Annotated in this window: 45 protein-coding genes and 1 tRNA gene (2 of these 46 cut by a window edge); 25 read left to right on the top strand and 21 right to left on the bottom strand. The window is 61.8% G+C overall.

Annotated elements, in window-relative coordinates; genetic code table 11:
* The 3 genes from glgB to ACZ6YA_RS01115 all read right to left on the bottom strand — a co-directional run.
* A protein-coding gene (glgB, locus tag ACZ6YA_RS01125) for a 1,4-alpha-glucan branching protein GlgB (protein WP_465894899.1) crosses the window boundary here: on the bottom strand, positions 1-1,930 show its 5' portion. It extends 281 nt beyond the left edge of the window; 1,930 of the gene's 2,211 nt are visible here — the first part of the coding sequence; its start codon is at positions 1,928-1,930; its stop codon lies beyond the left edge, outside the window.
* Entirely contained in the window at positions 1,931-5,248 is a 3,318-nt protein-coding gene (gene treS, locus ACZ6YA_RS01120) for a maltose alpha-D-glucosyltransferase (RefSeq protein ID WP_465894898.1), read from the bottom strand. It abuts the gene before it with no gap.
* A 149-nt stretch (positions 5,249-5,397) separates the two neighbouring features.
* Entirely contained in the window at positions 5,398-7,416 is a 2,019-nt protein-coding gene (locus ACZ6YA_RS01115; RefSeq protein ID WP_465894897.1) for an alpha-1,4-glucan--maltose-1-phosphate maltosyltransferase, read from the bottom strand.
* A gap of 139 nt (positions 7,417-7,555) precedes the next feature.
* Between ACZ6YA_RS01115 and ACZ6YA_RS01110 the strand changes: the two genes are divergently transcribed.
* Together ACZ6YA_RS01110 and ACZ6YA_RS01105 are read left to right on the top strand one after the other, a co-directional pair.
* Positions 7,556-7,717, top strand: coding sequence for a hypothetical protein (locus ACZ6YA_RS01110; RefSeq protein ID WP_340622900.1), 162 nt, complete (start codon positions 7,556-7,558; stop codon positions 7,715-7,717).
* Positions 7,718-7,810: 93 nt separating this feature from the next.
* Positions 7,811-8,050 (top strand): hypothetical protein, encoded by a 240-nt coding sequence (locus ACZ6YA_RS01105; protein ID WP_465894896.1) that lies wholly within the window; start codon positions 7,811-7,813, stop codon positions 8,048-8,050.
* A 54-nt stretch (positions 8,051-8,104) separates the two neighbouring features.
* Here the strand turns inward: ACZ6YA_RS01105 and ACZ6YA_RS01100 are convergent, their stop codons facing one another.
* On the bottom strand, positions 8,105-9,787 hold the full coding sequence (locus tag ACZ6YA_RS01100; protein WP_465894895.1) for an AMP-binding protein: 1,683 nt from the start codon (positions 9,785-9,787) through the stop codon (positions 8,105-8,107).
* Between the two features lie 324 nt (positions 9,788-10,111).
* Here ACZ6YA_RS01100 and ACZ6YA_RS01095 point away from each other — a divergent pair, with 324 nt between their 5' ends.
* From ACZ6YA_RS01095 to ACZ6YA_RS01080, 4 genes are read left to right on the top strand one after another with little or no spacing between them, the layout of a single operon-like run.
* The gene (locus ACZ6YA_RS01095) at positions 10,112-11,275 is read left to right on the top strand and encodes an isovaleryl-CoA dehydrogenase (protein ID WP_465894894.1); all 1,164 of its coding nucleotides are present in this window, start codon (positions 10,112-10,114) and stop codon (positions 11,273-11,275) included.
* 19 nt (positions 11,276-11,294) lie between these two features.
* The gene (locus ACZ6YA_RS01090) at positions 11,295-12,902 is read left to right on the top strand and encodes a carboxyl transferase domain-containing protein (protein ID WP_465894893.1); all 1,608 of its coding nucleotides are present in this window, start codon (positions 11,295-11,297) and stop codon (positions 12,900-12,902) included.
* Between the two features lie 3 nt (positions 12,903-12,905).
* On the top strand, positions 12,906-13,721 hold the full coding sequence (locus tag ACZ6YA_RS01085) for a gamma-carboxygeranoyl-CoA hydratase (protein WP_465894891.1): 816 nt from the start codon (positions 12,906-12,908) through the stop codon (positions 13,719-13,721).
* A complete protein-coding gene (locus tag ACZ6YA_RS01080) occupies positions 13,718-15,670 on the top strand; it encodes an acetyl/propionyl/methylcrotonyl-CoA carboxylase subunit alpha (protein WP_465894890.1) in 1,953 nt (650 codons plus the stop codon). Before ACZ6YA_RS01085 ends, ACZ6YA_RS01080 begins: the two co-directional genes overlap by 4 nt.
* A 34-nt stretch (positions 15,671-15,704) precedes the next feature.
* Here ACZ6YA_RS01080 and ACZ6YA_RS01075 read toward each other — a convergent pair whose 3' ends face one another.
* Positions 15,705-16,412, bottom strand: a complete 708-nt coding sequence (locus tag ACZ6YA_RS01075; protein ID WP_465894889.1) for a S24 family peptidase — start codon at positions 16,410-16,412, stop codon at positions 15,705-15,707.
* Between the two features lie 88 nt (positions 16,413-16,500).
* On the opposite strand from ACZ6YA_RS01075, the gene ACZ6YA_RS01070 reads away from it, so the two are divergent.
* Together ACZ6YA_RS01070 and ACZ6YA_RS01065 are read left to right on the top strand one after the other, a co-directional pair.
* Positions 16,501-16,812, top strand: a complete 312-nt coding sequence (locus ACZ6YA_RS01070) for a DUF6124 family protein (RefSeq protein WP_465894887.1) — start codon at positions 16,501-16,503, stop codon at positions 16,810-16,812.
* Positions 16,813-17,251: 439 nt separating this feature from the next.
* Entirely contained in the window at positions 17,252-17,767 is a 516-nt protein-coding gene (locus ACZ6YA_RS01065; protein WP_465894886.1) for a DUF4880 domain-containing protein, read from the top strand.
* Between the two features lie 37 nt (positions 17,768-17,804).
* Here ACZ6YA_RS01065 and tssM read toward each other — a convergent pair whose 3' ends face one another.
* On the bottom strand, positions 17,805-21,350 hold the full coding sequence (gene tssM, locus ACZ6YA_RS01060) for a type VI secretion system membrane subunit TssM (protein WP_465894884.1): 3,546 nt from the start codon (positions 21,348-21,350) through the stop codon (positions 17,805-17,807).
* Positions 21,351-21,730: 380 nt separating this feature from the next.
* On the opposite strand from tssM, the gene icmH reads away from it, so the two are divergent.
* From icmH to ACZ6YA_RS01020, 8 genes are all read left to right on the top strand, one after another.
* Positions 21,731-22,567 (top strand): type IVB secretion system protein IcmH/DotU, encoded by an 837-nt coding sequence (icmH, locus tag ACZ6YA_RS01055; RefSeq protein ID WP_465894883.1) that lies wholly within the window; start codon positions 21,731-21,733, stop codon positions 22,565-22,567.
* An 18-nt stretch (positions 22,568-22,585) separates the two neighbouring features.
* Complete coding sequence (locus tag ACZ6YA_RS01050; protein WP_465894881.1) at positions 22,586-24,694, top strand: type VI secretion system Vgr family protein; 2,109 nt, start codon at positions 22,586-22,588, stop codon at positions 24,692-24,694.
* A complete protein-coding gene (locus ACZ6YA_RS01045; protein ID WP_465894879.1) occupies positions 24,679-25,587 on the top strand; it encodes a hypothetical protein in 909 nt (302 codons plus the stop codon). Before ACZ6YA_RS01050 ends, ACZ6YA_RS01045 begins: the two co-directional genes overlap by 16 nt.
* Positions 25,587-28,760: a T6SS effector BTH_I2691 family protein gene (locus tag ACZ6YA_RS01040; RefSeq protein WP_465894878.1), complete on the top strand. Its 3,174-nt coding sequence runs from the start codon at positions 25,587-25,589 to the stop codon at positions 28,758-28,760. Before ACZ6YA_RS01045 ends, ACZ6YA_RS01040 begins: the two co-directional genes overlap by 1 nt.
* Positions 28,760-29,563 carry a DUF6708 domain-containing protein gene (locus ACZ6YA_RS01035; RefSeq protein ID WP_465894877.1) on the top strand — a complete coding sequence of 268 codons (804 nt, stop codon included), beginning with the start codon at positions 28,760-28,762 and terminating at the stop codon, positions 29,561-29,563. The genes ACZ6YA_RS01040 and ACZ6YA_RS01035 overlap by 1 nt, the downstream gene beginning before the upstream one ends.
* A gap of 133 nt (positions 29,564-29,696) precedes the next feature.
* Positions 29,697-30,503, top strand: coding sequence for a DUF6708 domain-containing protein (locus tag ACZ6YA_RS01030; protein ID WP_465894875.1), 807 nt, complete (start codon positions 29,697-29,699; stop codon positions 30,501-30,503).
* Positions 30,504-30,556: 53 nt separating this feature from the next.
* A complete protein-coding gene (locus tag ACZ6YA_RS01025; protein ID WP_465894874.1) occupies positions 30,557-30,814 on the top strand; it encodes a PAAR domain-containing protein in 258 nt (85 codons plus the stop codon).
* 68 nt (positions 30,815-30,882) lie between these two features.
* Positions 30,883-32,031 (top strand): M14 family metallopeptidase, encoded by a 1,149-nt coding sequence (locus tag ACZ6YA_RS01020; RefSeq protein WP_465894872.1) that lies wholly within the window; start codon positions 30,883-30,885, stop codon positions 32,029-32,031.
* A 119-nt stretch (positions 32,032-32,150) separates the two neighbouring features.
* Here ACZ6YA_RS01020 and ACZ6YA_RS01015 read toward each other — a convergent pair whose 3' ends face one another.
* From ACZ6YA_RS01015 to ACZ6YA_RS00985, 7 genes are read right to left on the bottom strand one after another with little or no spacing between them, the layout of a single operon-like run.
* Positions 32,151-33,122 (bottom strand): Csu type fimbrial protein, encoded by a 972-nt coding sequence (locus ACZ6YA_RS01015; RefSeq protein WP_465894871.1) that lies wholly within the window; start codon positions 33,120-33,122, stop codon positions 32,151-32,153.
* Positions 33,119-35,464 (bottom strand): fimbria/pilus outer membrane usher protein, encoded by a 2,346-nt coding sequence (locus ACZ6YA_RS01010; RefSeq protein ID WP_465894870.1) that lies wholly within the window; start codon positions 35,462-35,464, stop codon positions 33,119-33,121. The genes ACZ6YA_RS01015 and ACZ6YA_RS01010 overlap by 4 nt, the downstream gene beginning before the upstream one ends.
* A gap of 54 nt (positions 35,465-35,518) precedes the next feature.
* Positions 35,519-36,295: a fimbrial biogenesis chaperone gene (locus tag ACZ6YA_RS01005; RefSeq protein WP_465894868.1), complete on the bottom strand. Its 777-nt coding sequence runs from the start codon at positions 36,293-36,295 to the stop codon at positions 35,519-35,521.
* Between the two features lie 39 nt (positions 36,296-36,334).
* Positions 36,335-36,838 carry a Csu type fimbrial protein gene (locus ACZ6YA_RS01000; protein ID WP_465894867.1) on the bottom strand — a complete coding sequence of 168 codons (504 nt, stop codon included), beginning with the start codon at positions 36,836-36,838 and terminating at the stop codon, positions 36,335-36,337.
* A gap of 9 nt (positions 36,839-36,847) precedes the next feature.
* Complete coding sequence (locus ACZ6YA_RS00995) at positions 36,848-37,381, bottom strand: Csu type fimbrial protein (RefSeq protein WP_403130130.1); 534 nt, start codon at positions 37,379-37,381, stop codon at positions 36,848-36,850.
* A gap of 19 nt (positions 37,382-37,400) precedes the next feature.
* Positions 37,401-37,937: a Csu type fimbrial protein gene (locus ACZ6YA_RS00990; protein WP_465894866.1), complete on the bottom strand. Its 537-nt coding sequence runs from the start codon at positions 37,935-37,937 to the stop codon at positions 37,401-37,403.
* A gap of 30 nt (positions 37,938-37,967) precedes the next feature.
* Entirely contained in the window at positions 37,968-38,495 is a 528-nt protein-coding gene (locus ACZ6YA_RS00985; protein WP_465894865.1) for a Csu type fimbrial protein, read from the bottom strand.
* A 262-nt stretch (positions 38,496-38,757) separates the two neighbouring features.
* On the opposite strand from ACZ6YA_RS00985, the gene ACZ6YA_RS00980 reads away from it, so the two are divergent.
* From ACZ6YA_RS00980 to ACZ6YA_RS00970, 3 genes are read left to right on the top strand one after another with little or no spacing between them, the layout of a single operon-like run.
* Positions 38,758-41,028 (top strand): ATP-binding protein, encoded by a 2,271-nt coding sequence (locus ACZ6YA_RS00980; RefSeq protein WP_465894863.1) that lies wholly within the window; start codon positions 38,758-38,760, stop codon positions 41,026-41,028.
* Positions 41,029-41,043: 15 nt separating this feature from the next.
* Positions 41,044-41,505 (top strand): response regulator, encoded by a 462-nt coding sequence (locus tag ACZ6YA_RS00975; protein WP_465894862.1) that lies wholly within the window; start codon positions 41,044-41,046, stop codon positions 41,503-41,505.
* Between the two features lie 14 nt (positions 41,506-41,519).
* Positions 41,520-43,907 (top strand): hybrid sensor histidine kinase/response regulator, encoded by a 2,388-nt coding sequence (locus ACZ6YA_RS00970; RefSeq protein WP_465894861.1) that lies wholly within the window; start codon positions 41,520-41,522, stop codon positions 43,905-43,907.
* A gap of 188 nt (positions 43,908-44,095) precedes the next feature.
* On the opposite strand, the gene ACZ6YA_RS00965 is transcribed toward ACZ6YA_RS00970, so the two are convergent.
* Positions 44,096-44,170 (bottom strand) — tRNA-Gln (locus tag ACZ6YA_RS00965).
* 270 nt (positions 44,171-44,440) lie between these two features.
* Between ACZ6YA_RS00965 and ACZ6YA_RS00960 the strand changes: the two genes are divergently transcribed.
* Together ACZ6YA_RS00960 and zapE are read left to right on the top strand one after the other, a co-directional pair.
* Positions 44,441-44,683 (top strand): hypothetical protein, encoded by a 243-nt coding sequence (locus ACZ6YA_RS00960; protein WP_465894860.1) that lies wholly within the window; start codon positions 44,441-44,443, stop codon positions 44,681-44,683.
* Between the two features lie 105 nt (positions 44,684-44,788).
* Complete coding sequence (gene zapE / locus ACZ6YA_RS00955; protein ID WP_465894859.1) at positions 44,789-45,874, top strand: cell division protein ZapE; 1,086 nt, start codon at positions 44,789-44,791, stop codon at positions 45,872-45,874.
* 94 nt (positions 45,875-45,968) lie between these two features.
* On the opposite strand, the gene ACZ6YA_RS00950 is transcribed toward zapE, so the two are convergent.
* Positions 45,969-47,858 (bottom strand): propionyl-CoA synthetase, encoded by a 1,890-nt coding sequence (locus ACZ6YA_RS00950; protein ID WP_465895321.1) that lies wholly within the window; start codon positions 47,856-47,858, stop codon positions 45,969-45,971.
* Between the two features lie 181 nt (positions 47,859-48,039).
* Here ACZ6YA_RS00950 and ACZ6YA_RS00945 point away from each other — a divergent pair, with 181 nt between their 5' ends.
* Entirely contained in the window at positions 48,040-48,906 is an 867-nt protein-coding gene (locus tag ACZ6YA_RS00945) for a LysR family transcriptional regulator (RefSeq protein WP_465894858.1), read from the top strand.
* Here ACZ6YA_RS00945 and ACZ6YA_RS00940 read toward each other — a convergent pair.
* The 5 genes from ACZ6YA_RS00940 to ACZ6YA_RS00920 form a co-directional block, all read right to left on the bottom strand.
* Positions 48,880-50,037, bottom strand: a complete 1,158-nt coding sequence (locus ACZ6YA_RS00940; protein WP_465894857.1) for an HPP family protein — start codon at positions 50,035-50,037, stop codon at positions 48,880-48,882. The two genes, ACZ6YA_RS00945 and ACZ6YA_RS00940, sit on opposite strands and share 27 nt — an antisense overlap.
* 275 nt (positions 50,038-50,312) lie before the next feature.
* Entirely contained in the window at positions 50,313-51,632 is a 1,320-nt protein-coding gene (locus ACZ6YA_RS00935; protein WP_465894855.1) for an ATP-binding protein, read from the bottom strand.
* Positions 51,629-52,297 carry a response regulator transcription factor gene (locus tag ACZ6YA_RS00930; protein ID WP_465894854.1) on the bottom strand — a complete coding sequence of 223 codons (669 nt, stop codon included), beginning with the start codon at positions 52,295-52,297 and terminating at the stop codon, positions 51,629-51,631. Before ACZ6YA_RS00930 ends, ACZ6YA_RS00935 begins: the two co-directional genes overlap by 4 nt.
* A complete protein-coding gene (locus tag ACZ6YA_RS00925) occupies positions 52,298-52,612 on the bottom strand; it encodes a PepSY domain-containing protein (RefSeq protein WP_465894853.1) in 315 nt (104 codons plus the stop codon).
* Entirely contained in the window at positions 52,612-52,920 is a 309-nt protein-coding gene (locus ACZ6YA_RS00920; protein ID WP_465894852.1) for a PepSY domain-containing protein, read from the bottom strand. Before ACZ6YA_RS00920 ends, ACZ6YA_RS00925 begins: the two co-directional genes overlap by 1 nt.
* Positions 52,921-53,073: 153 nt before the next feature.
* Here ACZ6YA_RS00920 and ACZ6YA_RS00915 point away from each other — a divergent pair, with 153 nt between their 5' ends.
* Both ACZ6YA_RS00915 and queD read left to right on the top strand, forming a co-directional pair.
* Positions 53,074-54,153 (top strand): patatin-like phospholipase domain-containing protein, encoded by a 1,080-nt coding sequence (locus ACZ6YA_RS00915; protein WP_465894851.1) that lies wholly within the window; start codon positions 53,074-53,076, stop codon positions 54,151-54,153.
* Between the two features lie 53 nt (positions 54,154-54,206).
* On the top strand, positions 54,207-54,563 hold the full coding sequence (queD, locus tag ACZ6YA_RS00910; protein WP_119140288.1) for a 6-carboxytetrahydropterin synthase QueD: 357 nt from the start codon (positions 54,207-54,209) through the stop codon (positions 54,561-54,563).
* 111 nt (positions 54,564-54,674) lie between these two features.
* On the opposite strand, the gene ACZ6YA_RS00905 is transcribed toward queD, so the two are convergent.
* Positions 54,675-55,154, bottom strand: coding sequence for a DUF1289 domain-containing protein (locus tag ACZ6YA_RS00905; RefSeq protein WP_465894850.1), 480 nt, complete (start codon positions 55,152-55,154; stop codon positions 54,675-54,677).
* A 405-nt stretch (positions 55,155-55,559) separates the two neighbouring features.
* On the opposite strand from ACZ6YA_RS00905, the gene acnB reads away from it, so the two are divergent.
* Positions 55,560-57,671: the 5' portion of a bifunctional aconitate hydratase 2/2-methylisocitrate dehydratase gene (acnB, locus tag ACZ6YA_RS00900; RefSeq protein ID WP_465895319.1), read on the top strand. The gene runs 498 nt beyond the window's last position; 2,112 of the gene's 2,610 nt are visible here — the first part of the coding sequence; its start codon is at positions 55,560-55,562; its stop codon lies beyond the right edge, outside the window.

Genomic DNA, 57,671 nt, shown 5'->3' with positions numbered 1-57,671 from the left:
CATCGTCGCCAATCAACCACTGGAAGCCCTGCGGCTGGCAATCCTGCTCGTGCAGCGCCGGCAGCTCGCGGTACAGCCGGTTGAGATCGCTGACCAGCTTTTGCACGCCCTGGTGCTCGGGGTACTGCAGCAGGTACCAGTCCAGCTGATGATCGTGGTTCCACTCGCGCCACTGGCCGAACTCGCAGCCCATGAACAGCAACTTCTTGCCGGGGTGGGTCCACATGAAGGTCAAGTAGGCGCGCAAGTTGGCAAACTTTTGCCAGCGATCGCCGGGCATCTTGTCGATCAGCGAATGCTTGCCGTGCACCACTTCATCGTGGGAGATCGGCAGGATGAAATGCTCGGAATAGGCATAGATCAAACCGAAGCTCATTTCGTTGTGGTGATGGGCGCGGTGCACCGGGTCGTTCTGGATGTAATGCAGGGTGTCGTGCATCCAGCCCATGTTCCACTTGTAGGCAAAACCCAGGCCGCCTTGCTGGGTCGGCTGGCTGACGCCCGGCCAGGCGGTGGATTCTTCGGCGATGATCAGTGCGCCAGGGGCTTCATGGGCGGCCACCCCGTTGAGGTGGCGGATGAAGTCGATGGCTTCGAGGTTCTCGCGCCCGCCATGGCGGTTGGGCACCCATTCGCCGGCCTTGCGCGAGTAGTCGCGGTACAGCATGGAAGCCACCGCATCGACACGCAGGCCGTCGATGTGGAAGTGCTTCAGCCAATGCAGCGCCGAGGCCATCATGAAGCCGCGCACCTCGTTGCGGCCCAGGTTATAGATCAGCGTGTTCCAGTCCTGGTGGAAGCCCTCAAGCGGGTTGTCGTATTCATACAACGCAGTGCCGTCGAAGCGCGCCAGGCCATGTTCGTCGGTGGGGAAATGCGCCGGCACCCAGTCGAGGATTACCCCGATACCGCCCTGGTGGCACGCGTCGATGAATGCAGCGAAATCTTCCGGCGTGCCGTAGCGCGAGGTCGGCGCGAACATCGACAGAGGCTGGTAGCCCCATGAGCCGCCGAACGGGTGCTCCATGATCGGCAGCAGTTCGATATGGGTAAAGTTGAGTTGCTGCACGTAGGGCACCAGGCGCTCAGCCAATTCACGCCAGTTGTAGAAGCGCGATATCTCACCCAGGTCGTCCAGTTCGCACTGCCAGGAACCTGGGTGCAGTTCGTAGATCGACAGGGGCGCGCTGTAGGCATGGCGCTGCGCGCGGTGTTCCATCCACTCTTGGTCATGCCATTCATGGCACAACGCATCCGCCACTTTCGAAGCCGTGCTGGGTGGCAGCTCGGTGGCACGCGCCAGCGGGTCGGCCTTGAGCGGCAGGATGCCGTCTTTGCCCAGCACCTCGTATTTATAGGTTTCCCCGACACGCAGGCGCGGTATGAACAGCTCCCATACCCCGGCGCCATGACGCAGGCGCATCGGGTGGCGGCGGCCGTCCCAGTTGTTGAAATCGCCCACTACCGAGACCCGCCGTGCATTCGGCGCCCATACCGAGAAGCAGACGCCGTCGACACCGTCGACCTGGGTCGGCTGCGAACCGAAGCGCCCGGACAGGTCGCGGTGGTTGCCCTCGGCAAACAGGTGCAAGTCCATATCGCCCAGTTGCGGTCCAAAGCTGTAGGGATCCTCGGTCACCTGCTCGCCGCCGGCCCAACCGATCTGCAACAGGTAAGGCTGTGCATCATCCAGGTGCGCGGTGAACAAACCAGGCAGGCTGCCCTGCTCCATTTCGGCCAGCACACGCCCATCATGCCGGGCCAGCACCCGCGCATTCAGCGCAGCCGGCAGGAAGGCACGGACCCACTGCCCGCCCGCGCCATCGCCATGGGGGCCAAGCACTGCGAAAGGATCGGCGTGCTCGGCGCGGGCAAGGGCGTCCAGCTCCCGCTGCCGAAGGCCACCGTTGTCACGCTTGATTGCATTCATCTAAGACTCTCCCCAGGTACTGATCAGTCCATGCAGGCCATGCAAAGGCACGGCCAGCCAACTCGGCCGGTTCTCGGCTTCATAGGTAATCTCGTAGGCGGCTTTTTCCAGGCAGAACAGTTCCAGAGCAGCGCGCTCGCCCTCGGCCTGTTGCCAGGCATGGGGCAAGGCGGCGGTGGCCAAGCCGTAGGCTTCGACGAAGGCGTGGCGCGACTGGTGCAGGTACTGCCGGGCGACCCGCTGACGAGCCTGCCGTGCTGCCTCGGAGAGGTCTACTGCCGAGGCGCTGCGCAGGATCATCGCAGCAGCATAGTCGAAGGATCGCAATACGCCGCTGACATCCTTGTAAGGGCTGTGTTTGGCCCGGCGCTCGTCCAGCGGGCGCGACGGCTCGCCTTCGAAATCGATCAGGTAGGCATCACCCTGCACCACCAGCACCTGGCCCAGGTGCAGGTCGCCATGCACGCGCATCAGCAGCCCGCCTTGGGCTTGCTGGGCGAGGTTGGCGATGTGCTGGGTGAGGCCGTCGCGTTGTTGCTGCAGGTCGTCGACCAAGGCCTGGCTGTCGCTGTCGAGGCTACCGCGGTGCTGGGCCACCAGGTCGAGGGCATGGCTGAGCTCGGCGCTGATCTGGCGCGCCCAGCGTTCGCTGTCCTCGCCATCGCTGGCCCGTGGCTGGAAGGCCGCCTCCTCGGTCGGTGCGGCCAGCAACAGGTGCATCTCGCCCAGGCGCTGGCCGAGCAAGGCGGCAAAGCCATTGAGTTCGGCCAGCGCGTCGGTATGTGCTTCGCCGTCGCCGCTGGCCGGCTCCATCTGGTCGCGGATTGCCCGCTCCAGGGTGTTCTGGGTCCAGGCCCAGGCATCGCCCTGGTTGCTCAGGTAACCCTGGGCGATCATCAGCAAGTGCGGTGCCTCGGCTTCGTCCACCCGGCTGACCCAGGCCAGCAATGGCGAGATATTGGTGAACCCCGCAGCGGTCAGGTAGGCGCTCATTTCCAGCTCGGGGTGAATGCCCGGGTTGACTCGGCGGATCAGCTTGAGCACCACGCGGTCGGCGATCACCACGGAGCTGTTGGATTGCTCGGCACTCAGGTAGCGCACTGCGCTGTCGTCGTCGATCCCCAGTTCGGCCAACTGCTCGGTGCAGTGAAATTGCAGCTCGCCCAAGTCATTACCACAAGCCAGCCGCTCGCCGGCCTGGCAGGCGCGCAGCACGGCGCGGATGAAGGGCTCGAGCACGAACGCATCGGTGATCAAACCCACCTGCCGGCCACGACGAACGCGCGACAGCGCCAACTGTTGCGGCAAGGCGGTCGTGATTTGCTCCTCGGGCAGGAAGCCGAATGGCAGCTGGTAGTGATTGGCCACACCGTCGCCGAGCACCTCGATTTCGCTGAGCAGCACCGGGGTGGTGGCCGTGGCCAAGCGTACGCCGTAACGCAGCCGCACGTGGTCGATGGGCGCTTCCTTGCCGGCGAACCAGCGGCGTTTGGGCAGGTATTGCGGGAGAATCGCGTCCTGCAAGATGTCGCAGGAAGGCGCTTCGAGCAGCTCTTCCATACGTTTGCGCAGCACCAATGTGGTCAATTCTGGCAACCCCTCGGTAGGTTGAACGTGCCAGCTGGGCATGCGGTCGTGCGCGGCCAGCAGGAACCAGTAAAAGGCATAAGGCGGCAAGGTCAGCAGGAACGGCAGTTGGCCTATCGGCGGGAAGGCGCTGCCGCCGAGCATTTCAACCGGCACTTTATCGGCGTATTGCGACAGTTCCAGCTCCGCCGCCTGCGCCGCGCGGGAGACGTTGGCGACGCAGAGGATCACTTCGCTGTTGCCCTCGGCATCGGTGTATTCGCGGATGTACGCCAGAATGCGCCGGTTGCTCGGCGTGAGCGTGCGCAAGGTACCGCGACCAAAGGCCTTTTGCTGGTTGCGCACCGCCAGCAGGCGACGGTTCCAGTTGAGCAGTGAATGCGGGTCGTGCGACTGCGCCTCGACGTTGACGGTCTGGTAGCCGTACAGCGGGTCCATGATTGGCGGCAGCACCAGGCGCTGCGGGTCGGCTTTGGAGAAGCCGCCGTTGCGGTCTGGCGACCACTGCATGGGCGTACGCACGCCGTCGCGGTCGCCCAGATAGATGTTGTCGCCCATGCCCAGCTCGTCGCCGTAGTACAGGGTCGGCGTGCCCGGCATCGACAGCAGCAGGCTAGTGAGTAGCTCGATGCGCCGACGGTCACGCTGCAGCAGCGGCGCCAGGCGGCGGCGGATGCCGAGGTTGATGCGCGCGCGGCGGTCTTCGGCGTAGTAGTTCCACAGGTAGTCGCGCTCGCGGTCGGTGACCATTTCCAAGGTCAGCTCATCGTGGTTGCGCAGGAAGATCGCCCACTGGCAGTTGGCGGGAATTTCCGGGGTCTGGCGCAGGATGTCGGTGATCGGAAAGCGGTCCTCCATAGCCAGGGCCATGTACATACGCGGCATCAGCGGGAAGTGGAAGGCCATGTGACACTCGTCGCCCTCCCCTTCGCCGAAATACGGGCGAGTGTCTTCGGGCCATTGATTGGCCTCGGCCAGCAGCATGCGGTCGGGGTAGTTGGCGTCAATCTCGGCGCGGATCGCCTTGAGTACCTGGTGGGTTTCCGGGAGGTTCTCGTTGTTGGTGCCATCGCGCTCGATCAGGTACGGGATGGCATCCAGGCGCAGGCCATCGACACCCAGGTCGAGCCAGAAACGCATCACCCCGATCACCGCCTTGAGCACCTGCGGGTTGTCGAAGTTGAGGTCCGGCTGGTGCGAATAGAAGCGGTGCCAGAAGTACTGGCCGGCGACCGGGTCCCAGGTCCAGTTGGCCTTTTCGGTGTCGAGGAAGATGATCCGCGTGCCGTCGTATTTCTGGTCGTCATCCGACCATACATAGAAGTCGCGCGCCTTGCTGCCGCGCTTGGCCAGGCGGGCGCGCTGGAACCACGGGTGCTGGTCGGAGGTGTGATTGATGACCAGTTCGGTGATCACCCGCAAGCCGCGCTTGTGCGCTTCGGCGATGAAACGACGGGCGTCGGCCAGGCTGCCGTAATCGGCGTGCACGGCTTTGTATTCGCCGATGTCGTAGCCGTCATCACGCCGTGGCGAGGGATAGAACGGCAGCAGCCAGAGGGTGTTGACGCCCAGCTCGGCGATGTAGTCGAGCTTGCTGATCAGGCCGGCGAAATCGCCGATACCGTCGTTGTTGGCATCGAAGAACGACTTGATGTGCAGCTGGTAGATCACCGCGTCCTTGTACCACAGCGGGTCGTCGATGAAGGCTGCCGGGCGGGAACGCTTGGCCATGGGTGACTCCTTTCAATTGCCTGGTGGGGCTGCTTCGCAGCCCATTCGCGGGACAAGCCCGCTCCCACAGGTGCCCCGCTGCCCTCGAGTCCGGTGGTGAACCTGTGGGAGCGGGCTTGCCCCGCGAATGGGGCGCGAAGCGGCCCGCTTTATCCGGCCTTTTCTATTCGCCAGATACCGAACGGCTGATGCCACGGCTCTATGCGCATCCACTGGGTCTTGCCGTGCCAGGTCCAGCGGTGGCCATTCATCAGGTCTTCGCCGAGGGTATCGGCGTCGTCGTCCAGGCCCAGCTCCCACAGCGGCAGCTCGAAACTCGCCTCCTGGGCGTTGTGCGGGTCGAGGCTGATCGCCACCAGGATGTAGTTGTCGCGCTCGGGCGTGCGCTTGGCGAAATACAGGATGTTGTCGTTCCAGCAGTTGAAGAACGCCACGCCCAGGTGCGTCTGCAGGGCGCGGTTCTGCCGGCGGATCCGGTTGAGTTGGGCGATCTCGGCGATGATGTTGCCGGGTTGGGTGAAGTCGCGTGGGCGGATTTCGTACTTCTCCGAATCCATGTACTCCTCCTTGCCCGGCAACGGTGTGCCCTCGCAGAGTTCGAATCCTGAATACATACCCCACAGCCCCGACCCCATGGTCGCGAGTGCGGCGCGGATGAGGAAGCCGGCACGGCCCGAGGTGTGCAGGAAGAAGGGGTTGATGTCCGGGGTGTTTACGAAGAAGTTGGGACGGTAGCACTGGCTCCACGGCGGCTGGTTGAGTTCCTCGAAGTACTCGCGGAGTTCTTTTTTTGTATTGCGCCAGGTGAAGTAGGTATAACTCTGCGCATAACCGACCTTGCCCAGGCGCGCCATCATCGCTGGCTTGGTGAAGGCTTCGGCGAGAAAGATCACTTCGGGGTACTGACTGCGCACATTGGCAATCAGCCATTGCCAGAACGGCAACGGCTTGGTGTGCGGGTTATCGACGCGGAAGGTCTTCACGCCCTCCTCGACCCAGCCCACCACCACATCGCGCAGGGCCAGCCACAGTGACGGCACGGCCTCGGCGGCATAAAAATCAACGTTGACGATGTCCTGATATTTTTTCGGCGGGTTCTCGGCATAGCGGATCGTGCCGTCTGGGCGCCAGCTGAACCAGCCGGGGTGCTCCTTCAGCCAAGGGTGGTCCTGGGAGCACTGAATGGCAAAGTCCAGAGCGATTTCCAGGCCATGCTCGGCGGCGGCGGCGACCAGGCGACGGAAGTCTTCGCGGGTGCCCAGCTCAGGGTGAATGGCGTCGTGTCCACCTTCGGGGCTGCCGATGGCATAAGGGCTGCCCGGGTCATTGGGCTCGGCCTGCAAGGCATTGTTGCGGCCCTTGCGAAATTGTTTGCCGATCGGATGTATAGGCGGGAAATACAACACGTCGAAGCCCATGTCGCGGATCATCGGCAGGCGCTCGTGCACGTCGTTGAAGGTGCCATGGCGCTCGGGGCTGTCGGTGATCGAGCGCGGGAACAGTTCGTACCAGCTGGCGAACTGCGCGGCGGGTCGGTCGACATCGAGGGGGAATTCGCTGCTGCGCGTCAGATAGCTGCGGTGCTCGGCTTCAGTCATCAGCCGCGAGGCTTCGGCGCCCAATAGCAGCGCCACCTGATCATCCTGGGGCAGCTCCGGCAGCTGGACCTGCAAGGCCTCAATCTGCTCGCGCAATGCGCCCTCGCTGCGCTCGGCGCCCTTGCCCAGCAACAGGCGGCCCTCTTCAAGCTCAAGCTTGACCTCGACACCGGCGTGGTACTTCTTCTCCAGGTCGTGGCAATAGGTAGCGAATGGATCGATCCAGGCTTCGATGCTGAACAGGTGCAGGCCCAGTTCGGTCGGGGTGAATTCGGCAAGCCACAGGTCATTGCCCGGCGAGTGCATCGGCACGCAGTGCCAGCGCCGGCTGTTGGCCTGGCGCCAGTTGAGCATCACCGCCAGGCGGTCGTGGCCATCGCTGTAGACCTTGCTGCTGACCGCCACCGGCTGGCCGCTGATGGCCTTGGCGGCGAAGGTGCCAGCGTCGAGCACGGGGCTGCTGTCCTCGATGACGATACGCGGCGCCAAGAGCGCCTGGGACAGGCTCACGGCCTGGTCGGGGTGGTCGTTGGCCATCGGTACGCTTTCGAAGGGCTCGTTACGCGACATCGGTCCAGGCTCCCTATTGGCATCGGCGGTAAGGATTCAGAGCCATCGTCCACGCTGGGGGTTCAAAAAAATTGAGCAAACGGCGCAGCCACGTATCAAAGCCTGCACCACCCTCTCATTTACCCCGCGAGGTCAGGCCATGAACATTCCCATTCCACCGGAGACACCCGACCCGAACATCGACGACCCCAGCCTGCCGCCGCCCGTGCCGGAAGAAGACCCGGACGAGCTGCCGATCAAGCCGACCATGCCGCCGACGGTAGGTGATCCGCCGAACCAGGAGCCACCGGTGAAGGCTTAAGAGTAGACGAGGCTACTGGTAATTCTGCTAGTAGTCGGGCCGGCTGGTTGTGCTGATGATGGGTGCTCCTAAACGATACCAGGGGCACTCAGCATGCTGGACATCGAAGCAAAGTGGAAACGCGAGGCACTTGAACGGCATGTGATCGACTGTTTCCAGAACGCCGGTGTGGTCGATCCGTCTCCTGGTAGTCGGCTTGCGCATATGGACAAAGACAAATGCGAGTTCGCCCTGAGATGGCTGGAGTTCAGCCATGGTATCTGCCTGGAGCGCGATTTCCGAACGGTTGGCGAGTTGGCTGATGAACTTGCTCAGGCGCTGAAGCCTCGCTGATGCGGCTGCTCCCTTGACAGGTTTACCCGCGAAGAAAGCAGCAAGTTCCACGCATCAATTGGATGAATCGGTGGCCAGTTCCGCCACACAGATCTCCCGCATCCTGAACTTCTGTACTTTCCCCGTCACCGTCATTGGAAATTCGTCGACGAAGCGAAAGTGCCGCGGTACTTTGTAATGCGCAATTCGGGCCTTACACCAGCCTTGCAACTCTTCGGCCGTGGCGTTATGGCCGGGATGCAGCTTGATCCACGCGACTACTTCCTCGCCGTATCTGCTGCAGGGAATCCCGATCACCTGCGCATCGGCCACCGCCGGGTGGGTGTAGAAGAACTCCTCCAGCTCACGCGGATAGATGTTTTCCCCACCCCGAATGATCATGTCCTTGTTGCGCCCGACAATTCGTACATGCCCCTGCTCGTCCATCACCGCGAGGTCGCCCGTATGCATCCAGCCGGCCGGGTCGATGGCGTCCGCCGTGGCCTGGGGGTTGTTCCAGTAGCCGAGCATCACACTGTAGCCACGGGTGCACAGCTCCCCGATTTCGCCACGCGCAACGATGCAGCCCTCGGCGTCCACCAGCTTGGTTTCCAGCTGCGGCTGAGTACTGCCGACGGTGGTGACGCGCAGTTCCAAGTCGTCATCTGGTCCGGTTTGCAACGATACCGGGCTGGTTTCGGTCATGCCGTAGGCGATCTGCACTTCGGCCATGTGCATCTGGTCGATGACCCGGCGCATCACCTCGATCGGGCAGGTGGCGCCGGCCATGATGCCGCTGCGCAGGGTCGAGAGGTCCAGCAGCTGGCGTGACGGGTGGTCGAGCATGGCGATGAACATGGTCGGCACGCCGTAGAGAATACTGGCGCGCTCTTCGGCGACGGCGCGCAGGGTAAGTTCGGCGTCGAAGGCGTCGTTGGGGTAGATCATGGTGCTGCCATGAGTGATGCAGCCGAGGTTGGCCATGACCATGCCGAAGCAGTGGTACAGCGGTACCGGAATCACCATGCGGTCGGTGCAGCTCAGGCCCAGGCTCTCGCCAACCATGAAGCCGTTGTTGAGGATGTTGTAGTGGCTGAGCGTGGCCCCCTTGGGCGCGCCGGTGGTGCCGGAGGTGTACTGGATGTTCACCGGCTGGTCGAACTGCAGACTGCGCTGGCGCGCGCTGTAAGCCTCGACCGGAATCTGCCCTGCCCGCTCGGCCAGGGCTTGCCAGGGCAGGAAACCGAGCGGCGGCCGGGCAGCCAGGCTGATCACCCCGCGCAATTCGGGTAGGCGCTCGCTATCCAGCTCGCCCAAGGCTGCGGTCGCCAGCTCCGGCACCAGTTCCTGCACCATCGCGTGGTAATCGGACGTCTTGAAGGCGTCGGCGCACACCAGCCAGCGGCAGCCGGACTGGCGCAGCACGTACTCCAGCTCGCTGACCCGGTAGGCCGGGTTGATGTTCACCAGAATCGCGCCGACCTGCGCACTGGCCAACTGCAGAATGCACCACTGGGCGCAGTTGGGCGCCCAGATGCCGACCCGCTCGCCGGTAGTCACGCCCAAGGCCATCAAGGCGCGAGCATGGGCATCGACCTGATCGGCCAACTGCTGCCAGGTATAGCGCACGCCCTGGTGGCGCACCACCAGCGCTTCGCGGTCGGGAAAACGGGCCACGGTGGCATCGAAGGCCTGGCCGACGGTCAGGGTCAGCAAGGGGTGGTCCTGACGACCTCGGGTGTAGCTGGGTTGACTCATGGGTGTCCCTTCTTGTGGTTGTTCTGGGCACGGCTGAAGCAAGCGACAAATACTCTGGCGCAGATTTACGTTTACGTAAAGGTGATGAGTGGATTGACAGTATCAAGCGCCAGGTTTACGTTAACGTAAAGGTGATGAACAACACCGATCTTCAGGCTTGACACCGATCCCTGTGGGAGCGGGCTTGCCCGCGAATGTGATCACTCAGGCAATGACGGTGGTCCTGCTGACGCCTTCGCGGGCAAGCCCGCTCCCACAGGGTTCGGCGACCGATCCATGAGCTACGGTATTACCCACATTTCAAGAACAAGAAGGTGCCCTCCCATGCATTACCCCTCCCTGAACTTCGCCCTGGGCGAAACCATCGACATGCTCCGTGACCAGGTGCGCACCTTCGTCGCCGCCGAACTGGCGCCACGCGCCGCACAGATCGACCACGACAACCTGTTCCCCGCCGACATGTGGCGCAAGTTCGGCGATATGGGCCTGCTCGGTATCACCGTTTCCGAGGAGTACGGCGGTGCCGGCCTGGGCTACCTGGCCCACGTGGTGTCGATGGAGGAGATCAGCCGCGGTTCGGCCTCGGTGGCCCTCTCGTACGGCGCTCACTCCAACCTGTGCGTCAACCAGATCAACCGCAACGGCACCCATGAACAGAAGCTGAAATACCTGCCCAAGCTGATCAGCGGCGAACACATCGGCGCCCTGGCCATGAGCGAACCCAACGCCGGCTCCGACGTTGTGTCGATGAAATTGCGCGCCGAAAAACGCGGTGACCGCTACGTGCTCAACGGCAGCAAGACCTGGATCACCAACGGCCCCGATGCCAACACCTACGTGATCTACGCCAAGACCGACCTGGACAAGGGCGCCCACGGCATCACGGCGTTCATCGTCGAGCGCGACTGGAAGGGCTTCAGCCGCAGCAACAAGTTCGACAAGCTGGGCATGCGCGGCTCCAACACCTGCGAGCTGTTCTTCGATGACGTCGAAGTGCCGCAAGAGAACATCCTCGGCCAGCTCAACGGCGGCGTGCGTGTGCTGATGAGCGGCCTGGACTACGAACGCGTGGTCCTCTCCGGCGGCCCGACCGGCATCATGCAAAGCTGCATGGACCTGGTGGTGCCCTACATCCACGACCGCAAACAGTTCGGCCAGAGCATCGGCGAGTTCCAGCTGATCCAGGGCAAGATCGCCGACATGTACACCCAGCTCAACGCCAGCCGCGCCTACCTGTACGCCGTGGCCCAGGCCTGCGACCGTGGCGAGACCACCCGCAAGGACGCTGCCGGGGTGATTCTCTACACCGCCGAGCGCGCCACGCAGATGGCCCTGGAAGCGATCCAGATTCTCGGCGGCAACGGCTACATCAACGAATTCCCGGCTGGCCGCCTGCTGCGCGACGCCAAGCTGTATGAAATCGGCGCCGGCACCAGCGAAATCCGCCGGATGCTGATTGGCCGCGAACTGTTCAACGAAACCCGCTGAGCAGAAGGGACAGGCGCACATGGCTACCTTGCACACCCAGATCAACCCGCGTTCGGCGGAGTTCGCCGGCAACAGCGCGGCCATGCTCGAACAGGTCCAGGCCCTGCGCGGCCTGCTCGCCCAGGTGGCCCAGGGCGGCGGGCACAAAGCCCAGGAGCGGCACACCTCGCGTGGCAAGCTGCTGCCACGTGAACGGATAAACCGCCTGCTCGATGCAGGTTCTCCCTTCCTCGAAATTGGCCAGCTGGCCGCCCATGCGGTGTACGGCGAAGACGTGCCCGCCGCGGGTGTAATCGCCGGCATCGGCCGGGTCGAAGGCGTGGAATGCATGATCGTGGCCAACGACGCCACGGTCAAAGGCGGCTCTTACTACCCGCTGACGGTGAAAAAACACCTGCGCGCGCAAACCATCGCCCTGCAGAACCGCCTGCCGTGCATCTACCTGGTGGACTCCGGCGGCGCCAACCTGCCGCGCCAGGATGAAGTGTTCCCCGACCGCGAACATTTCGGGCGGATCTTCTTCAATCAGGCCAACATGAGCGCGCTGGGCATCCCGCAAATTGCCGTGGTGATGGGCTCGTGCACCGCAGGCGGCGCCTATGTGCCGGCGATGGCCGACGAAGCCATCATGGTGCGCCAGCAGGCGACCATCTTCCTCGCCGGCCCGCCGCTGGTGAAGGCCGCCACCGGTGAGGTGGTGAGCGCCGAAGACCTCGGCGGCGCCGATGTGCACTGCCGCACCAGCGGCGTGGCCGACCACTATGCCGACAATGACGAACACGCCCTGGCCCTGGCTCGGCGCAGTGTCGCCAACCTCAACTGGCACAAGCTCGGCAAGCTGCAGCGCCAGGCCCCGGTCGCGCCGCTGTATGGCGCCGAAGAGCTGTATGGCGTGGTGCCGGCCGACGCCAAGCAGCCGTTCGATGTGCGCGAGGTGATCGCGCGTCTGGCCGATGGCTCGGTGTTCGATGAGTTCAAGGCGTTGTTCGGCACCACCCTGGTGTGCGGCTTCGCGCATTTACACGGTTATCCGGTGGCCATTCTGGCCAATAACGGCATCCTCTTTGCCGAAGCCGCGCAGAAAGGCGCGCACTTCATCGAGCTGGCCTGCCAGCGTGGCATCCCACTGCTGTTCCTGCAGAACATCACGGGTTTCATGGTCGGTAAAAAATACGAAGAGGGCGGCATCGCCAAGCACGGCGCCAAGCTGGTGACGGCGGTGGCCTGCGCCCAGGTGCCGAAGTTCACGGTGATCATCGGCGGCAGCTTCGGCGCCGGCAACTACGGCATGTGCGGCCGCGCCTACGACCCCCGCTTCCTATGGATGTGGCCCAACGCGCGGATTGGCGTGATGGGCGCCGAGCAGGCGGCCGGGGTGCTGGCACAGGTCAAGCGCGAGCAGAGCGAACGCAGCGGCCAAGCCTTCAGCGCCGAGGATGAAGCCCGACTCAAACAGCCGATCCTCGACCAGTACGAACACCAGGGCCACCCCTACTACTCCAGCGCCCGGCTGTGGGACGACGGCGTCATCGACCCGGCGCAGACCCGCGACGTGCTTGGCCTGGCGTTGTCCGCCGCGCTCAATGCGCCAATCGAACAGAGCCGCTTCGGCATTTTCCGGATGTGACCCATGAGCGATTTCAGCACCCTCGAAGTGTCGCGCGACCCACGCGGCTTCGCCACCCTGTGGCTGAGCCGCGAAGACAAGAACAACGCCTTCAACGCGCAGATGATCCGCGAACTGATCGTCGCCCTTGATCAACTGGCAGATGACGCCAGCCTGCGCTTTTTACTGCTGCGTGGTCGCGGCCGGCATTTCAGTGCCGGCGCCGACCTGGCCTGGATGCAGCAATCGGCGCAACTGGACTTCAATACCAACCTGGATGATGCCCGCGAACTGGGCGAGCTGATGTATGCCCTGCACCGCTCCAAGGTGCCGACCCTGGCCGTGGTGCAAGGCGCTGCCTTTGGCGGCGCACTGGGGCTGATCAGCTGCTGCGACATGGCCATCGGCGCCGAAGACGCACAGCTGTGCCTGTCGGAAGTGCGTATCGGCCTGGCCCCGGCGGTGATCAGCCCGTTCGTGGTCAAGGCCATCGGCGAACGTGCTGCGCGCCGCTATGCCCTGACTGCCGAGCGTTTCAGCGGCGTGCGCGCCCGTGAACTGGGCTTGCTGGCCGAGGTATACCCGGCCGGTGAACTGGAAGCACAGGTCGAGGCCTGGGTGGACAACTTGCTGCAGAACAGCCCGCAAGCGCTGCGCGCCACCAAGGACCTGCTGCGCGAAGTCGACGACGGCGAGCTCAGCCCGGCCCTGCGCCGCTACTGCGAAAACGCCATTGCCCGGATTCGCGTCAGTGCCGAAGGCCAGGAAGGCCTGCGCGCCTCCCTGGAAAAGCGCCGCCCCGCCTGGCAAACCGAACCCAAGAAGGAGCCGCGCCCATGAGCCGCCCCACACTGACCACCCTGTTGGTCGCCAACCGCGGCGAAATCGCCTGCCGGGTGATGCGCACCGCCAAGGCCATGGGCCTGACCACCGTGGCGGTGCACAGCGCCACCGACCGCGATGCCCGCCACAGCCGCGAAGCGGATATCCGTGTCGACCTGGGCGGCAGCAAGGCCGCCGACAGCTACCTGGTCGTCGAAAAGTTGCTCGCAGCGGCCAAGGCCAGCGGCGCCCAGGCCATTCACCCAGGTTATGGTTTTCTCTCCGAGAACGCAGGTTTCGCCCGCGCCATCGAACAAGCCGGGCTGATCTTCCTCGGCCCACCGGCCAGCGCCATCGATGCCATGGGCAGCAAGTCGGCCGCCAAGGCGCTGATGGAAGCAGCCGGCGTTCCTCTGGTGCCCGGTTATCACGGCGAAGCCCAGGACCTGGAAACCTTCCGCGCCGCTGCCGAGCGTATCGGCTACCCGGTGCTGCTCAAGGCCAGCGCCGGCGGTGGCGGCAAGGGCATGAAAGTGGTCGAGGACGAAAGCCAGCTGGCCGACGCCCTTGCCTCGGCCCAGCGTGAGGCGCAGTCGTCGTTTGGCGATGCGCGGATGCTCGTGGAAAAGTACGTGCTCAAGCCGCGTCACGTGGAAATCCAGGTGTTCGCCGACCAGCACGGCCACTGCCTGTACCTCAACGAGCGTGACTGCTCGATCCAGCGCCGCCACCAGAAGGTGGTGGAGGAAGCGCCAGCACCTGGGCTCTCGGCAGAACTGCGCCGTGCCATGGGCGAAGCGGCGGTGCGCGCCGCACAAGCGATTGGTTATGTCGGCGCTGGCACGGTCGAGTTTCTACTCGACGCCCGTGGCGAATTCTTCTTCATGGAGATGAACACCCGCCTGCAAGTGGAGCACCCGGTCACCGAAGCCATCACCGGCCTCGACCTGGTGGCCTGGCAGATCCGCGTCGCCTGTGGCGACCCGCTGCCGATCACCCAGGAGCAGGTGCCGCTGATCGGCCATGCCATCGAAGTGCGCCTGTACGCCGAAGACCCGGCCAATGAATTCCTGCCGGCCACCGGTACCCTGGCGCTGTACCGCGAGTCGGCGCCTGGCGAAGGCCGCCGGGTGGACAGTGGGGTCTGCGAAGGAGATGAGGTGTCGCCGTTCTACGACCCGATGCTTGGCAAGCTGATTGCCTGGGGCGACAACCGTGAACAGGCGCGCCTGCGTTTGCTGGCGATGCTCGATGAGTTCGCCATCGGCGGGCTGAAAACCAATATCGCCTTCCTGCGGCGCATCCTTGCCCATCCGGCATTTGCGGCGGCTGAACTGGATACCGGCTTTATCCCGCGTCATCAGGATGTCTTACTGCCAGCACCACAAGCATTGCCCGCAGGCTTCTGGCAAGCCGCAGGTGAGGCGTGGTTGCAAGGCCAGCCACCGCATCAGCGTAACGACGACAGCTGCTCGCCCTGGGCTGAGCGCAGCGGCTTGCGCCTGGGCATGCCGGCGCACAGCAGCCTGCACTTGCGCAGTGGTGGCGAAAGCCAGGCGATTGCCCTTGAGCATCACGCTGCATCCATTTGGCACCTGGACGGCGAACACCTGAACGTGGATGCCGCTGGCGTGCGTCGAGGTTATCTGGCGATACGCCGGGGAAGTACGCTGTTCTTGCGCTGGGATGGCGATATGCATGCGGTCGAGGCCTTCGACCCGATCGCCGAAGCCGAAGCCAGCCACAGCCATCAGGGCGGGCTGGGAGCGCCGATGAATGGCAGCATCGTGCGCGTGCTGGTCGAGCCGGGCCAGGCCGTGGAAGCCGGAACGGCGCTGGTGGTGCTGGAAGCCATGAAGATGGAGCACAGCATCCGCGCACCGCATGGCGGCACGGTGAAGGCCTTGTTCTGCCAAGAAGGGGATATGGTCAGCGAAGGGACGGTGCTGGTCGAACTGGTTGAATGATAGAAACGGGGGGCCGCGGACCGGCCCCTCAGCTTCAGACGATGCCGTGCACCCGCACGACCACGCCTAGAAACTCACACCCTTCTTCGCACACCAGGGCTGGATAGCTGCTGTTCAGCGCCTTCAGATACCGCTGCCCGCCCTCTTCGGCCAGCTCGCGCAGGATCGCTGATTTTCCGGGCTGGCGCGCAATCACCAGTCGCCCTGGCTCGGCCTCCAGCCCTGGGTCCACCAGAATACGCATCCCTTGCGGCACGCTACGGCCGCTGGCCGTGCTCATTGCATCGTTTTCCACGGTCAGCCAGAACGCCTTGCCCTGTGCCAGGTACTCGGTCTGCTCGTAGACAACGGGCTCTTCGGTTTCGCAAATACCCAAGCGATCCCAGGCCAGCAATGGATAGCGAAAGCACACGATGTACTGCATCAGGTCGATGGCGTCATCCGCATCGTCCATTTCGTACCGGGCGCTCTCCTCACCCACTTGGCCAAGCACGCGCAACTGCAGGCTGACGTGGTAATGCGGCATGCCCAGTTCGACGAACACCCGGTTCATCGAATCGACCTTGGGCTGGCGCCGCTTGTTCACCCAGTGCCCCACGCTGCCTTGGGAAACCCCAACGCGTTCGGCGAGCTGCTCCTGGGAGATATCGAGCTCCTCCATCCGGTCACGGACGAGGGCAATCCATTTATCCATATTCATCGCTGGCACGATACGGACTGCCCTCCGGCGCTCAATAAACATTCAGTATTATTTATCCGAAGGCCACAAAATACTTTAGGTATTAAAATCAACGCGGACCTTTTTCCTATTGGCATGCGCAGGTATCAGGATGAAACCACCGAAAAACGACGAAACAGAACTCGACAGCGAAGCAGCCCGCCGCGCCCTCGACTATTACCTCAACCCCAACCCCACCCGCCCCAGCGAGCACAACCGCATCTGGACCTTGCACGACGGCGTCAGCAGCGAGCAGGCCCAGCAGCACGCCATCGCCCTGCTGCGCTGCGCCGCCGCCACGGCCCATGAGACAGCCAGCCACCAGGAAGGCACCCAGCGCGAACTGACCTTCGCACTGATGCACATGATGGACATGGCCAGGGCCCTGCTGGAGCACAAGCGCGCCGCGCAAACCGAAGTGTAGAGGGTATAGAGCAGAGGAGAGACGTGATGGCCGGGTAACGGCAGAGGCCCCGATTGCCGGGACAAGGAAGCGCTCCGGTAAAAGTTTTTTACCGGATAAGAGAAATATCATTTGACTGGCAAATGATAACGATTATTATTGCACTCAGCTGGTCGCGAGATCAGCTGGATAACCTGAAAGCTTAGGTCGCTCTCAGATTATCTCCTCATCAGGCTAATCACGGTTTTTGACCCGGCTTTTTGCCGGGTCTTTTTTTTGGCTCTTCAGGCTAATGAAGATCGTTGATGGCGGCGATGATAGCAAAAGTGTGTCAGAGCGTGAACGCTCATTACAAAACTTTGCGGAATCAGCACTTGAGAATCAATCTCGTTTCTCCTACTCTGGTTCCGCATCAAGGAAGATGCCCCCATCCCTCCCCCTCTTGAGCAAGGAGCCGTCCATGAGCCGCCTGCTGCTGCCCCTTGAGCACCCAACGCCTGCTGCCGGCCATGACGCCGAGGATGCCCTGCGGCATGGGCTCAAGCGCTTGCCGCGCCGGGTTCAGCAAGTGTTCCTGCTCAACCGCCTCGACCAGCTAGATTTCGCCAGCATCGCCCGCAGGCTGGATTTGCCCTTGTTGAGCATCGAACGGCACATGAACCAAGCGCTGCAAGCGGCACGTCCACAGGGCGATCCCTTGGCCAGTGTTGCCGGGCAATGGTATGTGCGGCTGCAGAGCCCTGAGGTGACCTCCTGCGAACGTATCGACTTTCGCCGTTGGCTGGATGCTGACCCGGCACACCTGCAGGCCTTTCATGACACCGAACTGCGTTGGCGCAGTTTGTTGGCGCCGGCGCGTGAGTTGGGGCAAGATGGTTGGTATCGGCAAGGGCGTGCGGCGCTTTCGTTGGGCGGGTGTTCGATTGCTGTGGGGTTGGGGGTTGCAGCACTGTTGCTTTTTGGCTTGTGGGCGTAAGTAAGATCAGCCTGCTAGCTGCAGCCGCCTGACGGGCTTATCGCCAAGCCTGCAACCCGTTCGAAGCGGAATCATCAATGAGATTGAACGGCAGCTCGAAACCCTTGAAGGGTTGCTGGGTAATTGGGTTGTAAGCCTTCTCCGAGCTCACCTTGTAGCGTACCGCTCCATCCCCGACTGTGAAGCTGAGGTCCACACTGGTGGCAGTACGGCCATTGAGCCCGCCACGACTGAGCAAGCGGAACAGCGACCAAGGGCCACGGTATTCCAAGGTGCTCATTTGGCCGCTGCGTCGAAGCAGCGTCAATGTACTGCGTTGATGCTGCTGACTTGGCCAGATGATGCTTACTCTCTGCCGAGACCCGCTGGTGTAGGCAATTTGCTGTCCATTCAGTTCCAGCAAGCTGGTGCGCTGGTTGGTACTCAGGCCTAACGGCTCGATGCTGAACTGCACGCTGAGGTTACCGCGGTTATCGAAGAAGGTTTCGCGGATACCAGCAGCCGCCTGCAATTGCTCTCTTACCTCATCGCTTATAAGCGAACCGCCTAGATAATTCATAGCTCGCGCCGCTGAGTTTTCCCTCAGAAACGCATTCAGGTAGTCGTTGCGAAATTGCTGTAATTTCCCTTCAGGGCCGAAGAAGGCTTCAAAATCCTCCAGCGAGGCATCGGACGGTTGCGCCGTGAACGGGTAACGTCCTGCCAAGCGCTGCTCGAAGAAGCTGTAAACGTCGGCTTGCCAGCGAAGCTCCAGCTCTTGTAACGCTTCGATCAACATGACATGGGCCATTTGCTCGGCAATTGTCGAAATCTGTTGGCGAATCGGTTCTGGCAGATCGCCTGCGACCCGTTGCAGCGTGGTAATGGGGTCGGCCCCTTTGCTGGAAAAACGCTGAACGACCGCTTCGAGTACCGCCGCCCCCCGCTCCGGCTCTTCCTGAACGGCCATTGAGTAATCCTGCACCGCCTTGATGGCCGTGAGGATCTCATCGTAGTGACTGGGCCGCTCTCCCTGCTTATCAAGCAACGCGTTCAAGCCGGCGAAGGAAAGACGAATATCTGCTGAACGGTCTGTCTTTAGCAGGCCGCCCTCAATCGGAGTAGGCAGAGGTGGGATGACGGTATTCTCGCGCACAGTCTCCAGAAGGCGACGCAACGGTGCTGCAGGACCCGTGATCTGCGCCAGCACTTCAACGCCATGGTCCAAGGAATGAAACTCGGTCACGAAGAGCTGCTGCAACGCCCGATGCCAACTTGCGATGTAGTCAGCGCTGTAGAGGTCATACAGTCGCTCATTCAGCACAGCGCGGTCTTTCGAAAAGTCGGGTTGCGACCGCTCCCCCAATGCCCACTGATCGACCATAGCCACTTCGCTCAGCTGCTGGCTGCGTGGCTCGAAGAACTCATTGAAACCCTTTGCCGTCAACAAAGGCCCCAGCCGATTTTCTTGGCTGCCCGAATAGATGAGGTCAAAAGCTGGACCCACGTGCTGGCGCAGATCCAGACCGGCCTGCAGCACTAACTCCGATTCTTGCTTGAGGCTGGCATACAACCGTTGCGGGTAGGGAGTCGTGCGCAGGTTCTGTTGGACCTCTGCCACGCGGGCATGAAACGCCTGCAAATCGGCATCTGCATACTTGAGGGCATATTGAAGATGGCGCATCAGGTCACGCTGAACCTGCCCCTCGCCAGGAAACGCGATTTGCCACTCACGCGCCATCCAGGCCTCCACCCATGGCGCGCGCCGGTATTGCCGTTCCTCGAGCATGCGGAAGATCCTCAGCGGCGCCATCTGCTGTTCACTGCCCGGCGCAGCGGCCTCCATGGCGTCTACCAGACCACTGGCCAAGGCCGGTAGAAAGCGCCGAGACAAAAGGCTCAGGTAAGCCTCATCGACTCTTGGTCCAATGGCTCGGCCTTGATAGAGACCGGCCTCGGCCACGCCTGGCCATGCCAAGCGGTAGTCGCCGAACACCGATACCGCATCACGGATCTGTTGCAACGGTACCAGCAGGTTGCGCCCGGTTGGGTCGAGTTGCTCGTCGAATTCACCCGCGCTGAAAGCTTGGCTCTTGACCAGAACGCTACTGGTGTTGTCTTGGTTGATGTCGAAAAAGCGGTGCAGGCTGGCACCCGCGACCGCAACCGCCAGCACGCTGATCCCGCTACCAATCCACAGCCGCCGGTGTTTGTAGTCAGTAATTTTTTGATTATCGCCAGCTAATTCCGCCTCTGGATAAACCACGCGTTGAAACAGCTGCTGGGCGAAATAGACGTCCGTGCCCCGCCGCCTGCTTTCTCCAGCCGGCAGAGGTGTGCCATAGGGCTGAGCAGCCTGCCGGACGAATGCATTGCAGGCATCCCCTTGCTGCACTACCGAAGTCAGATAAATGCCTCGCATCAGCGCCGGCCCTCGGAGTCGGTCACTTGCCAACGTTTCTTGCAGGAAACCCAGCAGCGCCGGGCGCAACCCTACCAGTTGAGCTGGCAACGACAACAGGCGATCTCTCTGGTCCTGGTCGAGGGCATCACCCATCCGATCACTGGCATGCTGCTGCACACGATCGATCATCAGGTCGTATTGACTGGCGGCTTGGTCGAACCACGTCTCGGTAGTGCCGTTTGTATGCAATGGGAAGCTGAAACCAAAAACGCGCTCGCGCGCTTCGCTACTCAGTTTGCCGAACACCTGCTCGAAGCCAGTGAGCAAATCAAGCTTGCTCAGCACGACATGAAGCGGCAGGCGCATGCCCAGTTCACTGCTTAACTCGTACAGGCGTGCGCGAAGCAGGTGCGCCAGTGCCGCACGGTCTTCCGGCGAAGCATGTAGGATTGCTGCGAGGTCGACCACTAACACCAAACCATTGAGCGGCCTCTGCTTGCGGTTGAGCGCGAGCCAATGCAGCAGGTGCATCCAGAGCTTGGCTTGAGTACCTGCCGGCAGGGCCGGCCTTGCCGGATCGTCCGCGCTGACCTCTCCGAAGCCCCCCCCATGGGTAATAAATTCCCCGGGTGGGTCGATAATTACTGCATTGTCATTTACCCACCAATCGACCGCATAGGCGGATACATCCTCCTGCCGGCAAAGCGCCTGGGTTTTGTCGATATGGGTCAGGGAGAGGCACTGACCGGAGCGCTCGACGAGGCTGCTCTTGCCTGCTCCCGTTGAGCCGAGCACCAGATAAAACGGCATCTGATACAACGCCCGCCGGCCGCCTGCATGGTCTAGAAAGCGTGCAAGCTGTCGATCTAGGGCCCGCTGCTGATCGCGCACATATTTGAGGCCTGGATCAGCTTCAATGCCGGCAGCCTCGTCGCGCTCGAACTTTAGCCGTCGAAAGCGCGCGCGCAGTACGAGCAAAGCGCAAAGCATGGGCACTATGACAAGCAACAAGGTGGCGACCGTACGCACCTCCACACGGGCCAGCGGGCGGTAGTCACCCCAGGCCCATTGAGGACCAAGCCACCAGATGGCGATCAGCATCAGGGTCAGAATGACGCCCATTGTGAGCGGCATGAAGGTGCTGGCCCGCAGAGGAATGAGCGGCGCCCAGGTCCTCAGAAAAATCCGAAGTTTGTTCATCATTGCCCTGCTTAGTTGCTTAGCGCACTGCTACGCTCGGCGCAATTCGACATAAGACTTACCAGAATGTCCCGTACGAATATCAAGCGAAGCGAGAGAGTAGTGCAGCCCGCCGCTTCACACAAATAAATATAAACTTACACTTTTACTCTCGACCAAAGTCGCTCGTAGCGAGCATCGTTTTTACAAGAAAGCCACGACGCAAACAAGAAGAGCAACACTAGGCAATATCTAACGAATTTTCGTACACAAACAAAAATATGCGTAGGAAAGTGCCTACAAATACGAAAACAAATGCCGCATTCGAAGAATCTTCCTACAGACTTAACCACAGCCATGGTGAATGCCCGAACTGCAGCGCGATGCTAAAGGAGTGGATAATGACAACTCAAGAACTGGAGTCGGACGGATCGCGGTCAACATTGACAAAACGAATCGATTTTCCAGAAGGTGTAGTCGATGGATCCGTTGCGCTCGCCGGCTCCTCCAGTTTCTCGGTGAGATACCCTGCCGATCCCGATTTCACGCTGCGCACCGGCTTCATGAATCCCATGTGCGATGCCGCCATGCCCCTGCTCGGGCTGGCCATGCGCTTGAAGACGCTGGACCATCATAATGATGTGGCAGAGCTTTATCGGCGAGTCCATATCACGGTAACCAACATCCTCGAAGAAATGCGACAGCTTCGTTACGAGCCTGTGCTGGTCGCCGCTTATTCCTATGCTCTCTGCCTCCATCTCGATGAAACTGTAATGCTCACAGCGTGGGGCAGGCAGTCCGAATGGAGCCAAAAGTCACTGCTCAGTGCCTTTCATGATGACGCCCTTGGCGGCGAAAAATTCTACGATCTTTTAGCCAGGCTAAATAAAGAGCCCAAGCGTTTCTTGCACGTACTCGAATTTATCTATGTGGTGCTTTGCATGGGGCTGAGGGGGAAGTACGCCATGGCTTCCAGCAAGGGCAACGCGCGGGAAGAATATATCGCTGGTTTACGCCGGACTATCCGTGAGCTGCGCGGACCGCTGCCTGAGTTGCTTCCCGACACGATTAGCAATGTTGCTTCCAGCAGCACTCGCCAGCGTCGGCATTGGCCATGGTGGAGTCCTTTATTAATCGGCGCTGGCGCTATCGCGGCGATGTACAGCTATTACAGCTACCAACTTCATTTGATGACCGAGGAAGTATTGCAATCCCTTAACGCCATTTTGCAGCCTTGACCGTGCCTGGGAGCCAACATGACTAGCCATTCTGACCTGCGCTACACCTTTCAGCCCCTGGTCGGGGGGGCTCAATTCGAAGTGGTGTCGTTCACGCTCACGGAAGCGCTCTGTGAACCGTTCGAACTGAACCTAGAACTGGTCAGCCACGAAGACGATATCGACTTCGGCATGCTCCTCGACAAGCCAGTGCTGTTCACCCTCTGGAAAAACGAAAGACCGCTGCGCTACGTACACGGTTTGGTCAGCAGCTTCAGCCAGGGTGAAAGCGGTTTCTACCGCACCTATTACCATGCCCTGATCGAACCTCAGCTGGCACGCGCAAAGCTGCGCTCCAACTGGCGCATCTTTCAACACAAGAGCGTGCCGCAAATACTGGAGCTGATGCTTCAGCGTCAGGGTATCCAGCAGTTCGAACTGCGCGCGATGTCCGATCATCAGACCCGCGAATTCTGCGTACAGGCCGGCGAGACCGACCTGGAATTCATCGCCCGATTGGCTGCAGAAGAAGGGTTTGTCTACCGCTTCGAACACAGCCCCAAACAGCACAAGCTGCTGATCACAGACCGGCTGCGGTCAATGGGCATGATCAGCCACGGTGCCATCAAAAACGAGGATGACGAGGGCGTCCATGAGGATGACCAGCCGAGCGGCCCCGATACTGTGCTGTACCACGCCGCCAGTGGTGGCGACCAACCGATGCCATGCGTGCGGCGCCTGCGTTATAGCGAGCAGGTGCGCAGCTCACGCCAGGTACAACGCGATTACACCTTCACCAACCCAGCCTACCGCCAGCAGCACAGCGCCCATGCGACCAGTGCTGAACTGAAGCATCAATCCTCCAGCTACGAGCGTTTCGACTACCCCGGCCGCTACAAACGCGATGCGGTGGGCAAACCCTTTACCGAGAACCGCATCACTGCACTGCGCCACGATGCTCGCCTCGCCGAGGTCACGGGTGACGACGTCCGCCTGCAGCCGGGCCTGAGTTTCACCCTCATCGATCACCCGCGTGACGACCTCAACGTGCATTGGCGGGTAACCCGTGTGACACATGAAGGCAGGCAATTCACCAGCCTGCAGGAAGAAGCCGTCGGGGCGGACCGAGGTACGTCTTACGAGCAAACCGCCGTGCTGGTGCCAGGCCAGACCGAGTGGCGCCCTGCCCCGCTGCCCAAACCCCGCATTGATGGTCCGCAGATGGCCACCGTGGTCGGGCCACCGGGTGAAGAGATCTACTGCGACGAGTGGGGCCGGGTCAAGGTCAGCTTTCCGTGGGACCGCGAGAGCCAGGACAACGAGTTCAGCTCCTGCTGGGTCCGCGTCTCGCAAGGCTGGGCGGGTGGTAGCTGGGGCTCGATGGCCATCCCGCGCATTGGCCAGGACGTGATCATCCAGTATGTCAATGCCGACCCCGACCAACCGATGATCACCGGGCGCACCTACTGCGGCAACCAGCTACCGCCCTACGACCTGCCCGAACACAAGACACGCATGACGATCAAGAGCCAGACCCACAAGGGTGAGGGTTTCAACGAACTGCGCTTCGAGGATGAGCTGGGCAAGCAAGAGGTATTCATCCACGCCGAGCGCGACCAGAACAACGTGGTCAAGCATGATGAAACTACACAGGTGGGCAACGACCGCACGGAGCAGGTAGACCATAACGAAAAAATTACCATTGGCTGTGACCGATGCAAAACAGTCGGCAACAACGAAGAGGTCGTCATTGGTCAGAACGCGTCAGTAAGCGTTGGTAGAAATCAGCACGTCGCGATTGCCCTAGACCGTATCGAAACAGTGGGCAACAACCGCCAGGACAGCATCAAGGCCAACCATACGGTTGAGGTGGGTGGCCAATTTGTACAACGGGTGCAGGAAGTCATTGATATCAGTGCAGGCCAGGCTGTACGGCACCACACCCAAAACCTGGAACTCAATGCCTCACAGAGCATCACGCTCAAGGCGCCAGGCGGCACTATTCGCATCGACGCCGCGGGGATCACGCTGGATGGCACTCACGTCTTCATTAAAAGCCCGATTACGACGGAGGCGACAGGTTCAGGCAATGCACTATCGGTGACTGGCCAATTGATGCAGGAGGTTGATAAATGCGCCGAGCAGTAAACACGAACCTCGCCTATCTGAATGAATGTTTGAGCCAGCATCGCAAGGCCAAAGATACCATTTACCTGTTGGTCGACCCGACTGCCGATTGCGACCCTGAGCACCCACTTAGCCTTGCATGCCTCACCACTACGCTGGGAAGTAAGGCTGTCGCAAGAGTGGTGCGTGGCGATATGAATCATGCGCCGCACCATTGGCCAGCATTGATCACGTTGACTGACTGCTATGTTGCCGCTAGTGCGAACTACGCAACGTATGAAACACACGCTCACAAGCGCTATGTCTGCGCGTGGTTACTCAGCGAACACTCCGCCGAGCGGGTGGCCCAACAGATTGCACAGCAGTGCCGCGCGCTATCACCTCGCGGTGCAACGAGGGCCGCCCCCTGGTTCGAACCTACCCGCTTTGAGTTGCTGCATGCCGCGATGAACAACGCGGGAGCTCTACTCGGGCCTATTCGCTGCTGGCTCTATCCCGACAGCAAGGGTGGCTTCAGCTCCCTTGAAAGCCGGCCAGAAAATGGCCGGTTGGAGATACCGGGGATCGCCCAGGACGTCCAGCACATCGCACCGCAGGTGGGCCAGTTGCTCACAGCCTGGCGTCGCTTGAACGATGTGCAACGAAACAATCCGCCAAGTCTCCCAACCCCCGCTCAGGCATACAACCTGATCTTCGAGGCTCATCAGCGAGGCTTGTACGACCCAGCTGACGCCCATTGCCTGTGCCTGCACCTGCTGATGGTTCATCCAAAACTGCTGCTACATCCCACGATCCAGCACGACGTGGCAGCCGCGGCTGCAGGCAGACAGCACCTGGCCGCCAGGTTCGCCACCTACAACGACGCTGCATGGCAGCAGATCGTCGCCGCACTGCCACCCGCAAGGAGCTACTGATGAGCATCAGCCAAACCATCAGCATCGTCACCCAGGAAGAGGTCCCCAACCCCTATGGCACCTGTAATGCCTGCGAGCGCTCCGGCCTGCCCATTCTGCTGTTGCGCGAGGCTTACGCGCCGCATCCGCGGGAAACCCAGTCCTACCGTGTTTCACACGACAGCGAGATCACCTATGTACAGATGCGCACCAATCAGCTGCGAATTCTGCGACAGGGCTATGTCTATGTGCTGTTAGACAAAGAGATCTGGAACGCCTATCAAGTGACCCCCGAGGGCGCCCTGCGCCGGTTCCCGGTTTCACAGATGCCATTGGCAGCGGGCAGACCATTGGCGGAAGCTTGCCGTACACAGCATCACGATGTCGTCGCGTCCTTCATCAACATCAATACCCAGCTGTTCAGCAAAGCCTGGCTCGCCTTCGCCAACGACCCCTGGCCACGCGATGTGCTTGATCGCTACCAGCAGGGCATCGCCAACAACGAGGCCAGCAGTACCGAACGCTTCATCGCGCTCGACCTTGGCACGGCGCGCAACGACCCCGGCAGCGTTGGCATTGCCATGACGGAGACCGAGTTGGGGTTGGGCGATGTGCTGGAATATGCAACGGTCCACACGGGCAAATTTACCAGCGCCCACGGTTTCTACCCGCGCATGAGTCGCTTGTTGGCCACCCGCAACCATGTGCGCACCGTCATTCAGCAGGAAGCCTTGGACAACGGGGTACTGGCGCTGACCCTACCCGACCCCGTCGGCTTGGTCACGGAAGCCAACGCACAGCGCACGGGCTTTGTCCGGGCCATGCAGGAATGGCGCGCCGAGCCGCAGCGACATTTCGAATACTTCACTTCCCAGGCCTTGCTGGGCATTCGCGAACTGAACCAGGCCAGGGCCGCTGTCCAGGCCCTGGAAGATACCGAACAGTATGCCAAGGACGTCGAGCGCTGGAATGCCAGCCCTCTCAAAGCCAAGGCCCCCTTGCCGCAGGTAGATGTAAAGGCGCATGGCCAACGCGCCATCGAGCGCAAGCGCATCGAAGCACGGGAACGCCTGAAAGAGCGGTACGACGAAACTGCACGCGCTGCCTTCCAGCGCGCCTACGACAGCGAGCTTGACCATTGGCAATCGATGATTGATCAGGTTGGCGCCCAATACACCCATTTCTACGCGCAGCGCGCCTTTCAACGCATCGGCTATTTCGACTACAGCGCCACCCATCGGCTGTCGGCTGAATACTTCATCAGCATGATATCTGCCTGCCTCGCCGGCGGCCCTACCGAAGCGCCTCCTGCAGAAGATTCGCCACTCGGTGCCACGCAAGAGCTGTGGCAGCAACTGCTTGAAGACCCAAAGAGTCTCTTGTATCAGGCGTTGGTCGCAAAGCATCAGGATCTATTGTCGCAACTTGGAAAGGCCTTCATTGGCGACGACGCCTCCAAACTGCATGACACGATCAAAGGGATCCTGACCAGTCAGGAAGGTGAAAGGTTGATGATCAAGCCGATGCAGGATGCGATCGGCCAGCTCCTTGCCGCCACCGCCAGCGCGGGTAACGCCTTGGGACAGCATATCTCCGGTGAAACCAAGAAGCTGATTGGGCACGTCCACAGTTCTGCGTTTCTGTTATTCGCCGGCCAATCGGTCACCCAGATCAAGGTCACGTTGACCCTCGGCGAATACCTGAGCGTACTCAACGAGGCACTACAGGAACGTACCGATGCGTACCTGAGCCAACTGGATGAACAGTTCCGCAAGCCCGCAGGGCAGAAGGTGCGAGCGATGGTCCTCAGTGGCGCCATTCATATCGCCTCCGCTGGCAACCGGAAGCAGCTGGTAGAGGTGATGGTCTGGACGCTGGAGAGTGCGGAAAACCTGCAGGTGCGTTTGAAGAATTTGCGCGAAAGTGCTGCAGGTGGTGTGGGCGAGCTGCTGCGTGAAGTTTCAATTGGCGAAGGGGCATTTCGAAACAGCGCAGTGCGCGCGATAGAGAGCGTGAAGCTGACCGCCGATGCGGCTCAGCAGCTGGCGAGTGACGCGTTTCGTGGGTTGCGGGGGGCTGTTTTAAACTCAAGTGGGCCCGGTTTGTTACTGGCCCTGGGGAGCATCTGGTTTCACCAGGACAGCTTGCGAAGAAATTATGAAGCGCTTGAGGATAATCCCAGTATCAGATCGGAAGTTCTCGCAGCTATTGGATCTTCATCGCTTGGAGCGCTGGGCGCGGGTATCGAGTCAGCGGGTTTTGTAACTGCAATTCTAGCACCCAAGGCAGTAGCACCTGGGGTAGGCACCACCACCACACTAGCGACAAGGATCGTTAGATATGGCGGCGCAGTTGCAGCGCTTACAAACATTGCAGATGCCAAGCTATTCATTCATGCAGCCATTAGAACAGGCACACAAGGCGACAACACATCATCGAAACTTTATGCAGCAGCTAGTGTTGCAGCTTTTTTCGCAGCCGCTACCGGCGTAGGCGCAGCGATTGTTGTCGGTTCTCTTTTTGGCCCTCTTGGATATGCGATAATACTCGGAATCGCTGCTTATGCTGCAGCCACGCTTGCGAAACGCGAAGAATCAAAACAGCTGGAATTGTGGGCACGAAACAGTCGATGGGGGATTCCAACCGAGCACCAACAATGGATCGAAGCGGAACAAGTTGACGATGCGATAGGCGCGCTAAATTTCGCAGCTCTTGGGATGGACGCCGATATATCAATAGCGGTTGATTTTTACTCCCCCCACATTCAAGACGAATCAGACTTACCAAGCCTGCTACTTCGCGATCACGCATCCTTACCAGCCGAATTAAAATTGCAATACTCGTTTTCCCTTCCTCACTTCAACGCCACCTCATCATATTACGAGTGGGAAATCACGCTTTACCAGACCAATGCTGAGGCGATATCAATTTGCTCTAACAGCGGCAACCACCAAATCGTGTCTTCCAGTGAAGCCCATAGAATATTCACCCAAACCCGCCTTCCTGATCCGACACCAAAATTTGATGAAAAGTGTGAGACTCTAAACATCCGCGGCAATCTTAAATTGCGAGAGAACCATGATATTCAAGCTTTAGTCCTGTCTTTGAAATACTGGCCCGACCAAAGCGACAATCAAGGTTACGCAAAAATCAGAATCAAAAAAGACAAGCTCTCTCAACAGGAACAAATCTAATGGCTCGACCTCTACTAGATCCCCCATGCGTAAGCTGGAGAGAAGACTTATCATCACCTATTGAAACTCCAATTACAACACCATCGCTTGGAGGTGTTACACCAAACCACATCAACCTTGTATACTTAGAAATCCCAAGAAAAACCATCATATTGAGGAATTTATATTTCTTGATGGTAATAGGCGTAGCACTCACTGGCCCTGCGATTCTAATCATATTAGCAGAGAGCATTTCCAGCCAGGACCTTGGCATCTCTGCGCTATTTTTCTCACTACTATTAAATTACACATGGTGCCTATCATACGGCCTAAAACTAAGTGCATTACCTCCGCGCGACGAACCCATTAGATTCAATAGAGCAAGAAAAAAGATTTATGTCTACAACTATACATATTGCTGGTGGAACCCTTTCGAGAAAACCAGAATAAATCCAACTACTTACGAGTGGTCCCAGGTAAGGGCCGAACGCTGGGCGCAGAGCGGAGCACTCCCTAACGGCGGGCTGATCTTCAAATGTGGGGTAGCACTATCAATCATTCGCCCCGAAACAAATGAGGTGATAGACCGATTTCATCTTACGATGGGCGCAGATGAGCATGTCTGGGCGTATATTTGTACCTACATGCAAGAAGGCCCCTCTGCACTACCTCCTCCTGGTGAGCCAAAAGACCACAACAATTTACTTTGGTGCGAGATCGCTTCACACTTGGCCCCGAAAGTAGTTTGGCCCACTGAAATGGACCTGGAGTCAAGGACGGTCGCGAAACCAGACTTCAATAGAGCTAAATCCACAGATCACTAGACCATTAGCTTACGAGAAAACCCTGACACACTATCTTCGAGTTATTTTTCAACATTGACTCGCTGAAGCTAAGAATTCACAGCGTAGTAAACGCAATCAAAAACGGCGACATTTACTCTGTAGGAGCACCGCCATGGCTCAACCTCTACTACACCCCCCCTGTGAGGGCTGGCGAGAAGACTTGGCATTACCCACTGAACCACCCAAAACTGTCAGTTCACTTGGAACCCTCAAGCCTAACTATCTGGGTCAAATATATCTGGAAACGCCAAGAACCAGGGCCATCCCACGAGAGAGTTACATTTTGATGGCCCTGTGCCCGATTTTGACCGCCCCCGCATTACCTTTCCTATTATCAGTAGCGCTTACAAAGGGAGACGACGAAGCCTCAGCACTGATCTACCTCATTTCAATCTTTTACATATGGTGCATTACCCTGTGCCTGAAATTAAGCTTCCTACCTCCACGCGACGAACCTATTCGATTCAACAGGGCAAGGCAAAAAATTTATGCTTACAAGTTCGACTATAGCCCGTGGAACCCTTTTACAAGATGGCGGACAGTCCCCGTTGCCTACGACTGGTCTCAGGCAAGAGCCGAGCGTTGGTCACAGTATTCCAACGGCAGGATGACGTTTACATTCGGCGTCATGCTGTCAATCATTCGGCCAGGTACAACCACGGTAATAGACCGCTTTCATCTCACGACCAACCCCGCGGATGAATACGCCTGGGCATTTATTTGCGCCTACATGCAAGGGGAACCCTGCGCGTCAGTCCCTCCGAAAGAGCCCGAAGCTCACAACGAGCTGCGCTGGTATCAACTCCCCTCCCGCTTGGCCCCCAAAGTAGTCTGGCCCCCCGAAATGGACCAGGAATCTAGGACTGCCCCAGATCCAGAGGCCGATGTAGCGCTCGATACACAGAGCATTCAGCACTGACCCGCCTGCAGGCCTGCGGCAACTACGGCAACCACAACACTCAAGGACCCCCAATGCCCCCCATCGTCCTAGTCGGCCACCTCCACGACTGCCCCCTCCACGGCAAAACTACCGTAACCACCGGCGCCCCCTCGACCTGTGTCAACGGCAACCCCATCGCCCGCATCGGCGACAAGATTTCCTGCGGCGCCATCATCGAAACCGGTGCCAGCCACCTGCTCATCGAAGGCAGACCCGCTGCCCGGGTCGGTGACACTACCAGCCATGGCGGTACGCTGATCGAAGGCGACGCCAGTTGGCTCGTCGAGTGATCTGCCCCCTTCACTAGCAGCCCAAGCGGTGTACAGTACCCCCACAACAATGCCCAAGGAGCCCGCCAATGACCGTGACGCTGTCCCCCCTGCAGATCACCTGCGATTTCGATTCCGGCAACATCCAGGTGCTGGATGCCAGCAACCCGGCCCAGGTCCACCTGGCCATCCGCCCGGACACCCACAGCGGCCACTTCCAGTGGTTCCACTTCAAGGTCAGCGGCCTAACCCCAGGCCAGGTCCACCGCTTCAGCCTGGACAACGCCAGCGAGTCTTCCTACAAGAACGCCTGGACCGGCTACAACGCCGTGGCGTCCTATGACCAGAAGACCTGGTTCCGCGTACCCAGCCAGTTCGATGGCAAGGCGCTGGCCTTTGAAGTGAAGGCCGAGCAGGAGCAGATTTGGTTCGCCTACTTCGAGCCCTACCCGCGTGCCCGCCATAACCAGCTGATCGAGCGTGCCCAGCAGATCGAAGGCGTCGAGTTGTTGGCCCATGGCCGCAGCGTGGAGGGCCGTGATATTCCGCTGCTGCGTGCAGGCGATGGCGCTGCGGGCAAGCGCAAGCTGTGGCTGATCGCTCAGCAGCACCCGGGCGAGCATATGGCCGAGTGGTTCATGGAAGGGGTGATCGACCAACTGCAGGCCAATGATGAAACGGTCAAAGCACTGCTAGAAAAAGCCGATCTGTACCTGATCCCGAACATGAACCCCGATGGCGCCTTCCACGGCCATCTGCGCACCAACTTCAAGGGCAAGGACCTCAACCGGGCCTGGCAGGATGCCAGTGTCGAGCTGAGTCCCGAAGTGTTCTTTGCCCAGGCGCAGATGAAGCAGTACGGCGTGGATGCGTTTGTCGATGTGCATGGGGATGAGGAAATCCCGCATGTATTCACGGCGGCGTGTGAGGGGAATCCGGGCTATACGCCGCGGTTGGCCAAGTTGGAGGAGCAGTTCCGCACTACCCTGTGCAGCGTAACGCCGGACTTCCAGACGAAATATGGCTATACCCGCGATGAACCGGGACAGGCTAATACGACACTGGCTTGCAATGCAGTGGGTATGGCGTATGACTGCTTGTCGCTGACCTTGGAGATGCCTTTCAAGGACCATGATGATGCGCCTGACCCGGTTACTGGCTGGTCGGGGGAGCGGTCGAAGGCGTTGGCCGGGGCAGTGTTGGAGACGCTGCGGAAGATGGTTGGGGATTTGCGCTGATCAGTGCCGGCCTCTTCGCGGCTAAAGCCGCTCCCACAGGGGACCCGCCAAATCAGTGGGTTAGCGTTGTCCTACCAAAGCGGGCGTGCCCGTGAAGAGGCCGGCACAGCAGACCAACGTCAAAACTGCACATCAAGAATCACGTTGTCGGTATAGGTCGTGGCCGGCGGTGTCGCCTGGTCGGTATAGACCTTGGCGTTGTAGTTGAACACCTGGCTGCCGGTCCCGGTACCCGCCCCGGGGTTCACATCGGCATCGCTGCTCGACCGCCGTGCGCTGGTCACCGAACCCCAACGCACGGCACCGGCGCTCTTGAAGATGTCGTAGGCCAGGTAATTGTTGGCTGCAGACTTCATCCGCCGTCGCCCGCCCGAAACATTCTGGCCGTCATCCAGGCCCACCGTGTAGCTGCTGCCCTTGGTGCACGACAGGCTCACGCTCTGGCTCACCGTTCCGAATCCCGACACCACGGGCGCACTGCCGAAACTGATATTGGGCGTGGTGATCTGGCAATCGTTGCTCACCGTCAGCGTCACGGTCAGCGACTGGCTGCCGGCCCCGATGTCACGCCCCAGGCAAATGGCGCCGATGCCGATCCCCGAACAATAGTTCCAGCTCCAAGCCACCGTCAGTGTCTCCTGGTACACACCCGCCGCCACGTTGCTGCCGATCTGGGTGCGCAGGTACAACGGCACGGCCTTGGGTGTGGTGCCGTTGAGCAAGCCCAGCAAGTCGAGGATGCCATTACGGGCGAAGTCGAAGGCAACACCTCGAGTGATCGGGTAGCTGGTGCTGTTATCAGCGTAAAGCGTGTAGTTGATAACGTCACCGGTCGGCCCGACCAGCCCCCCCGTGGAAGGACCGATGGTGGCATAGAAGTGGTCGCCGGAACTGAGCAGGCTAAGCAACGATCCCGTGCACTGCAGCCCTGAGTTGGTGGTCGAGGCGGTCTGTGCTGTGGTTCGCACCAACGTTGAGTTGATGGTGCCAAATCCTGCGGGCAAGGTCGGTACTGAAGCGCACAACGCCCACGCCGAACCGACCGGCAGCCAGAGCAAAGCCCCCCCTGCACAGCGCAGTAACGTCTTCATCGACACACCAGCGGGCCAATCAGCGGGATCGAACCTTCCGCCTCTGGCATCTCGAACTCGACCTGGCACTGCCCTCCTCCCTCCAGCTCGACCTGCAAACGGTTACGCGGCGACAGATTCTCCAGGTACACCAGGCCATCCCAGCCGACCACCGCCTGGCTGCCGCTCTCCTGGTGGGTGACCTTGCTGCCCAATTTGAGCGGCTGCCGGTTGCCATCGACCAGCTCAAGGCTCGCCGCCAGCACGCGCTTGAGCGGGAATTCCAGCAGGTAGCCGCTGCCACGGCGCACGGCGACGCGCTGCTCAACATTCGGCGCAAGGACGTCGGGCGGCAGGTCCATCGGGTCGATCTCGTACTTGCCGCGGTAGTACCCGCTGCTGTACGGCACCAGTAGGTGGCCGCCCTTGTCAGTGCGGCCGATCTCCTGGTTTTCATAGCGCACCGGCACATCGGCGTAGCCGTTGGTACTGACCACCACGAAGGCATCGTCGATGCGGTTGGCGGCGAACACGCCGGCATCCATCCACACTAGCGACCCGCTGGCGTCGGCCCAGCGGGTCATCTCGCCGCTGGTGCCGTACACGCCGGCCTGCAACTGCACCGATTGCAGGCGCCAGGTGGCATCGGCCTGACGGTAGGCATCACGGTCGCCACCGGTGGCGTAACCCAGGTTGTAGCCCACACCGCCCGCCACCGGCACTGCGCGACTGTAGTTGACCCGCTGCAGGTCTTCACCGTCCTTGCTGCGCTCCATGCTCACGGCCAGGGTGCCGCTGAAGTCGATCGGGATCACCAGCTGCGCCTGGACCGCCCACTGGCTGTCGCCGACCTCGCGGTTAGCTGACAGGTAAAGGCTGCTGTTGCCCCACAGCGGCTTGCTCCAGCTCAGGTTGATCAGCCGGGTGCGGGTGCCGTCACCGGCGCGCACATCGAAATAGCCGGCGCCGAGGCTACCGAAGCGGTCGAGGTTGAGGCTGAGGGTGACCTGCTCGCTGCGCTGGCTCAGTTGGATCTCAGGGCTGTCGACGCGGCTCAGGTCGGCATAGTCGCCGTAGCGCTGCAGGCGCTGGTAGCTGAAGCCGATGCGCTGGCTGTTGTACTGGTAACCGAGCGCGACCTGATGGCCCTTTTCGCCGTCGAACTGGCTTTGCGCGAGGGCCGCGTTGAGCACCCCGAAATTGCCCAGGCGCACGTTGCCGCCCAGGCCGCCAAGCAATAGCGATTCAGCCGTTTCGACATGGCTTTCCAGGGTGAAAAAGTCGCTGACGCCATGCCGTAAGCTTGCGGACGCCACGCCAGGGCCATAGCTGAAATCGCGCACGGCATAGTCACGGCGCAGGCTGCCCGCGGCCACCGTGAAGTCGGACAGGCCTTTTTGCAGCAGGCTGCTGGTGACGTAGAACGGCAAGGTGGTCGACACCTGGCGACCCAAGGCGTCAGTGGTCACCACTACGGCCTCACCGGCACCATTGATGAACGGCACATTGGTCAGGGTGTAGGGGCCGGGTTGCAGCTCGGTGGTAGTGGATTTGTAGCCGTTGATGAACAGATCCAGCGACGTCGGCACCGCCGCCTCGCCAGCGAAGGCCGGCAGCGGATACGTGACCAGGTCCGGGCGTGCGGCGAAGTCGCGTGACAGTTGCAGGCCGCCCACGCGTACCGAACTGGTCCAGGGCAAGGCGCCGGTGATGACATCGCCCGCCTCGTAGGTCAGTAAACGCTGCTCGTCGGTGAAGCGCCAGGTGGTGTCGTAGCGCAGGAAGCCCTGGCGGCTGTCATTGGCCTGCGCGCCGTTGAACGACTGGCGCCACTGGCCGGTGGTGGCGAAGGTGCCCCAGCTGTCGAACAGGCGCAGTTCGTTCCAGGCGGCCAGGTAGGTGCCGCCATCGTCGGTGTCGTTGAGGTACAGGTCATAGTTGAACAGCGCGCCGAAACTGCTGCGTGCATCGCTGGCCGGGTACAGGTTGCGATCGCCGACCTGCTGGTCCGGCAGCCAGGCCGGCGGCACCTGCAGCAGCAGGCGCTGGTTCTGGCTGTCGTAGTCGGTGTGCAGGCCCGCCACGCCATCCAACGCCACTTCGCCCTGGGGAGCACCTGGCACGGCGATGCCGGCGGCGCGCAGCACTTCGCTGTCGAGGTACAGCCGTCCGGCCCGTTGCTGCACGGGCACCAGCTCAGCCCTGGGCACCTGGTTCACCAGCAGGTCGAGGTACAGCGTGGCGTCGGCGATGGCGGCGGCTTCGGTGGGTGGCGGTGGCAGGTCGTCGGCCACAGCCAGGCCGGGGCCGATCACGGCCAGCCCCAGGCACCAGCGGCGCGTCGCCCGCGACAGCCATTTCACACACGGATTCCGACCATTGCCGGGTCCTCCCTGGCCCATCATTCAGGTACGGGCTCATTGCCCTTGCCGGATCGCTTCGGCCGTGTCCTGGCCGTTCACCCTCCCTTTCAGTACGCCACTGCTGCTCGGCGCGACGGGTGCCGGCCAGCGCATGCTGGCGCCGGGCAGCACGTAGCCGAGCAAGCCTTCGGCCAATGGCTTGGCCTGGCTGCCCTGCTGCACCACCACATCGGTCAGCCGGGCGTGCACCGGGCCGCTGTTGCGCAACTCCACATAAGGCTTGCCCTGGACCATGACCGGGCGCCAGCTCAGCTGCGGTTTGCCAACACCGCTGGCGTTGCGTTTGCCTTCCGGGTCGGGCTTGCCCCACAAGCCTTCGCCGTAGACGAACAGCGGCACCGAGTAGCGCATCTGCAGGCGGATCGCTGCCGTGGTGCCCTGGCTGGCAGTGTCAGTGGGCAGTGGCGAGGGGATTTCATCGATGATGATGCGGTAGGCCTGTTCCCGGCCGGCCGGCGAGCTGGCGGTGCGGGTCAGGCGGATCAGTTGCTTCTGCCCAGGGGCAATCGTGGCGACCGGCGGGCTGCCGATGATCTCGCGCTGGGCCTGGAACTGCTCCTGGTAGTCGCCCTGACGCCAGGCGAACACCCGCACCTGCAGGCTGGCCGGGGCCGTGCCGCGATTTTCCAGCCATAACGCGCCGGCCTTCTGGTCAGCCTCCAGTACCGGGTCGATCGGCCAGATCAACACCGAGGTCGCCGCCCCCACCGGCAGGCTCGCCAACAGTAACAATCCGATCAAACCCTGCGCCCACTTCGCGCCTTCCCGCATACCGCTCTCCTTGCTCGATTGTCTGAGTGCCCGGTTGTTTCACCAGGTCACCGCCACTTGCACCACATCGGTGTAGGTACCCGCTGGCAGCAGGCCGGTCAGCTGCGTGCGGCCATACACCGACAACTTGATCGCCGCCGGGTTACTGGTGTTCAGGGGTACGCTCTGGCCGACTGCGATGTTCTGGCTGTAGGCCGCGTCCTGGTAAAGCTGGTAGGCCAATACCTGGGTACCACCGCCACGTTTGAGGTAGCGCGTGCCGCTGACCCCGTTCTGGCCGGCGTCCAGGCTCATGCTCAGGCTCACGCCAGGGGTGCACTGGAACGTCACCGTGGTGCCGCCCAATGCGGTACTGAGAATGCCGGTCGACAACGCCGACTGCGTGCCGTAATTGAGCACGCCATAGCTGGTGACCCCGCCGGCCACCAGGCAGCCCGCTGCGATCGTCGCCGAGACCTGGAACGTGCTGGTGGTCGCGGCATCCAGCGACGGTGCCAGCAACACCCCAAGCCCGGTCAAGCAGCCATACACCCAGCTGCGCATGGCGGCGGCTCAGAACGACAGCTCGACGGCCACCGTGTCGGTGTACACCCCTGCCGGCAGACCCGCCTTGCCGCGTGCCTGGCCATAGAGGTTGACGGTCTGCGCCACGCCGGTGCTGGTCGGCAAGGTGATGGTGCCGTCGATCGCCAGCAACTGGGTGCGCCCGGTGTCGGTGTAGAAGTCGTACGGCACGAAGTTGCCGGCGCCGTCGGCCAGTGCCCGCGTGCCGCCGCTCGAAGCGCCATCATGGGCCCCTGCGCGCACGCGGATCGCCGGCACCGTGCCCGCCGAGCAGAGGATGCTCATGGCACCGCCGCCACCGCCCAGCACTTGGCCGTTGGCCGTGGTGAACAGCGCTTCCTGGGTACCAAAGCTGAGGGTACCGAAGTTCAACCCCGAAGAGCCCGTGCTGCCATTGACCTGGCAGGCCGAAATCAGCGTCAGGGTCGAGCTGATGGTCCCGGTCACCGTGGCGGCCTGGGCGTGGGATGCCAATGCCAGGCCGAGGCCAGCGAGGATGCAGTGGGTGAGGTTCGTTCGCATCGGAGTCTCCTTGCGTTGATTACCAGTCCAGGGTCACTCTCAGGGTGTCGCGGTACAGCCCGGCCGGCAGCGAGCGCGGTTGCGCCACCACCACGCCATAGATGGGAATGGGGATCTGATCGGTGCTGCTGATGGTGAAGGCACGCGCCTGGCCGATGCCGTAGCGGCTGTTACCGCCCGGGTCGACGGCCAATTGATAGGGGATCATTTCGCGGCCATTGCTCAGCCGCCGCACGCCATCATCGCCGTTCATGCCGGCGTTGATGCGCACGTTGAAGGCCCTGACCTGGGGTGTGCAACTGATCTGCAGACTGCCCTCACCGCCCGCCTCGTCGACCCGCGTGCGCAGCGGCTGGTCCCAGTTCGGGCCGCGCTGGCCGAAGTCCATCAGCCCAGGGTTGCCAAGGGTCGCAGGCGGCTGGTCACCGCTGCTGATCTGGCAGGCCGCGGAGATTACCAGGCGGGCTTGGATGAAGCCGGTGGTAGTGCCGTGCGCCGTACCGGTGGGCAACAGCAGCGGGCCAAGGCTGAGCAGCAGGAGCGAAGTGCGGTTCATGGCATGACGTCCTTGTGCATGGCGGCCTCGTTACCAGGTGACCGTGATTTTGAGCAGGTCGGCGTACTGCCCGGCGCGGGGTACCCAGGCCATCTTGTCGATGCGGGCGTACAACGGCAGCTCGACCGTGCCGCTGTCCGGCACCCGGGCAGCGTGTGCTTCGCCCACCGCCACCGGCTCACGCCAGGCTGCATCGCGGTACAGGCGATAAGGGATTGGCCGGGCCTTGGCATCGCTGCTGGCGAGGAAACGCAGTTCACCCACGCCGCCATGCTGGCCACCATCGACGCGCACTTGGTAAGGCGTATCGGGATTGCACTCAAGCCGCGGGGGTCGACGAGTGATCAGCACACCGCTCAAGGGCGCACCAGGACCGTCCAGGCGCGCGGCCTCACCCAGGTCGATTTGCCCCAGGGCCTGTGCGCCCGCATCGCGTTGTTGGTTGACCAGCATGCAGCCCCTCTGCACCAGGACCCGCACCTCGACGAGGAAGTCCGCCGCTACGGCACTGCCGCTCAACAACAGGCCCAACAGCGCGGCCAGAAAGCGTTCCGTCACTTCATGTTCCTTGTTCCTCTATTCTAGATTTCAGCGTAGCAGCCGGTGACAAAGCCGTGATGGCTGGGTGCCATTCTTTTGTGATAACGACAAAGATCTAGCGACTACGGAAAAATTGCAGACAAATTTGCAGTGGGCAGCGAACCCATCAACATCCAACGCCTCCAATGGCCATGGGCCGGCAAAGCGATGCACATTCTGTTACGGTGCAGGGCAGCAACCGAGTCGGCATCAAACGCATGCGCGCCATGCATGGACGAACATGACAGGAGCGTATTCATTGACCACTGCAGACATTGCACTCGCTGAAGCCGTGGAACGCTGCGCCCAGGAGCCGATCCAGGTGCCGGGCAGCATCCAGCCCCACGGCTTTCTGCTGGTGCTCGACGAACAAGACCTTCGCATCCTCCAGGCCAGCGACAACGTCGAGCGCTGGCTGGGTGTCCCGGCCCGCGAACTGGTCGGGAGCACGTTCGCCGAAGTGATCAGTGAAAGTTTCGACCTGCGGGCCAGGCTCGAACACCTGCCCAGCGATGATGTTTTTCCCTTCCACATCGGCGATGTACATCTGCGTAAGGGCGCGCCCAGCAGCGATATCCTGCGTTTGCTCACCCACCGCCACGACCAGGTGCTGATCGCCGAATTCGAGCCTGTTCGCCAGTGCACGGAGCATGCCGACCAAGGCGACTTCTACCCGTTGGTGAGGGGGTTCGTCGGCAGCGTGAACAATGCCGATAGCCTGGAAGCGCTGCTGCAGCAGACCGTTCTTCAGATCAAGCGCATCACTGGCTTCGGCCGGGTCAAGGCTTACCGCTTCGATGCCGAAGGCAATGGCCAGGTGCTGGCTGAGGTGGCTGACGAAGGCTACCCCAGCTACCTGGGCTTATGCTTCCCGGCGGCGGACATCCCACGCCAGGCCCGCGAGCTTTACCGGGTCAATCGCATCCGCGTGATCGAAGATGCAAACTACCAGGCTTCCCCGCTGGTGCCAGCCGCCAATCCACGGACCGGCAAGCCGCTGGACATGACCTTCGCCGCGCTGCGTAGCGTCTCACCGGTGCACCTGCAGTACATGCGCAACATGGGCACCCTGGCGTCGATGTCGTTGTCGATCGTGGCCGACGGGCAGCTCTGGGGATTGATCTCATGCCACCACGAGCAACCTCGCCCCGTTGAATTGCGCACGCGCACCGCCTGCGAGCTGCTGGCCAGCGTGTTGTCGCTGCAGATCGAGGCACGTGAGTCCCACGCCAATACGCAAAAACTGCTCGATCTGCGCCAGCACATCGTGCGCATGATCTCGTCCATGGCCGACCAAGACAGCGTCAGCGATGGCCTGCGCGCCCTCCCCGCAGTGCTGCTGGCGTTCGCCGGTGCCAGCGGCGCGGCAGTCATCTCTGCCGAGCGCTGCGACCTGATCGGCCAGACGCCGGCAGAAGCGCAGGTCAATGCGCTGGTGCACTGGCTGGGGCAACGTCACAACGAAACCGTGTTCCACAGCGATAACGTGCGCCGGGATATCGACGAGTTACCCGAACTCGCTCAGCACGCCGGCGGCGTGCTGGCCGTGGCCATCTCGCAGATTCATTCGCACTATCTGCTGTGGTTCCGGCCCGAGCAAGTACGCACGGTCAACTGGGCCGGCCGCCCCGACAAGCAGATCGGCCCACAGGGCGCGCTCAACCCACGGCACAGCTTCGAGCACTGGCAGGAACAGCTCAGCGGCCACTGTGAGCCCTGGGACCCATTGATTTTGGAAGGTGTGGTGGAGCTGCGCATGGCGGTACTGGGCATCGTCCTGCGCAAGGCCGAGGAATTGGCGCAATTGGCGAACGAGCTGCAACGCTCGAACAAGGAACTCGAAGCGTTTTCCTACAGCGTGTCCCACGACCTGCGCGCGCCGCTGCGGCATATCGCCGGCTACACCGAACTGCTTGGCGAAATCGAAGGCCAGGGCCTGAGTGAACGCGGCCGGCGCTTCCTCAAGCACATCGAGGAAGCGGCGCAGTTCGCTGGCAGCCTGGTGGACAATCTGCTGAACTTCTCGCAGATGGGCCGCTCGGCGCTACGTCTTTCCGATGTCGACCTCAATGCCCTGGTCGAAGCCATCCGACAGGAGTTGGCACCTGATTATCAAGGGCGCGAGATCGTCTGGGACGTCGCGCCGCTGCCCAAGGTGTTCGCCGACCCGGCCTTCATCAACCTGGCGCTGCATAACCTGATCGCCAATGCCATCAAGTACACCCGCGGCCGCGAACCGGCGCGCATCGAAATCGGCGCGCGCCAGCACGCCGGGGAAACCGAAATCTATATTCGCGATAACGGTGTCGGCTTCGACATGGCCTACGCCAACAAGCTGTTCGGTGTATTCCAGCGCCTGCACCGCATGGAAGATTTCGAAGGCACCGGCATCGGCCTGGCCAGCGTGCGGCGGATAATCGAGCGCCACGACGGCCGAGTGTGGGCGCAAGGCCACGTCGATCAGGGCGCCAGCTTCCATTTCACCCTTCCCCGTCATCCAGAGAACCCTTGAGGCACCCGAACCATCATGCTCAAACCTATCCTGCTGGTCGAAGACAACCCCCGGGACCTGGAGCTGACGCTCCTGGCCCTGGAACGCAGCCAGTTGGCCAACGAAGTCATCGTATTGCGCGACGGCGCCGATGCACTCGACTACCTGCTGCGTCGCAACGCCTACGCCGAACGCGACGACGGCAACCCAGCGGTGTTGCTGCTTGACCTGAAACTGCCCAAAGTCGACGGCCTTGAAGTACTCAAGGAGGTGCGCGCCACGCCCGAGCTGCGCAGCATCCCAACGGTGATGCTGACCTCCTCACGCGAGGAGCCCGACCTGCTGCGTGCCTATGAACTGGGAGTCAACGCCTACGTGGTCAAACCCGTGGAATTCAAGGAGTTCGTCGCGGCGATCTCCGATCTTGGGATATTCTGGGCGGTGCTCAACGAACCCCCACCCGGCTCACTGCGCCTGAACCGGCGTGGCAGCAACTGAGGCCCGCCGCGAAGATGCAGCCAACGCCGCTCAAATTATTGATAGTCGAAGACAGCTCGCTGGATGCCGAGCTGACGTTGCTGAACCTGGAGCGCAGCGGGTTGCACGTGCAGTCGCGGCTGGTGTTCGATCATATCGCTGCCGAGCATGCCCTGCGTGAGGACCGCTATGACCTGATCCTCTGCGACTGCGTACTGCCCGGCTCCTCCGGCACCGATGTGCTGGCCATCGCTCAGCGCGAGACGCCGGACACACCGTTCATCTTCCTGTCGGGCGTCTACGGTGAAGAACACGCGGTGGAGATGATCCGCCTGGGTGCCACCGACTATGTGCTGAAGAAAAACCTGCCGCTATTACCCAAGGCAGTTCGCCGCGCGCTCACCGAGGTACAGGAGCGCCAGCGTAGGCGGCGCGCCGAGGAGGCGCTGGCGGATGTCGAGGCGCGTGCACGCATCGCCATCGATGCGGCCGGCATGGGCACCTGGGACTTTCGCCCGCATGAAGGGCGGCTGGTCTGGGACGACCGCTGCAAGACCTTGTTCGGCCTGCCTGTCGACACCGAGATGACCCTCGAGGTGTTCTATGCCGGCATCTACCCAGACGACCTGCAACGGGTGCGTGACGCCGTAGAGTTCGCCATGCGACCGGACAGCGACGGCCTGTACCGGGTCGAATTCCGTATTGCCCAGCCCAATGGCCGTGAGCCACATTGGTTGCTCAGCAGCGGTCAGTGCCAGTTCGTCGATGGCCAGTGCACGCGGTTTTCCGGTGTATTGCAGGATATCCACGCGCAACGCCTGGCCACCCAGGCGCTCAAGCAGCTCAACGAGATGCTTGGCGAACGGGTCGAGCGTCGCACCCGCGAGCGCGACCGTGCCTGGGAGCTGTCCCAAGACTTGCTCGCGGTACTCAACAAAGACCTCACCCCGGTTGCCTTGAACCCGGCCTGGGAGGCCAGCCTGGGCTTCTCCCGCGAACGCCTGAGCCAGACCTCGCTGTTGCACTTGCTGCCCGAGCCCGATCAGGAGTCGCTGCTGACCGAGCTGGCCGCCCTCGCCCATGGCCGCACCAGTGCCCGCTTCGTCGGCCGCATTCAGCATGCCGGCGGCCAGTTGCGCTGGCTGTCCTGGGTGGTGGTGCCGGAAGACACGCTGCTTTACGTGGTGGCGCGCGACATCACCAGCGAACGCGAAGCCTCCCTGGGCCTGGCCGAAGCCAACGACCGCTTGCGCGAGCAAATCACCGAGCGCGAGCGCATCGAGGCGGCGCTTCAACAAATGCAGCGGCTGGAAGCGGTCGGCCAGCTGACGGCCGGCGTCGCCCACGACTTCAACAACCTGCTCACGGTCATCCTTACAGGGGCAAGCTTTCTGGAGCGCGATCTGGGCAAGGGCGACCTGGACAAGGCTCGCACGCGCTTGACGCATATTCGCGAAGCGGGCGAGCGCGGCGCCAAGCTGACCTCACAATTGTTGGCGTTCTCTCGTCGCCAGCGCTTGGAACCGGTGCCGCTGAACATGAATCGCACCCTCACCGGCCTGGAGGAACTGCTGCGTCGGACCTTGGGCGGTAGCATTTCAGTGCGCCTGGACTTGGACCAGAGCCTGTGGCAAGCGCTGACCGACCCTACCCAGACCGAAATGATCATCCTCAACCTGGCGATCAACGCCCGCGACGCCATGCCCGAAGGCGGCCAGCTGACGCTCACGACTCGCAATACGCGGATCAAGGCCCACCCCCAACGCCCGGAAGACCCCGAACCCGGCGAGTACGTGATGCTGAGTATCCGCGACACCGGCTGCGGCATGAGCGAAGAGGTGGTGGCCAAGGTATTCGAACCGTTCTTCACCACCAAAGACATCGGCAAAGGCTCTGGCCTGGGCCTGGCGCAGGTATTCGGTTTTGCCAAGCAATCTGGCGGGGGAGTACGCATCGACACCCAGCCAGGCCATGGCACTCAAGTGGCCGTGTACCTGCCAGCGGTGAAACACGAGATGGTGGCCGAGCCGATTGCCCCGGTGGCCTCCCAGTCGATCAGCGAAAGTGGTCGCGACCGCACGGTGCTGTTGGTCGATGATGACCACTTGGTACGTGACATGCTCGGTGATGTGCTGCGCCAATATGGCTACCAGGTGCGCCAGGCACACAATGGCGAACAGGCGTTGGCCCTGCTGGACGACGGCATCGACTTGTTGCTCACCGACTTTGCCATGCCTGAGTTCAATGGCGCGCAGTTGGCGCTGGCGGCGCGCGAGCGGCATCCGCGGTTGCCGGTGGTGTTTCTCACCGGGTATGCGGAGTTGCAGGGGCTGGAGTTGCCGGACAGCCTGGTGATGCAGAAGCCGGTGCAGGCTGAAGAGCTGGCGCGGGTGTTGGATGAGCTGTTGCGGGTGGCCAGATAGATTTCAGTGAATACGCCGACCCTTTCGCGGGCAAGCCCGCTCCCACAGCGATAGCGCAGCACTCAAGGCCGTCGCTGTACCTGTGGGAGCGGGTTTGCCCGCGAAGGGGCCGACGCAAACGACAGAAACGACAAAACCCAGCGCCGATTGAAACTGCACTGAATTCAAAAAAAATGATGTTTTAAAAATGGCAGGGGCGGCTGGATTCGAACCAACGCATGGCAGGATCAAAACCTGCTGCCTTACCGCTTGGCGACGCCCCTGTATCGGATGCAGCGTTAGCTGCTCTGACCATTCCAACTGACTGACAACTGGGTTGTTGTCTTGGAATGCGCGGCACTTTAACAACATTCTTTCGACCTGGGAACCCCCTCCAGCAAAAAAAATGCTTTAAAACAGCAAGTTAGTGTTTTCAGGGCCTCGCGATGCAAACCTAGGCAACCACCCGTCGTATTTCCGCCGCTTCGCTTTAACACAATCGCATTCCTCCCTTCCAATCAGATAAGCGATCTGCATTGACCAAGGAGGATGCCATGCCCGTTTCCCATGACCTGTACCAGGACCTGCACTACCCCCGCGAAATCATCCAGCAGCGCCGCCAGCAAGACAAGACCCTGGACCGCCTGCTCGACGAATACATCGACATCGACAACCAGGTGTTGGCTGCCGAATCGATCTCGGCGGGCAATTTCCAGGATGACGATCTGCGCCAACTCAAGGAGCGCAGGCTGACTGTCAAATACATGATTGAGCGTCAATTGGAACGCAAAGGCTGAACTATCGCGTCAGCCGATCCATGCGCAGCAGTTTTTGCGTTGGTCATAATGGCCGGACTGGGGCAAGCTGCACCCTGCCCTTTTTTCGCCCATGGAGCTTCGCATTTGTCAGCCTGGATCCCTACCCCACTGCGTCAGCTCGGCCAGCGCAGGCGTGCTGCATCATCCAATACCTGCGAGTTGATCACCTGGTTCGAAGAGAAGGCGCGCAGCCGTGGCTATCAGCTCAGCGAGGGCCAGTACCGGGTCATCCGCAGCATGGCGGAACAGCTGGCGCGGCTGCCGAATGGCGAATCACGCAGCCTGTACCTTCATGGCTCAGTAGGCCGCGGCAAAAGCTGGCTGCTCGACGGATTCTTCCAGGCGATAGCGGTCGAGGCCAAGCGGCGCCTGCACTTTCATGACTTTTTCGCCCGCCTCCACCAGGGGATGCACCGTCATCGGTTGCTGGACGATGCGCTGGGCGCGACCCTGGACGAATTGCTGGGCGACTGCCAGGTGCTGTGCTTCGACGAATTTCATGTGCATGACATTGGCGATGCCATGCTGCTCACCCGCCTGTTCACGGCGTTGTTCGAGCGTGGCATCTTCGTCTTGGTGACCTCCAATTACGCGCCCGAAGGGCTGCTGCCCAACCCGCTGTACCATGAGCGTTTCTTGCCGGTGATCCGCCTGATCAACGGCCGAATGGATGTACTTGAGGTAGGCGGTGACACCGACTTTCGCAGCTTGCCGGCCAACCGTGAGCACCAGCGCTTTACCCAGGGGCACTATGTGTGGCCGGGCAATGCGGTGCAGCGCCAGGCCTTGAATGTGCCCGCGGCGCAACCGGTTACCCTGGAAGTGAACAAACGCAAGCTGCGGGCGTTGGGCATCAGTGACAAACAGGTGATGTTCTCCTTCGATGACCTGTGCGAGCAACCCACGGCGGTGATCGATTATCTGCAGCTTGCCCAGCAGTATGACGCCTGGGTGATCGATGGGCTGGATGACCTTTCGGAATGCTCTTTGGCAGCGCAGCAGCGCTTCGTCAACCTGGTGGATGTACTTTATGACCAGGATCGACAGGTGACGGTTATCGGGCGCAGGCCGCTGGAAGAAAGCCTGGGTGGGGCAATTGCCGACCTGATGCGAACTCGCAGCCGGTTGGGCCAATTGCATCAGGTAGAGCCCGACGCTGTCGTTGACTGAACTGGCCTCTTCGCGGGGCAAGCCCGCTCCCACAGGTACACCACTGCATTCAAAACCAGTGGAGTACCTGGACTGCCCCCGCGAAGAGGCCAGTTCAGCCAGCCCTGGCCAAATCCGCCAGCACCGCCTCGATCTCGCCCAGCACCGCCGGATCATCCAGGGTCGACGGCGGCACATAATCCTGCCCGTCGGCAATCTTGCGCAGCACCGCCCGCAAAATCTTCCCCGAGCGGGTCTTGGGCAACCGCTTGACCAATCTCACCCGGTTGAAACACGCCAGCGCACCGATCTCCTCGCGCACACTGCCCACCAGTTCGACCAGCAACTGCGACTCACCGATGCCCTCGCCATCCTTGAGCACCACCAACGCCAGCGGCACCTGACCTTTGATCTCGTCATGCACGCCGATCACCGCGCACTCGGCCACCGCCGGATGGCGCGCCACCAGGTCTTCCATCTCGCCCGTGGACAGACGATGGCCAGAGACGTTTATCACATCGTCGGTGCGGCCCATGATGTAGACGAAACCCTCGTCGTCCAGATAGCCACCGTCGCCGGTGTGGTAATAGCCCGGATAGGTCCGCAGGTAGGCCTGCAGGTAGCGTTCATGGTCACCCCACAAAGTCTGGCTGCAACCGGGCGGCAACGGCAGGGCGATGACAATTGCACCCTGATGGTTCGGGCCGAGCAAATGCCCGTCGTCATCCAGCACGCGCACGTGATAGCCCGGCACTGCGCGATTGCTCGACCCTGGTCGCGCCGCACTGCCCGGTAGGCCTACGCAAGGCGCGGTCACCGGCCAGCCGGTCTCAGTCTGCCACCAATGGTCGTGCACCGGCTTGCCGCTGACCCGCTCCAGCCATTCATGGGTGCTGGAGTCGAGCTTCTCGCCGGCCAGGAACAGCTGGCGCAGCGAACTCAGGTCATGCTTGCCGATCAGCTCGCCGTCCGGGTCTTCCTTGCGAATCGCCCGCATGGCGGTCGGCGCGCAGAACAACGCATTGACCTTGTACTGTTCGACCACGCGCCAATAGGCCGAGGCATCCGGCGTACGGATCGGCTTGCCTTCATAGAACACTGTGGTGCAGCCGCTCAGCAGCGGCCCGTAGACGATCAGCGAATGGCCGACCACCCAGCCGACATCGGAAATGCCCCACCACACATCCCCGGCCTGCATGCCATAGATGTGGCGCATCGCATAACAAAGCGCGACCGCGTTGCCGCCGTTTTCACGGACGATGCCCTTGGGTTTGCCGGTAGTGCCGGAGGTGTACATGATGTACAGCGGATCGGCGGCATTCAGCTCCACCGGCGGCGCCGGCTCGGCATGCGTCAGTGCCTCCTGCCAGTCCAGGTCACGGCCGGCCTGCATCTGCGCTCGGGCCTGAGGCCGCTGCAGTACCAGGACATGACGCGGCTGATGACGTGCCAGCTGCAGGGCGCGGTCTACCAGCGGCTTGTACTCGATCACCCGGTCGAACTCCAAGCCGCAGGAGGCCGTCAGCAGCAGCGTCGGCCGTGCATCGTCGATCCGCAATGCCAATTCGTTGGCGGCAAAACCGCCGAACACCACCGAATGCACCGCGCCGATCCGCGCACAGGCGAGCATGGCCATGGCCGCCTGGGGCACCATGGGCATGTAGATGATCACACCATCCCCTTTGCCCACCCCCAACTGGCGCAGCAGGCCTGCCAGGCGCGCCACTTCGTCACGCAGTTGGTTGTAGGTGAACGCCTGCTGCACACCGGTCACGGGCGAGTCGTAAAGCAATGCCGTCTGCTCGCCACGGCCCAGTTCGATCTGCCGATCCAGGGCCAGGTAGCAGCTGTTCAAGCGCCCGTCGGCGAACCATTGATGGGTGCCGTCGGCGTTTTCCTGCAAGGTCAGCGTCGGTTTGCGGTACCAGGCCAGGTGATCGGCCTGTTCGGCCCAGAAGGCGGCAGGGTCGGCAATGGAATGGGCGTAGCTATGCTGGTAAGTCATGTCGAGGGCAACCCGGTACTTGTTGTTATTGAAGGGCGAATCTTGAGTATGGACCGTCACGCCGGGCCCGCCATGGGACTAAAGTCACAACCCATATGCACATTTGCAGCGAACGCCAATAGCGCCCCATAACGGTGCAAAGGCTCTAGAATAGGCGCCCTTTCCTACCATTGAGCAGCCCATGGATATCGATCAGGCCCGAACCTTTCTGGAAATCGTGCGCAGCGGCAGTCTGGTCGCCGCCGCCGAGCGCCTGTTCGTCTCGCAAACGGCGATCACTGCCCGTGTGCAGCGCCTCGAACAACAACTGGGCTGCCAGCTGTTCGTGCGCAGCCGCAACGGCGCCAGCCTCACCAGCGACGGCGAGGCCTTCGTCAGTTATGCCAACCAGCTGGTACAGACCTGGGAAGCGGCGCGCCGCGACCTGCCGTTGCCTGAGGGCTGCCAGCAGGTGCTGCACGTGGGCGCCGAGGTCAGCCTGGGCAACCCGATACTGCTCGACTGGGTCAGCGCCCTGCACCGTGAATTGCCCACTCACGCCATCCGCAGCGAAGTCAGCGACGGTGAATCGTTGCTGCGCAAGGTGGAAATGGGCCTGCTCGACGCCGCGCTGGTCTATCAGCCGACCTACGGCCCGGGCCTGCAGGTGGAGCAGTTGATGGAAGAGAAGTTGATCCGCATTCGCCGGATCGATCGGCCCGAACCGTACATCTACATCGACTGGGGCGAGGCCTTCCGCCGCCAGCACGACGCCGCCCTGCCCGATTGCGCGCGTCCGGCACTCAGTTTCAATCTCGGGCCGCTGGCCTTGCAGTTCATTCTCGAACAGGGCGGCAGCGGCTATTTCCGTACCCGTGTGGTCCAGGCGTACCTGGACAACGGCGTGTTCGAGCGGGTGACGCAGGCGCCGGAATTCACCTACCCGACCTTTCTGGTATACCCGCGCAAGCGGGACAGCGAGGCCCTGCAACAGGCCTTCGCGGTGCTGCGCCGGCTGGTAGCCGCCGGCGCCAGCGACTGGTCACAACGCTGGGACCCGCTGATCTGAAGCGCTGCCGGCGGCGCTGAGCAACTGGCGCTTGAGGCCGGCGATGAGGTCGGTCTGGGTGATCACCCCAACCAGCTGATCACCGTCGAGCACCGGCAAGCAATGCAGGCCCTGCTCGCACAACAGCGGCAGCAGTCGCTCAAGCGGGTGCTGGCTGCCGACACTGATCACCCGCCGACTCATCACTTGTTCCATGCGCACCGCCTTGCGACCGAACAGGCCACGCCAGCTGAACTGGCCACGCTGCATGGCCGGGCCGACCAGGTCGCTGAGGCTGACGATGCCCACCAGTTTGCCCCGCTGCAATACCGGCAAGGTTTTCAGGTGATGGCTGTCGAGCATTGTCCAGGCTTGCTCCAGGGTGGTATCTGGCGAGGCGAACTGCACATCACGGGACATTACCGAGGCGGCAGTGATGCCCCCGAGGCTGCGTTTCAGAGCGTGCTGCTCGGTGGCCAGGATGATGCGCTCCAGCTCGTCGCGGGTGACGTCGACGAACTCACCCAGCTCTTCCAAGGCCTGGTCCAGGTCCGCACCACTGACCCCGACCCGCTCGCCAGGCAAAGGATCCTGGGTGTGGTGCTGGTCTTTACGGGGAGCAGCGCCCTTGGGGTAGCGCACACCGGTCAGGCGGTTGTACACCACCGCTACCGCCACCAGGATCAACGCGTTGAGCAGCACCGGTTCGAGCAGGTGGTCACCCAGCGCCGTCAGCCCCGAATCGGCCAGCACCGCGCTCACCGCCACACCGCCACCCGGTGGGTGCAGGCAGCGCAACAGGCACATCACCAGGATCGAAATGCCCAACGCCGCAGCCGCGACCCACAGCTCAGGGCCGAAACCCTCGCGCATGGCCAGGCCCACCGCGCCTGCCAGGGCATAGCTGCCCAGCACCGGCCACGGCTGCGCCAGCGGCCCAGAGTGCACGGCGAACACCAGCACCGCTGACGCCGCCAGCGGGCCCAGCAGGTGCAACGCAATACCGGGGCCGTACGCCAGACTGGTCAACCAGCCTGCGAGAAACAGGGCTAGCAGCGCGCCGATAGCGGCACGCAGCCATTGTTTGGGCGGAATATTCAGCGGCGCCGGCAACAGCCGCTGCAGACGACTTTCGGAACGCAAGGCAGACATTTAAGTAATCGTGGTTATGTTTTTTTAGTTAAAAAGAAAGCCCAGCCGGCTTGGCCTGGGCCCTTAGGGGGCTCCGTCCGTGGAGAGATGGAAACCGCAGGGTTTCGTGAGGGGGATTGTGCCGGTAGGCGGCGGGCTTGGGCCAATTCAAAAAAATGCGGCTGTACTGCAATTTTTTTGCAGTGGGAGCGGCTTTAGCCGCGAAGCGAACGACGCAGTGGGTGGCACCGGCTGCGCCGGTGATCGCGGATAAATCCGCTCCTACGGGAATCGCCTCAGCGGCCCTTGCGCGGCAGTTCGATGCTCACCCGCAAGCCGCCCAGGGGGCTTTCGAGCAATGCCAAGCGCCCGCCCCAGGCATCGACGATATCGCGCACGATGCCCAGCCCCAGACCATGCCCATCGACTTGCTCATCGAGCCGCGAGCCCCGCTCCAGTACCTGCAGACGCTGGCCTTCAGGGATGCCGGGGCCGTCGTCATCGACCATCAGGCGATAGCCCTCGGAAGACGGCGCGATCCCCAGCCGCACCTCGCTGTCCGCCCACTTGCAGGCGTTGTCCAGCAGGTTGCCGAGCAGCTCCAGCACATCTTCACGGTCCCAGGGCAGCAACAGCCCCGGCGGCACATCGCGCTCCAATAGCAAGCCTTCCCCGTGAATCATGCCCAAGGTGGCCAGTAATCCTGGCAACTCAGCGTCACAGTCGAATTGCGCGCCAGGCAGCGCATCGCCGGCCAGGCGGGCGCGGTTCAGCTCGCGGGCCAGGCGTTGCTGGATCTGCTCCAACTGTTCACGCAATTGCGCCTGGACCTCGGGCAGGTCTTTCAGGCGCTCGCTGGAGGCCAGGCTGAGCAGCACCGCCAGCGGCGTCTTCAGCGCGTGGCCGAGGTTACCCAGGGCATTGCGCGAACGGCGCAGACTGTCTTCGGTATGGCTGAGCAAATGGTTGATCTGACCCACCAGCGGCACCAGTTCGCTGGGCACTTCGGCATCCAGCTGCGAGCGCTGGCCCTGCTGCAGCTGGGCGATCTGCCGGCGCGCGCGCTCCAGCGGGCGCAGCGAGCGGGTGACGGTGATGCGCTGCAGCACCAGCACCAGGATCAAAGCCACCAGCCCCATGCCCAGGCCAATTTGCTGCAGGCGCCGGAAGCCCTCGCGTACCGGCGAGTAGTCCTGGGCCACACTGATCGAGATGTCCTGCCCCAAACGCCGATAGTCGGCTCGCAGCGCCAGCAACTGCTGACCTTCCGGGCCCAGCTCGTGACTGTCGGAAAGCCCGGGCGCCGATGGTTTCGGCATGTCCAAGTCCCACAACGAGCGAGAACGCCAAGTCCCCTGGTCGAAATCGATGCGGAAGTAGTAGCCGGAGAAAGGTCGTTGATACGCGGCGGAAATGCGCCGCTCGTCCAGCTGCAAGCCAGACGGCCCACGCACCAGTGCCACCAGCAGGTTTTCGCTTTCCTTGCGCAAGCCGTTTTCCAGGTAGCGCTGCAGGCCGGCCTCGAACAGCCACAAAGTGAGCTGCGCGAGCAACACACCGACCACCACCAACACGGCTACCAACCCCAGGCTCAGGCGTGCCTGGATCGACTTCACTCGGTGCTCCCGGCGTAGATATAGCCTTGCCCGCGGCGGGTCTCGATCACGCTGCGGCCCAGCTTGCGGCGCAAATGGTTGACGTGCACTTCCAGCACGTTGGAATCGCGCTCGGTTTCACCATCGTACAGGTGCTCGGCCAGGTGGCTCTTGGACAGGATCTGCTGCGGGTGCAGCATGAAATAGCGCAACAGGCGAAACTCGGCGGCTGTCAGCTGAATGTCCACCCCCTCGCGGCTTACGCACTGTCGGCTTTCATCCAGGTGCAGGCCGGCCGCTTCTAGCGTGGGCTGATTGGCCAGGCCCCGTGCCCGACGCAACAGTGCCTGGATGCGCAGTTGCAACTCTTCCGGGTGGAAGGGCTTACTGAGGTAATCATCGGCACCGGCCTTGAGTCCCTCGATGCGCTCGGCCCAGGAGCCGCGCGCGGTGAGGATCAATACCGGCGTGGCCAGGCCACCGGCACGCCACTGCGCCAACACCTCAAGCCCCGGCAACCCCGGCAGGCCGAGGTCGAGGATGATCAGGTCATAGGGTTCGCTCTGGCCCTGGTACACCGCATCACGGCCATCGGCCAGCCAGTCCACGGCGTAACCCTGGCGCTGTAGGCCGGCAATCAGTTCGTCAGCCAGCGGTACATTGTCCTCGACAAGCAACAGGCGCATTCAGTCGTCTTCCTCGTCTTTGAGCAGGGCACCGGTGCTGGCGTCGAGCTTGATCTCGCGCACCACGCCTGCACTTGTCAGCAGCTCGACTTCATATTCGTAGCGGTCATCGTCTTCTTCCAGCTCGGCCTCCAGCAGACGCGCCCCGGGGTAACGCCCCAGGGCGGTCTCCAGCAGTTGCTCGAGCGGCAGGATGATGCCCTCCTGGCGCAGCTTGAGGGCTTCATCCTGGTCCAGGTCGCGGGCAACGGCCAGGGAACAGACGGCCAGCAGCGAGAGCGCCAGGTAACGCGCCGGCCGAGGTACGTGGATCATCAGTTGTCCCGTGCGTCCTTGAGTACTTCACCGGTCTTGGCGTCCAGATCGACGTCCCATTCGACGTTCTGCTGGTCGCGCAATTCGACCTTGTAGATGTAGCGACCGTACTCGTCTTCCAGCTCGGAATCGGTGACGGTGGCGCCTGGGTGCTTGGCCACTGCGGTGGCTTTAAGCTCATCCAGCGACTTGATGGTCTTGGCGTTGACCAGCTTGACCACTTCGTCAGGCTGGACGTCTTTGGCCAGGGCAACGTTGGCACCAAAAGCCAGGGCAGCGGCGGTGAACAGGGCAGTCAAAGTCTTCATGGGGTCTCTCCATCGAGATGTGTAATGTGTCTACGGGGTTAAGATTAACCACCGGTCCTTAACTCAACCTGAAAACAGCTGGCGTCATGATAGCGCAGCCGGTTATCGCCTTCAGGCCTTATACTGACCCGCTTGCCGCCGCCGAGGTCCGCCATGAGCGCCATTCACATCAAATTCCCCGCCTTGACCTTCAAGGCCGGCCAGCGAGCCCTGCAACACATCCGCGAACGCGGCCTGCAGGCCGCCGATGTGGGTGTGGTGCCGGGTGCCGCTGGCGGGCCGAAGCCTTTGGGCATCCAGGGTCTGGATCTGGCGCTGTTTGGCGAGTGGCTGCCTTCTGCACCCCGCCAGCGCGCCCTGATCGGCGCCTCGATCGGTTCCTGGCGCTTCGCCAGTGCTTGCCTCGACAACCCGGTCGAGGGCATTCGGCGCCTGGGCGAGCTGTATACCGAGCAGGATTTCGCCAAGGGCGTCACGCCGCGCGAGATCAGCCGCAGTTGCCAGCGCATGCTCGATGACCTGCTGCAGGGCCGCGATGGGCAGATTCTCGCCAACCCCGATTACCGCTTGAACATTCTGGTGGTCAAGAGCCATGGCCAATTGGCTCACGACCATCGCGGCCGACTGGGCATGGGGCTGGGTTCGGTGATCGCCAGCAACCTGCTGGGCCGTGCGCGCCTGGCCCGGCATTTCGAACGCATCATCCTGCATGATCAACGCACCGCGCCGCCGCTTGATGCGCTCACCGACTTCCCTTCGCGCTGCCTGCCGCTGGATCTCGGCAACCTGCGCCCCGCCCTGCTGGCGTCGGGTTCGATTCCGATGGTGATGGAAGGCGTGCGCGACATCCCTGGCGTCGGCAGCGGCACCTACCGTGACGGCGGCCTGCTGGACTACCACCTGGATTTACCGTACCGCGGCGACGACTTGGTGCTCTACCCACACTTCACTGACAAAGTGGTGCCCGGCTGGTTCGACAAGACCCTGCCCTGGCGCCGGGGCGATGCCACGCGCCTGCAGAACGTGCTGCTGCTGACGCCATCGCCGCAATACCTGGCCGCCCTGCCCTTCGGCAAGTTGCCCGACCGCGGCGACTTCAAGCGCTTCATGGGCGATGCCCCAAGCCGCAAGCGCTACTGGTACAAAGCCATCGCCGAAAGCCAGCGTCTGGGCGACGAGCTGCTGGAGCTGATCGCCACCGGGCGGCTGCAGGATCAGTTGCAAGCCTTGTAGCGGCCATGCTGGTAGACTGCGCGCATCATTGATACACACAGAGTTCTGACAGCGTGGAAATCTTCAAGGAATTTACGTTCGAATCGGCCCACCGCCTGCCTCACGTCCCTGAGGGGCACAAGTGCGGCCGCCTGCATGGCCACTCGTTCAAGGTCGCCCTGCACCTCACCGGCCCGCTTGACCCCCACACCGGCTGGATTCGTGACTTCTCGGAGATCAAGGCGATCTTCAAGCCGCTTTACGAGCAGCTGGACCACAACTACCTGAACGACATCCCTGGCCTGGAGAACCCGACCAGCGAAGTGATCGCCAAGTGGATCTGGGAACAGGTCAAGCCGTTGCTGCCGGAGCTGTCCAAGGTACGGATTCATGAGACCTGCACCAGCGGTTGCGAATATACCGGGGACTGATTCGCCAGCCTCAGTGGCCTCTTCGCGGGCAAGCCCGCTCCCACTGAGATCCCCACAATCCCTGTGGGAGCGGGCTTGCCCGCGAAGAGGCCGGAACTTTCGCTACAAAACTCAAACCGGCCCGTTCTCCAGGGCATCACGCAGAAAGCTCGGGGCGATATAGCGCTGGTAATGCGCCTCGGACAGCAAAAAGAACTCGCGGTCGATGGCATCGCGCAGTTGCGGCAGTTCCCAGTCACGAAACTCCGGCAGCAAGGCCATCCCGTAGGCCTCCAGATCGCGAATCATCCGCGCCCCGCGGGCAATCAGCTGATACGCCCAGCAATATTCCGACTGTTGCTCGACAAAGCGAATCGAACGCTGCTGCAGTTGCTGGCGCAGCAAACTTTTGTCGAACACTTCCAACTTGGCCATCATCACCTGCGCCAACAGCTGCTCCAGCCTCAGCCATACGGCGCGTTTCTGCGCCTCGTCATAGCCATTCCAGTTGATCACTTCATGATGGAAACGCTTGCAACCACGGCATACCGTGTCTCCGTACACCGTGGAACAGAGGCCGACGCAAGGGGTCTTGATGGACTGGTTGGACATGAAAAAACAACGGCTTGGCGGAGGAACACAGGCCCATGTTAGCCCTTTGTCTAACCAGGGTCACCCGTTAAAGTCATGTTCGCCGCCTTACCTTCCGCGACAATTTGCCGTAGAATCACTCCGCCTTTTCAAGGCAACAATGTCCGTTGGAAGCTGTTTTCAAAGCGTCACGAGCACAGTTCATCCGGTAGAACGGCGTTGGCCCGGGCCATGCACCCTCGCATGCCCGCGCCAGCCCTCATCAGCTCCCCGTTCTGCAGGCGTAAAACTTTGAAAGCAGCTTCTGTAAGGATTCTCTGCGACCCTGGCTGGGCGGCCCAAGAAGCCGTGATTGCGCATGGGTGCGAAGAATGCTGGATGAGCGTCCCGGACTCCCTTTAGGGACCACTGATGAGGGTAATAACTGTGCTTGAAGCCTACCGCAAACACATCGAAGAGCGTGCCGCCCTGGGTATCGTGCCCCAGCCGCTGAACGCCGAACAAACTGCAGGCCTGGTCGAGCTGCTGAAAAACCCGCCGGCCGGCGAAGAAGCCTTCCTCGTAGACTTGATCACCAACCGCGTTCCGCCAGGCGTCGACGAAGCTGCCTACGTCAAGGCCGCTTTCCTCTCCGCCGTGGCCAAGGGCGAAGCCCAGTCCCCGCTGCTCGATCGCAAGCACGCCACCGAACTGCTGGGCACCATGCAGGGCGGCTACAACATCGAAACGCTGGTCGCGCTGCTGGATGACGCCGAACTGGGCGCCGTCGCGGCCGAAAAACTCAAGCACACCCTGCTGATGTTCGACGCTTTCCACGACGTGGCCGAAAAAGCCAAGGCGGGCAATGCCCACGCCAAGGCCGTGCTGGAGTCCTGGGCTGCCGGCGAGTGGTTCACCTCGCGCCCGGCCATCGCCGACAAGTACACCCTGACCGTGTTCAAGGTGCCTGGCGAAACCAACACCGACGACCTGTCCCCTGCCCCGGACGCCTGGTCGCGCCCTGACATCCCGCTGCACGCCCTGGCCATGCTGAAAATGGCCCGTGACGGCATCGAGCCTGAGCAACCCGGTTCGGTCGGCCCGCTGAAGCAGATCGAAGCAGTCCGCGCCAAAGGCTTCCCGGTTGCCTACGTCGGTGACGTGGTCGGCACCGGTTCGTCGCGTAAATCCGCCACCAACTCGGTGCTGTGGTTCTTCGGCGACGACATCCCGTACGTGCCGAACAAACGCGCCGGTGGCTTCTGCTTCGGTACCAAGATCGCCCCGATCTTCTACAACACCATGGAAGACGCCGGCGCCCTGCCGATCGAATTCGACTGCACCAACCTGGGCATGGGCGACGTCATCGACGTCTACCCGTTCAAAGGTGAAGTGCGCCGTCACGAAAGCGACGAGCTGGTCACCACCTTCGAACTGAAGACGCCCGTCCTGCTCGACGAAGTTCGTGCTGGCGGCCGTATCCCGCTGATCGTAGGCCGCGGCCTGACTGACAAGGCCCGCGCCGAGCTAGGCTTGGGTGCAGTCGACCTGTTCAAGAAACCTGAGCAGCCTGCCGAGTCCGACAAGGGCTTCACCCTGGCGCAGAAAATGGTCGGCCGTGCTTGCGGCCTGCCGGAAGGCCAGGGCGTGCGTCCAGGTGCCTACTGCGAACCGAAGATGACCACCGTCGGCTCCCAGGACACCACCGGCCCGATGACCCGTGACGAGTTGAAAGACCTGGCGTGCCTGGGCTTCTCCGCCGACCTGGTCATGCAGTCGTTCTGCCACACCGCTGCTTATCCAAAGCCGATCGACGTCACCACCCATCACACCCTGCCAGACTTCATCCGCACCCGTGGCGGCGTGTCGCTGCGCCCAGGCGACGGCATCATCCACAGCTGGCTGAACCGCATGCTGATGCCGGACACCGTCGGCACCGGTGGCGACTCCCACACCCGCTTCCCGATCGGCATTTCGTTCCCGGCCGGTTCCGGCCTGGTGGCCTTCGCCGCCGCCACCGGCGTCATGCCGCTGGACATGCCCGAGTCGATCCTGGTGCGCTTCAAGGGCAAACTGCAACCGGGCATCACCCTGCGTGACCTGGTGCATGCCATCCCTTACTACGCCATCCAGAAGGGCCTGCTGACCGTCGAGAAGAAGGGCAAGAAAAACGCCTTCTCCGGCCGCATCCTGGAAATCGAAGGCCTGGACGAACTGACCGTCGAGCAAGCGTTCGAACTGTCCGACGCCTCGGCCGAACGTTCCGCTGCCGGCTGCACCATCAAGCTGCCGGAAAAGGCCATCGCCGAGTACCTGCAGTCCAACATCACCCTGCTGCGCTGGATGATCGGCGAAGGCTACGGCGACCCACGCACCCTGGAGCGTCGCGCCCAGGCCATGGAAGCCTGGCTGGCCAACCCTGAGCTGCTGTCGGCCGACGCCGATGCCGAATACGCCGAAATCATCGAAATCGACCTGGCCGACGTGAAAGAGCCTGTGCTTTGCGCGCCGAACGACCCGGACGATGCCCGCCTGCTGTCTTCGGTGCAGGGCGAGAAG

Source organism: Pseudomonas sp. NPDC090752 (genome assembly GCF_055584805.1).
The sequence above is the reverse complement of the archived record's forward strand: the minus strand, read 5'-3'. Positions and strand labels throughout refer to the sequence as shown.

What these genes read in the sequence shown, in the direction of transcription:
- treS (WP_465894898.1), bottom strand. Translation starts at nt 5,248, where the DNA reads ATGGCCAAGCGTTCCCGCCCGGCAGCCTTCATCGACGACCCGCTGTGG.
- ACZ6YA_RS01115 (WP_465894897.1), bottom strand. Translation starts at nt 7,416, where the DNA reads ATGTCGCGTAACGAGCCCTTCGAAAGCGTACCGATGGCCAACGACCAC.
- ACZ6YA_RS01110 (WP_340622900.1), top strand. Translation starts at nt 7,556, where the DNA reads ATGAACATTCCCATTCCACCGGAGACACCCGACCCGAACATCGACGAC.
- ACZ6YA_RS01105 (WP_465894896.1), top strand. Translation starts at nt 7,811, where the DNA reads ATGCTGGACATCGAAGCAAAGTGGAAACGCGAGGCACTTGAACGGCAT.
- ACZ6YA_RS01100 (WP_465894895.1), bottom strand. Translation starts at nt 9,787, where the DNA reads ATGAGTCAACCCAGCTACACCCGAGGTCGTCAGGACCACCCCTTGCTG.
- ACZ6YA_RS01095 (WP_465894894.1), top strand. Translation starts at nt 10,112, where the DNA reads ATGCATTACCCCTCCCTGAACTTCGCCCTGGGCGAAACCATCGACATG.
- ACZ6YA_RS01090 (WP_465894893.1), top strand. Translation starts at nt 11,295, where the DNA reads ATGGCTACCTTGCACACCCAGATCAACCCGCGTTCGGCGGAGTTCGCC.
- ACZ6YA_RS01085 (WP_465894891.1), top strand. Translation starts at nt 12,906, where the DNA reads ATGAGCGATTTCAGCACCCTCGAAGTGTCGCGCGACCCACGCGGCTTC.
- ACZ6YA_RS01080 (WP_465894890.1), top strand. Translation starts at nt 13,718, where the DNA reads ATGAGCCGCCCCACACTGACCACCCTGTTGGTCGCCAACCGCGGCGAA.
- ACZ6YA_RS01075 (WP_465894889.1), bottom strand. Translation starts at nt 16,412, where the DNA reads ATGTTTATTGAGCGCCGGAGGGCAGTCCGTATCGTGCCAGCGATGAAT.
- ACZ6YA_RS01070 (WP_465894887.1), top strand. Translation starts at nt 16,501, where the DNA reads ATGAAACCACCGAAAAACGACGAAACAGAACTCGACAGCGAAGCAGCC.
- ACZ6YA_RS01065 (WP_465894886.1), top strand. Translation starts at nt 17,252, where the DNA reads ATGAGCCGCCTGCTGCTGCCCCTTGAGCACCCAACGCCTGCTGCCGGC.
- tssM (WP_465894884.1), bottom strand. Translation starts at nt 21,350, where the DNA reads ATGAACAAACTTCGGATTTTTCTGAGGACCTGGGCGCCGCTCATTCCT.
- icmH (WP_465894883.1), top strand. Translation starts at nt 21,731, where the DNA reads ATGACAACTCAAGAACTGGAGTCGGACGGATCGCGGTCAACATTGACA.
- ACZ6YA_RS01050 (WP_465894881.1), top strand. Translation starts at nt 22,586, where the DNA reads ATGACTAGCCATTCTGACCTGCGCTACACCTTTCAGCCCCTGGTCGGG.
- ACZ6YA_RS01045 (WP_465894879.1), top strand. Translation starts at nt 24,679, where the DNA reads ATGCGCCGAGCAGTAAACACGAACCTCGCCTATCTGAATGAATGTTTG.
- ACZ6YA_RS01040 (WP_465894878.1), top strand. Translation starts at nt 25,587, where the DNA reads ATGAGCATCAGCCAAACCATCAGCATCGTCACCCAGGAAGAGGTCCCC.
- ACZ6YA_RS01035 (WP_465894877.1), top strand. Translation starts at nt 28,760, where the DNA reads ATGGCTCGACCTCTACTAGATCCCCCATGCGTAAGCTGGAGAGAAGAC.
- ACZ6YA_RS01030 (WP_465894875.1), top strand. Translation starts at nt 29,697, where the DNA reads ATGGCTCAACCTCTACTACACCCCCCCTGTGAGGGCTGGCGAGAAGAC.
- ACZ6YA_RS01025 (WP_465894874.1), top strand. Translation starts at nt 30,557, where the DNA reads ATGCCCCCCATCGTCCTAGTCGGCCACCTCCACGACTGCCCCCTCCAC.
- ACZ6YA_RS01020 (WP_465894872.1), top strand. Translation starts at nt 30,883, where the DNA reads ATGACCGTGACGCTGTCCCCCCTGCAGATCACCTGCGATTTCGATTCC.
- ACZ6YA_RS01015 (WP_465894871.1), bottom strand. Translation starts at nt 33,122, where the DNA reads ATGAAGACGTTACTGCGCTGTGCAGGGGGGGCTTTGCTCTGGCTGCCG.
- ACZ6YA_RS01005 (WP_465894868.1), bottom strand. Translation starts at nt 36,295, where the DNA reads ATGCGGGAAGGCGCGAAGTGGGCGCAGGGTTTGATCGGATTGTTACTG.
- ACZ6YA_RS01000 (WP_465894867.1), bottom strand. Translation starts at nt 36,838, where the DNA reads ATGCGCAGCTGGGTGTATGGCTGCTTGACCGGGCTTGGGGTGTTGCTG.
- ACZ6YA_RS00995 (WP_403130130.1), bottom strand. Translation starts at nt 37,381, where the DNA reads ATGCGAACGAACCTCACCCACTGCATCCTCGCTGGCCTCGGCCTGGCA.
- ACZ6YA_RS00990 (WP_465894866.1), bottom strand. Translation starts at nt 37,937, where the DNA reads ATGAACCGCACTTCGCTCCTGCTGCTCAGCCTTGGCCCGCTGCTGTTG.
- ACZ6YA_RS00980 (WP_465894863.1), top strand. Translation starts at nt 38,758, where the DNA reads ATGACAGGAGCGTATTCATTGACCACTGCAGACATTGCACTCGCTGAA.
- ACZ6YA_RS00975 (WP_465894862.1), top strand. Translation starts at nt 41,044, where the DNA reads ATGCTCAAACCTATCCTGCTGGTCGAAGACAACCCCCGGGACCTGGAG.
- ACZ6YA_RS00970 (WP_465894861.1), top strand. Translation starts at nt 41,520, where the DNA reads ATGCAGCCAACGCCGCTCAAATTATTGATAGTCGAAGACAGCTCGCTG.
- ACZ6YA_RS00960 (WP_465894860.1), top strand. Translation starts at nt 44,441, where the DNA reads ATGCCCGTTTCCCATGACCTGTACCAGGACCTGCACTACCCCCGCGAA.
- ACZ6YA_RS00950 (WP_465895321.1), bottom strand. Translation starts at nt 47,858, where the DNA reads ATGACTTACCAGCATAGCTACGCCCATTCCATTGCCGACCCTGCCGCC.
- ACZ6YA_RS00945 (WP_465894858.1), top strand. Translation starts at nt 48,040, where the DNA reads ATGGATATCGATCAGGCCCGAACCTTTCTGGAAATCGTGCGCAGCGGC.
- ACZ6YA_RS00940 (WP_465894857.1), bottom strand. Translation starts at nt 50,037, where the DNA reads ATGTCTGCCTTGCGTTCCGAAAGTCGTCTGCAGCGGCTGTTGCCGGCG.
- ACZ6YA_RS00930 (WP_465894854.1), bottom strand. Translation starts at nt 52,297, where the DNA reads ATGCGCCTGTTGCTTGTCGAGGACAATGTACCGCTGGCTGACGAACTG.
- ACZ6YA_RS00925 (WP_465894853.1), bottom strand. Translation starts at nt 52,612, where the DNA reads ATGATCCACGTACCTCGGCCGGCGCGTTACCTGGCGCTCTCGCTGCTG.
- ACZ6YA_RS00920 (WP_465894852.1), bottom strand. Translation starts at nt 52,920, where the DNA reads ATGAAGACTTTGACTGCCCTGTTCACCGCCGCTGCCCTGGCTTTTGGT.
- ACZ6YA_RS00915 (WP_465894851.1), top strand. Translation starts at nt 53,074, where the DNA reads ATGAGCGCCATTCACATCAAATTCCCCGCCTTGACCTTCAAGGCCGGC.
- ACZ6YA_RS00905 (WP_465894850.1), bottom strand. Translation starts at nt 55,154, where the DNA reads ATGTCCAACCAGTCCATCAAGACCCCTTGCGTCGGCCTCTGTTCCACG.